This window comes from Micromonospora sp. CNZ299 (assembly GCF_002754415.1).
Map to the genome: position 1 here is coordinate 5,997,940 of NZ_PEFG01000001.1, position 57,671 is coordinate 6,055,610.

General features: G+C 70.1%; 37 protein-coding genes and 4 pseudogenes (2 of these 41 only partly in view). 21 read left to right on the forward strand and 20 right to left on the reverse strand.

Features of this window, described 5'->3' with window-relative positions; all coding sequences use genetic code 11:
- Positions 1-1,323, reverse strand: the 5' portion of a protein-coding gene (locus tag CLT68_RS27315; RefSeq protein WP_099855221.1) for a M20/M25/M40 family metallo-hydrolase. It extends 1,617 nt beyond the left edge of the window; the window shows 1,323 of its 2,940 coding nt (coding positions 1-1,323); it begins with the start codon at positions 1,321-1,323; its stop codon lies off the left edge, out of view.
- Positions 1,324-1,597: 274 nt separating this feature from the next.
- Between CLT68_RS27315 and CLT68_RS27320 the strand changes: the two genes are divergently transcribed.
- Positions 1,598-2,245: a DUF4240 domain-containing protein gene (locus CLT68_RS27320; protein ID WP_099857712.1), complete on the forward strand. Its 648-nt coding sequence runs from the start codon at positions 1,598-1,600 to the stop codon at positions 2,243-2,245.
- 284 nt (positions 2,246-2,529) lie between these two features.
- Here CLT68_RS27320 and CLT68_RS27325 read toward each other — a convergent pair whose 3' ends face one another.
- On the reverse strand, positions 2,530-2,733 hold the full coding sequence (locus CLT68_RS27325; RefSeq protein ID WP_425888082.1) for a hypothetical protein: 204 nt from the start codon (positions 2,731-2,733) through the stop codon (positions 2,530-2,532).
- 149 nt (positions 2,734-2,882) lie between these two features.
- Positions 2,883-3,959: a DUF808 domain-containing protein gene (locus CLT68_RS27330; protein ID WP_425888083.1), complete on the reverse strand. Its 1,077-nt coding sequence runs from the start codon at positions 3,957-3,959 to the stop codon at positions 2,883-2,885.
- A 115-nt stretch (positions 3,960-4,074) separates the two neighbouring features.
- Here CLT68_RS27330 and CLT68_RS27335 point away from each other — a divergent pair.
- From CLT68_RS27335 to CLT68_RS27355, 3 genes and pseudogenes are all read left to right on the forward strand, one after another.
- Positions 4,075-4,209, forward strand: a pseudogene (locus CLT68_RS27335) (SMI1/KNR4 family protein); the annotation flags it as partial.
- Between the two features lie 1,008 nt (positions 4,210-5,217).
- Positions 5,218-6,402, forward strand: a complete 1,185-nt coding sequence (locus CLT68_RS27345; protein WP_099855225.1) for a HEAT repeat domain-containing protein — start codon at positions 5,218-5,220, stop codon at positions 6,400-6,402.
- A 203-nt stretch (positions 6,403-6,605) separates the two neighbouring features.
- A complete protein-coding gene (locus tag CLT68_RS27355; RefSeq protein ID WP_099855227.1) occupies positions 6,606-7,424 on the forward strand; it encodes a CPCC family cysteine-rich protein in 819 nt (272 codons plus the stop codon).
- Positions 7,425-7,637: 213 nt separating this feature from the next.
- On the opposite strand, the gene CLT68_RS27360 is transcribed toward CLT68_RS27355, so the two are convergent.
- Together CLT68_RS27360 and CLT68_RS27365 are read right to left on the reverse strand one after the other, a co-directional pair.
- Positions 7,638-8,417 carry a DNA polymerase beta superfamily protein gene (locus tag CLT68_RS27360; protein WP_099855229.1) on the reverse strand — a complete coding sequence of 260 codons (780 nt, stop codon included), beginning with the start codon at positions 8,415-8,417 and terminating at the stop codon, positions 7,638-7,640.
- Positions 8,417-9,088, reverse strand: a complete 672-nt coding sequence (locus tag CLT68_RS27365) for a DNA polymerase beta superfamily protein (RefSeq protein WP_099855231.1) — start codon at positions 9,086-9,088, stop codon at positions 8,417-8,419. Before CLT68_RS27365 ends, CLT68_RS27360 begins: the two co-directional genes overlap by 1 nt.
- Before the next feature lie 220 nt (positions 9,089-9,308).
- On the opposite strand from CLT68_RS27365, the gene CLT68_RS27370 reads away from it, so the two are divergent.
- Positions 9,309-11,456 carry an MMPL family transporter gene (locus CLT68_RS27370; protein WP_099855233.1) on the forward strand — a complete coding sequence of 716 codons (2,148 nt, stop codon included), beginning with the start codon at positions 9,309-9,311 and terminating at the stop codon, positions 11,454-11,456.
- A gap of 56 nt (positions 11,457-11,512) precedes the next feature.
- On the opposite strand, the gene CLT68_RS27375 is transcribed toward CLT68_RS27370, so the two are convergent.
- Together CLT68_RS27375 and CLT68_RS27380 are read right to left on the reverse strand one after the other, a co-directional pair.
- Positions 11,513-12,949, reverse strand: coding sequence for a sensor histidine kinase (locus CLT68_RS27375; RefSeq protein ID WP_099855235.1), 1,437 nt, complete (start codon positions 12,947-12,949; stop codon positions 11,513-11,515).
- On the reverse strand, positions 12,946-13,629 hold the full coding sequence (locus tag CLT68_RS27380; protein ID WP_172862064.1) for a response regulator transcription factor: 684 nt from the start codon (positions 13,627-13,629) through the stop codon (positions 12,946-12,948). Before CLT68_RS27380 ends, CLT68_RS27375 begins: the two co-directional genes overlap by 4 nt.
- 325 nt (positions 13,630-13,954) lie before the next feature.
- Between CLT68_RS27380 and CLT68_RS27385 the strand changes: the two genes are divergently transcribed.
- The 4 genes from CLT68_RS27385 to CLT68_RS27410 all read left to right on the forward strand — a co-directional run bounded on the left by CLT68_RS27385 (position 13,955) and on the right by CLT68_RS27410 (position 20,372).
- A complete protein-coding gene (locus CLT68_RS27385; RefSeq protein WP_099855237.1) occupies positions 13,955-14,632 on the forward strand; it encodes an HAD-IA family hydrolase in 678 nt (225 codons plus the stop codon).
- 263 nt (positions 14,633-14,895) lie between these two features.
- Complete coding sequence (locus CLT68_RS27390; RefSeq protein WP_099855239.1) at positions 14,896-15,984, forward strand: epoxide hydrolase family protein; 1,089 nt, start codon at positions 14,896-14,898, stop codon at positions 15,982-15,984.
- Positions 15,985-17,231: 1,247 nt separating this feature from the next.
- Complete coding sequence (locus CLT68_RS27405) at positions 17,232-18,497, forward strand: serine/threonine-protein kinase (protein ID WP_158240945.1); 1,266 nt, start codon at positions 17,232-17,234, stop codon at positions 18,495-18,497.
- 84 nt (positions 18,498-18,581) lie between these two features.
- Positions 18,582-20,372, forward strand: a complete 1,791-nt coding sequence (locus CLT68_RS27410; RefSeq protein ID WP_099855247.1) for a vWA domain-containing protein — start codon at positions 18,582-18,584, stop codon at positions 20,370-20,372.
- A 68-nt stretch (positions 20,373-20,440) separates the two neighbouring features.
- On the opposite strand, the gene CLT68_RS27415 is transcribed toward CLT68_RS27410, so the two are convergent.
- Positions 20,441-20,659 carry a hypothetical protein gene (locus tag CLT68_RS27415; RefSeq protein WP_143743266.1) on the reverse strand — a complete coding sequence of 73 codons (219 nt, stop codon included), beginning with the start codon at positions 20,657-20,659 and terminating at the stop codon, positions 20,441-20,443.
- A 780-nt stretch (positions 20,660-21,439) separates the two neighbouring features.
- On the opposite strand from CLT68_RS27415, the gene CLT68_RS27425 reads away from it, so the two are divergent.
- A complete protein-coding gene (locus CLT68_RS27425) occupies positions 21,440-21,895 on the forward strand; it encodes a recombinase zinc ribbon domain-containing protein (protein WP_371409897.1) in 456 nt (151 codons plus the stop codon).
- 51 nt (positions 21,896-21,946) lie between these two features.
- On the opposite strand, the gene CLT68_RS27430 is transcribed toward CLT68_RS27425, so the two are convergent.
- On the reverse strand, positions 21,947-22,576 hold the full coding sequence (locus CLT68_RS27430; RefSeq protein ID WP_486482339.1) for a TetR/AcrR family transcriptional regulator: 630 nt from the start codon (positions 22,574-22,576) through the stop codon (positions 21,947-21,949).
- 475 nt (positions 22,577-23,051) lie between these two features.
- Here CLT68_RS27430 and CLT68_RS27435 point away from each other — a divergent pair, with 475 nt between their 5' ends.
- The 3 genes from CLT68_RS27435 to CLT68_RS27445 all read left to right on the forward strand — a co-directional run bounded on the left by CLT68_RS27435 (position 23,052) and on the right by CLT68_RS27445 (position 25,411).
- Positions 23,052-24,623 carry an MFS transporter gene (locus CLT68_RS27435; protein WP_099855251.1) on the forward strand — a complete coding sequence of 524 codons (1,572 nt, stop codon included), beginning with the start codon at positions 23,052-23,054 and terminating at the stop codon, positions 24,621-24,623.
- 295 nt (positions 24,624-24,918) lie between these two features.
- A complete protein-coding gene (locus CLT68_RS27440) occupies positions 24,919-25,173 on the forward strand; it encodes a hypothetical protein (protein ID WP_099855253.1) in 255 nt (84 codons plus the stop codon).
- Positions 25,174-25,189: 16 nt separating this feature from the next.
- Complete coding sequence (locus tag CLT68_RS27445; RefSeq protein ID WP_099855255.1) at positions 25,190-25,411, forward strand: DUF5988 family protein; 222 nt, start codon at positions 25,190-25,192, stop codon at positions 25,409-25,411.
- A 138-nt stretch (positions 25,412-25,549) separates the two neighbouring features.
- On the opposite strand, the gene CLT68_RS27450 is transcribed toward CLT68_RS27445, so the two are convergent.
- The 6 genes from CLT68_RS27450 to CLT68_RS27475 all read right to left on the reverse strand — a co-directional run bounded on the left by CLT68_RS27450 (position 25,550) and on the right by CLT68_RS27475 (position 31,043).
- Complete coding sequence (locus CLT68_RS27450; protein WP_143743267.1) at positions 25,550-25,849, reverse strand: hypothetical protein; 300 nt, start codon at positions 25,847-25,849, stop codon at positions 25,550-25,552.
- A gap of 101 nt (positions 25,850-25,950) precedes the next feature.
- On the reverse strand, positions 25,951-26,706 hold the full coding sequence (locus CLT68_RS27455) for an alpha/beta fold hydrolase (protein WP_099855259.1): 756 nt from the start codon (positions 26,704-26,706) through the stop codon (positions 25,951-25,953).
- A 42-nt stretch (positions 26,707-26,748) separates the two neighbouring features.
- Complete coding sequence (locus tag CLT68_RS27460; protein ID WP_099855261.1) at positions 26,749-28,008, reverse strand: Nramp family divalent metal transporter; 1,260 nt, start codon at positions 28,006-28,008, stop codon at positions 26,749-26,751.
- Positions 28,009-28,060: 52 nt separating this feature from the next.
- The gene (locus tag CLT68_RS27465) at positions 28,061-29,089 is read right to left on the reverse strand and encodes an NAD-dependent epimerase/dehydratase family protein (protein WP_099855263.1); all 1,029 of its coding nucleotides are present in this window, start codon (positions 29,087-29,089) and stop codon (positions 28,061-28,063) included.
- Positions 29,090-29,118: 29 nt separating this feature from the next.
- Positions 29,119-30,117, reverse strand: a complete 999-nt coding sequence (locus CLT68_RS27470; protein WP_099855265.1) for a transketolase C-terminal domain-containing protein — start codon at positions 30,115-30,117, stop codon at positions 29,119-29,121.
- The gene (locus tag CLT68_RS27475) at positions 30,117-31,043 is read right to left on the reverse strand and encodes a thiamine pyrophosphate-dependent dehydrogenase E1 component subunit alpha (RefSeq protein ID WP_099855267.1); all 927 of its coding nucleotides are present in this window, start codon (positions 31,041-31,043) and stop codon (positions 30,117-30,119) included. The genes CLT68_RS27470 and CLT68_RS27475 overlap by 1 nt, the downstream gene beginning before the upstream one ends.
- Positions 31,044-31,227: 184 nt before the next feature.
- Here CLT68_RS27475 and CLT68_RS27480 point away from each other — a divergent pair, with 184 nt between their 5' ends.
- Positions 31,228-32,079, forward strand: a complete 852-nt coding sequence (locus CLT68_RS27480) for a class I SAM-dependent methyltransferase (RefSeq protein WP_099855269.1) — start codon at positions 31,228-31,230, stop codon at positions 32,077-32,079.
- A 62-nt stretch (positions 32,080-32,141) separates the two neighbouring features.
- Here the strand turns inward: CLT68_RS27480 and CLT68_RS27485 are convergent, their stop codons facing one another.
- Positions 32,142-32,990 (reverse strand): class I SAM-dependent methyltransferase, encoded by an 849-nt coding sequence (locus tag CLT68_RS27485; RefSeq protein ID WP_158240946.1) that lies wholly within the window; start codon positions 32,988-32,990, stop codon positions 32,142-32,144.
- A gap of 185 nt (positions 32,991-33,175) precedes the next feature.
- Between CLT68_RS27485 and CLT68_RS27490 the strand changes: the two genes are divergently transcribed.
- From CLT68_RS27490 to CLT68_RS27500, 3 genes are read left to right on the forward strand one after another with little or no spacing between them, the layout of a single operon-like run.
- Positions 33,176-34,384, forward strand: coding sequence for a cytochrome P450 (locus CLT68_RS27490; RefSeq protein ID WP_099855273.1), 1,209 nt, complete (start codon positions 33,176-33,178; stop codon positions 34,382-34,384).
- 13 nt (positions 34,385-34,397) lie between these two features.
- Positions 34,398-34,592 (forward strand): ferredoxin, encoded by a 195-nt coding sequence (locus CLT68_RS27495; RefSeq protein ID WP_099855275.1) that lies wholly within the window; start codon positions 34,398-34,400, stop codon positions 34,590-34,592.
- 25 nt (positions 34,593-34,617) lie between these two features.
- On the forward strand, positions 34,618-35,655 hold the full coding sequence (locus CLT68_RS27500) for a 3-oxoacyl-ACP synthase III family protein (RefSeq protein ID WP_099855277.1): 1,038 nt from the start codon (positions 34,618-34,620) through the stop codon (positions 35,653-35,655).
- Between the two features lie 56 nt (positions 35,656-35,711).
- On the opposite strand, the gene CLT68_RS27505 is transcribed toward CLT68_RS27500, so the two are convergent.
- Entirely contained in the window at positions 35,712-36,812 is a 1,101-nt protein-coding gene (locus CLT68_RS27505) for a 2-oxo acid dehydrogenase subunit E2 (protein ID WP_099855279.1), read from the reverse strand.
- Between the two features lie 25 nt (positions 36,813-36,837).
- On the reverse strand, positions 36,838-37,110 hold the full coding sequence (locus CLT68_RS27510; RefSeq protein ID WP_099855281.1) for a phosphopantetheine-binding protein: 273 nt from the start codon (positions 37,108-37,110) through the stop codon (positions 36,838-36,840).
- Positions 37,111-37,278: 168 nt separating this feature from the next.
- Between CLT68_RS27510 and CLT68_RS27515 the strand changes: the two genes are divergently transcribed.
- The gene (locus tag CLT68_RS27515) at positions 37,279-38,622 is read left to right on the forward strand and encodes an MFS transporter (protein WP_099855284.1); all 1,344 of its coding nucleotides are present in this window, start codon (positions 37,279-37,281) and stop codon (positions 38,620-38,622) included.
- Positions 38,623-38,680: 58 nt separating this feature from the next.
- Here the strand turns inward: CLT68_RS27515 and CLT68_RS27520 are convergent, their stop codons facing one another.
- Both CLT68_RS27520 and CLT68_RS27525 read right to left on the reverse strand, forming a co-directional pair.
- Positions 38,681-39,151, reverse strand: coding sequence for a hypothetical protein (locus CLT68_RS27520; RefSeq protein ID WP_099855285.1), 471 nt, complete (start codon positions 39,149-39,151; stop codon positions 38,681-38,683).
- A gap of 2 nt (positions 39,152-39,153) precedes the next feature.
- Entirely contained in the window at positions 39,154-40,068 is a 915-nt protein-coding gene (locus tag CLT68_RS27525) for a ribonucleotide-diphosphate reductase subunit beta (protein ID WP_199177161.1), read from the reverse strand.
- Positions 40,069-40,316: 248 nt separating this feature from the next.
- Between CLT68_RS27525 and CLT68_RS27530 the strand changes: the two are divergent.
- From CLT68_RS27530 to CLT68_RS27540, 3 pseudogenes are all read left to right on the forward strand, one after another.
- A pseudogene (locus CLT68_RS27530) lies at positions 40,317-45,428 on the forward strand (SDR family NAD(P)-dependent oxidoreductase); the annotation flags it as partial.
- Positions 45,429-45,478: 50 nt separating this feature from the next.
- Positions 45,479-50,851 (forward strand): annotated as a pseudogene (locus CLT68_RS27535) (type I polyketide synthase); the annotation flags it as partial.
- Between the two features lie 40 nt (positions 50,852-50,891).
- Positions 50,892-57,671: pseudogene (locus CLT68_RS27540) on the forward strand (SDR family NAD(P)-dependent oxidoreductase) (its annotated part continues 2,556 nt past the right edge of the window); the annotation flags it as partial.

Here is a 57,671-nt window from a genome sequence, read left to right on the forward strand (position 1 = left end):
GCCGAGCCCCTTGGAGAGGAGGAACATCCCCCACACGACGGCGTTCTTGCCGTACTGCGGGGTCGGCATCTCCATCGCCACATCGGTGTTGATCTCCAGCGTCAGCGAGTCGCCGCTGATCGTGGTCTGAACCTTGGGCGTGGTGCCGGAAGCAGCCGGGAGCCAACCCTTCGTGGTCGCGGCGGCGACGATCGCCGACACGAACCGGTCGCGCTCGGCGGAGCCGGCCCCCGCCACGTCGAGGGTGAAGATCGCCCGCGAGGCGATCTGCGTGGTGCTGCCGTAGGCGATGTCCTTGAGCGTCGGGTCACCTTCGCGCACTGTGACGCCGGCCGTGGCATCCGTCAGCCGGAAGGCCTTGGCGCTGTCCGCGGACAAGCTCATCGACACCGCCGGGGTCACCGATCCGGAGTTGCCGACGATGACCGGGAACCGCGAGTCGGAGGTGTAGGCCGCGATCGGGGTTTCTTCCCGATTGAGGTTCTTGTAGGCCCAGTTGTCGTAGAAGCTCGGGTTCGAGTTGTACGGGATGGACTGGAAATTGGCGGTGTTCGCCGCCGTGGGCGTGCCGGGACCGCCGTCTTCGTAGATTCCCATGACGATGCGGATGCGTCGGTCGAGGGGCAACCCCGCCTTGAGCAGCGCCTTGGCCGCGAGCAGCGTCGCCAGCGTCGGACCGCTGTCGTCCTGAATGCCCGCCCCGTAGACCCAGCCGTCCTGGACATAGGGCGAGTGGTAGGCACCAGGAGTGCCGAGGTTGCCGTCGGCGTCCCGCCAGCGCGCCAGCTGCGCCGGCGAAACGGAAGACGTCGGCGAGTCGAGGTGACTCAACGCCATGACCATTTCCGGGGCGTCCGGGTCACCGATCTCCGCGTAGACGTACTTGTCGGCTTGGCGTTGGACGACCACCGGGAAACCCAGGTCAGTGGCCAGCTTGACCACCCAGGCGAGCTTGGCGACCTTGCGGTCGTACTCGTTCTGGTTGGCTTCGGTGTTGCTGACCGGGAAGGGGTACTCCGTCGCGGCCGTGCCGCCCCGGGAGATGGAGTCGTAGCTGGACCCGTCGAGCATCGCCCCGACCAGACTGAGCGGGTTGTAGGTGCCGTCCCCCGCCCGCGCGCTGCTGACTCGTCCAGCCAACGCCTCGACTTCCGCGTGGATCGCGTCGCGCTCGGCGTCGGTCACCGACAGGTCGTAGGTGACACTCGGCTGGAAGCGCTTTTCGCCGGAGCTGGTCGGGGACGCGCTTGCCGGGGGCGCAACGGTCGCCACGAGGGTCACGGCGAGCAGGACGGACAAGGTTAAAGTCGGTCTATCTCTCATGGAAACTCCAGAACAGGGGGAAGATCAGTAGCGACAGCACACACCAGCCGCGCCGCCAGTGGCCCTCCGAGTGGGATATCTTGAGGATCATCTGAGAATCCGCCGGTGCCGTCAGCACAGCTGCAGCCGGGACGGCGCCCAGCACGGTGACCTCGACCAGGGAAACATCGCGACCAAACCGGCGGGCGGTTCTTCTGCGATCACCGCGGCAGGCCGAGCGCGCGCAGAACGGCGGACTGCTTTGTGTCGGTTGGCCGTGGGAGACTCTCGCGCCGTGGACGTTGACGAGTTGTGGGCGGTCGTGGAGTCGGCCAGGGCGGGTCTCGACGGGCGGACCGGCGACGACGGTGAGGCGGTTGCCGCGGCGCTGGTGACGCGCTTGGCCGCAACATCATCGGAGCGCATCCTCGAGTTCCAGGAGCTGTTCGATCAGCTCCATGACGCCCTCTACCGCTGGGACGTGTGGGCGGCTGCATACCTGATCGGCGGAGGATGCTCGGACGACAGCTTTATCGATTTCCGGGCGGGAGTCATCGCGCTAGGGCGCGAGTGGTATGAGCGCGTCCTGGCCTCCCCCGACGGACTGGCTGACCATCCCGTGGTACGACAAGCGGCGGCCGAGGAAGACGACGGCGCGTTGTTTGCCGAGTCGGTGAACTACGTAGCCAGCAAGGCCTACGAGCAGGTCACGGAGGGTGATGACGACGAGTTCTACGAAGCGATGAAGGCTCGCGAACAAGTTGCGGTCGGCATCGACGAGGCCCGCGAGCCCGACATGGGTGAGGACTTTGACTTCGACAACGATGACGAGATGCGGACGCGGCTACCCCGGATGGCCGAGCTGCTCCTCGATCCCCCGTACTCCGCGACGCCGACCCCACCGACAAGGCTGAGGTCTGTCGGCAACTCGGTCTCCGGCTGACCTGCCAGCCCGAAACGCAGACGGTGCGCGCTGAAGTTGATCTCAGCACGCACCGTGGAGCAAATATCTGGTGTCCGAGGGGCAACACGACCCATTGCCCCACCGCCGATGACGCTCAGCGCAACTCTGAAGCTCGCGCAAGTCTAGCTGTGCTGGTGACCTCTTTGGCGGAGCCGAAGAGGTCACCAACCGAAAATCCCTGTTCAGGGCATTGCCCGTGGGATCGGCGTCCTAAGGGATGTCTCGTAACTGGGTGAAGGCTTTGCCCGGCGACGAACCGGTGGTCAGCCGGCGAGGATGATGTTGTGGAGGTTGGCGATGCCGGAAGCGGCGTCGGCCAATGTGTGGCCGGCGCGGCGGTAGTCGCGCAGGATGAGGGCTTCCTTCCAATCCGGCAGATCACTGCCGTGAGACGGCTTGCGGTACACCATGATCACCTCGGGGTGGCACACCTGATCACCACGATTCGACCCGTCGGCCACATCCATCGATGGTCACGATGGCGACGACACCAGTACCGCACCAAAACGGCCCACTACCAGCGAAGACCCCGACTCCACCAGGTGCGGCTGGAGTACCGAGCGCGGTTCAGCACCAGAACGCATGACGCCGTGGTCGAGTGGCGATGATGTTGTGGTCAACCGCGCGGCGCTCGTTCCGCAGGAGCGTCGCGACGCCGAGCTGCACGGCTCGGCGGTGCGGGGATGGTGCCGTCAGCACGAGTCGTGGCCGCCGCAGTCGCAGCCGCAGCCTTGGATTTGCGGCGGTGGAGCGTGAGAGTCATGACCAGCACGACCAGCGCTCCGACGATCAGCCCGAGGATCGCGCTGGCCACCGTGTTGACGAGCCAGCCGACGAGCCCGCCGAGAACACCCGTGGCGTCGTGGGCGGCGACCTCCACGTCATGCACGGCCTCGTACAGGAAGTGCAGGTTCAGCTCGTGCGTGCCTAGCAGCAGGATGTGCCCGCCCACCCACAGCATCGCCGCGGTGCCGACTACCGTCAGCACGGTGAGGACAACCGGCATCGCCCTCACCAGACCGCGGCCGAACGTCGCGACGGCGCCGGAACGTTGCGACAGGCGCAGCCCGGCGTCGTCCATCTTTACGATCAGGGCCACCACGCCGTACACCAGGACGGTTATGACGACGGCGACGACAGCCAGGATCGCCAGGCGGGACCAGAACGCCTCATCGATCACCTCGTTAAGGCTGATGACCATGATCTCCGCCGAGAGGATCAGGTCGGTTCGTACCGCCCCAGACACCAGTGTCGTCTCGTCCTGCACCTTCTCCTCGCCCGCGCCGGAGGCACCGTGATGGGCGATCTTGGCCCACACCTTCTCCGCGCCTTCATAACAGAGGTAGGCGCCGCCGAGCATGAGGATCGGAGTGAGCAGCCAAGGCACGAACTGACTGAGCAGCAGCACCGCCGGCAGGATGATGAAGAACTTGTTGCGCAGTGACCCCACGGCAATTCGCTTGATAATCGGCAACTCGCGCTCGGCCGCCAGGCTCCGCACGTACTGCGGCGTGACGGCAGCATCGTCGACGACGACGCCCGCGGCCTTGGCGCCGGCCTTCGCGGCGGCCGCCCCGATGTCATCGATCGACGCGGCAGCGGCACGGGCCAGCACCGCCACGTCATCCAGCAGGGCTACGAGTCCACCGGCCAAGGGAGGGTCCTTCCAGGGTTGCGGGTCGAACTGGCCCATTCTCGCTCAGGTCCCTGCGCGCGGCACGCCACCGCCCGGTCGCATATCGGGCGAGAGCTCGAGGTGAGCGACTATCGCGCTCGGCCGACGGCCCGCCACCGCCGCGCCCGGGTCATCACCTGGCGCTAGCTCACCGACGGTCGTGCACGTCGACCAGGAATGGAACTACCAGATCACCGTCCTCGCCCTCGACTTCGAGACGTTCCTGGTCGGCCTCGTCCACGAAACCGACTTTGATGGGGACGATTGATCGCCCGGTCGGCACCTACCCCAGCGATCCTGAGTGCAGAGTCTGACCCGTCACTGACGCCTTCGATCGCCGAAGAGGTCTTCAGCCTAAAGGGCCTGGTCAAGGCGCTCCCCGTGGGATCGGTGTCTCGGATGACGGAACTGCGGCGGACTCACGCAAGCTCACCCGCAACGCTCCGGAAGTGCGCTGGGCAAGGACCATTGCTCGGCCAGTCTCGGATTGCGCAACAGGGCCATGGCGGTCTCGGCGGCGTCCAGGAACGCGGGTCGGATCATCGAGTGCACGTGATGCGAGCACAGGAACCCTTGTCATCCCCGCACGCGTCGGCGGTGAGCGGCTCCCCGTTGCGAGTGCGTGATCATCGGCAGATCAGGATGGCGGCCTGGGCTGGCGGCCAGGAAAGATCAAGCCATGGGGCACAGGTCTGCCAGGTGGACATGGTCGAAAGTCAGCACGATTCATGGGGTCCGTGGTGGGGACGCCGTCGGGTGTGCCGGCGAGATCTCCTACTACAGGTACCGCCTTTACGCGCCCTCCGACAGGTCCTACGAGCGCTGCGTCGGCTTGGCGTGGTGCTCGAACTGCCGCGAGTACTCCAGTGCCATGGTGTTCGTGCCGCGGAACGAACGCCTCCGGGACCTGCTTGCCGATCTGCCGACGCCCGAGCGTGAGAGGCTTGCTCGCAGCGAGGTGAAGCTACTCGATTTCCTTGATCGCCTCGCCCGGCGAGGAATCTGGGCGACACGCCAGCCGTGATCGGCGGACGAACTAGCGGCGCACTCAATTTGACATGAGCGGAAGCCGCCCTACCGCCTCTACGGGACGCCAACGCTGACGCCTTCGGGCCCACCGAAGAGGTCACCGCCGCCCAGGACCAGGCGGTACTCCTTGCCATTGTTTGATTGCCACTCAGACGCACGACCTGGAGACGTCCCCTTTCTGGCAACTCTCGTTGCTCGGGCCAGTGCGCTGTACCACCGCCGGGCGGTGGTATGGCATGGTGACCGGATGATCGACAGCCATGGGGCGTTGGAGGCTGTGGTCCGGCACGCCATGGAGCTTGAGGACGATTACGACGACATCGCGCCGACCGTCACGGCCCTGGCCGCATCCGGGGACACGACCTTGGTACCCCGGCTGCGGGAGGTGCTGGACCGGTTCCTCGACGAGGGAAACTTCTACGGCCGAGATCTGATTGCCGGTGTCTTGGCTGGCATCGAGGGCGTGGCGGCGTTGCCGGTACTGCTACGCGCTTCGGCGCGCGGTCTCGGGGACGACCAAGACAGTCTCCAGGCCGAGATCATCGAGCTGCTGCACGCAGACCGGGCGACCAGCCGGTGTGTGGTGCGTAATTTCGCCACGGGTGATACGCCGGAGCTGCGCCGTGTTGGGCTGTGGGCGCTCGGGTTCGTGGTCGAAGCACAGGATGTCGAGCTGCTCGCTGCGGCCGTGACCGACGCCGACCCGGAGATCAGGTCCATGGCGGTGGGCTCGATCCCTGACCCAGCCGGCGACGACTGGGCATTCGGCGCGCTCGTTCTGGCGTTGCGTGACCTGAACGAGCAGGTCCGGGTGTCGGCCGCGAGCAGGCTTGGCTACACCGGCCGGGTTGACGCGGTCGCACCGCTCGTTGCCCTCGCCGCCGACCCGACACCGCGAGTACGGTCCATGGTCGCCTACGCACTCGGGCGACTCGGCAGTCACGAGGCGACCCCGGCCCTGCAACGGCTCCTCCAGGACCCCGATCGGCCCGTCCGCGAGAACGCTGCGGAAGCCCTCGGCTCGGTCGGCGGGCCAGCGGCGGTCGATGCACTGCTGGTGCTGGCTGCCGACCAAGACCCACAACTGCGAGTCCAAGCCGCCAAAGCGCTCGCGACGGCGGCCGACTCGGATCCCCGCGTGGCGCCGCAACTCACGATGCTGGCACGAGACGGCGAGGCCGCAGTACGAGCGGCCACCCTCAGCGGACTCGCCAGCGCCGACGGCAGGCCATCCCACCGGGGGCGACTCCTGGTCGAATTGGCGGACGACCCAGATCCAATGGTCCGTCAGCGCGTCGCGGTCGTGGCACGACACCTCGCGCCCAACGCTGCCCCGGACATCCTCCACCGGTATACCCGCGACCCTAACCAGACCCTGCGTCGACTTGCCGCCACCGAACTGGACCGACTGACCAATCCCACCGCTCGCTGACCCGGCAGCCCACAGTCAGCGATCCGCTGGCGAGACCGTCGTGGACGTTCCCGCGAGGCTGTCCGCCCGGGCCCGGGTGTTCGCCACCGGCCAGGGCCGCAAGACCGACCCGGTCGGCGCCCGCAGCGTCTCTGTGGTCGCTCTGCAGACTGAAGGGCTGCGGCTGCCATTGGTGGGGCACGGGTGTCGGGCACACTGATCGCATGGACGTCCCGTACCCGTGTGTCTGTTGCGGCTACCGCACGTTGGGGGATCCGCCGGGCTCACATGAAATCTGCCGGGTGTGCCGATGGGAAGACGATGTTTACCAGTTACGTTGGCCGTACCGGGAAGACGGTGCGAACAAATCCTCATTGATTGAAGCGCAACGCAACTTCGGCCTGTATGGCGCCTGTGACGAGGACAGCCTCGTTGAGAACCGAGCCGACCCGGCCGACTACGACCGAGAACCGCACTGGCGGACGATCGACCTTCAACGGGACCGCTTTGAGCCAGGCGGTGGCGCCCTGGCGGCTTGGCCGGATGATCGGACCGTCCTGTATTGGTGGCGCCGACGCACGGGCCAGACTTGGTGGGACGACGTGCAGGCCGTCGGTCTCCCCGAGCCGCCAGTTGACGACGCCGATCCAACCGGCTTCGCCGAGGCAGTCCGCGCAGTCGCATCCGTGGCAACCCCGGCCGATCCGGACAATCTCTCGGGCATGTCGATCGATTTCGACCACTACCTGTTCCGGTGCCCTTCGATCCGGGAAGTGACCGTGACGACAGGCCCCGACCCTGCCCAACAGATCACGGCTGCCTGTATCGCCGAACCGGCGGCATCACCGATGCGTGTCGCGGGAGAGGTCAAGGAAACCTGGCTACGCGACCTGCGGTACCGCCACTGGGAAGTCCACCGGTTACGCACCACGGCGACGACCGTCGAACTCGACGTTGCCACCCGCGTCGATCAAATCGGTTACTACATCACCGGGCTGATCGTCGTGCGGTGGCCGCCCGGTCGAGGCGGGGACTGTTGGTGACAGCGGGCTCGCGCAATGTTCGTCCGCTCGCGAATTCCGATAGAGACGCTGTCGGCAGCCGCTCTTTGACATGTGCGGGCACTGCCCTACCGCTTCCGCGGGAGCGCCAGCGCTGACGCCTTCGGATCTGTCGAAGAGGTCGCTAGCCTGAAGGGCCTGCTCAGGACGTTGCCCGTGGGATAGGTGTCTGAGATGACGGGCCTGCGGCGGACCTCAGTCCGCTGACTCACGACGCTGGTTGGGGAGCCCGTGCAGTCGGGTGCGCACCACCAGGTCGTGCAGGGCGTCCACGGCTGCCGGATCTGCGCGATCGGGCAACACCGAGATGTCCCGGGCCGTCTCCAACTCGGCGTGCAGCCGCGACACGTCGGTGGCGAGCCAACCTGCAACGCCCGCGGGGAGCGGGCCATGCTCGGCCTCCCGTTTGGCGGCAATGAGATCCGGTACGTACGACAACCTCGTTCCGAGCACGGCAAGGTTCGTCTCTACGCGGCCGGTGCGCATCAGGTGGATCCCGGTGAGCAGGACCCGCAGCGTGTACAGCGCAGGCTTGAGCTGCCCGGTTTTGGCGTACAACTTTTCCTGGGTGGCCGCGAATCCGAGGTAGTGGTGCGCATGGTGACGGGTGACCAGCCGCGGGGCCAAGGAAATGAGTTCGGCGTGCACCGCGGTGGTCACAACCACCAGCGGTGACAACAGCTGCTCCAGGACGTACCCGTTGCGGCCGTTGAACAGCTTGACGAACTTCAGCAGATCGTGGCTGACCACGTCCAACTCGACACCGTCGCGCACGCCCATGTGCTGCAACGTCTGCGGACCGGTGCGCAACCCGACGACCTCCTCAGCCGGGAGCAGGTGCACGGCCCGCAAATCCAGATCGGAGTCGATGGATGCGAATCCGTACAGATGCGCACCGCTGACGGTGGCGAACAGCAGGGGACGAGGCAGGGTGCAGGCTGCCTCGGCGGCCCACGGCGGCACCTCGGTGGTCACTACAGGTTCCTTTCCCGTACGGCCGTGAGCAGCCGATCCACGTCAGCCCGGTCGGGCTGATCAGGCAACACGGTGCTGGCGGTCGCGTCGGCGAGCTCAACCAGTAGATCCGCCGTCCAAGCGGCGACCTCATCCCAGGGCAGCTCGCCGCGCCGCACCGCGAGCAGCCGGTCACGCAGGTGACGAACGTCGACCAGCACCTCCCCGGTCCGAAGCACATGCGCCCCGGCGACCAGCAGCCGGATCATATGCATGGCCTGCTTGTGATTCGTCTCGCCGGTGCGCTCGCGGCGGGCCGCCACTCGTTTGAGCTGATCCCGGGCGTAGTTGCCGTAGGTCTCCGCCACCCGCCTCGACAGGAACGCCTGCCGTGCCGCCAGCAACCACTCCCCGTCGGGGGTAATCGTCTCGACCAGCGGAGACCAGAGCACCTCCAGGACTGTCGGGTTGCCCTGCAGGGCCAGGACGCAGAAGCGTTCGAACTCCCAGGAGAACTGCTCCACCGCCGGACCGTCGAGGTGCGTGGGCGGCTTGTCGAGGTGCCAGAACGCCCGTGTGGGCGCCACATACACACCACGCCGGTCGTAGTCGGAGGCCAGGTCATGCAGCCCGTACGCCCGCGACCCGACCACAACGGCGAGAACCGTATGCCGCTCGACAAGCTCGATCACGCCCGGGACGCTACCCAATCACCGCCCTGCACACGTCACCCTTTTCGAGCACTCCGCGTCCGTGAGGTTCGGCTCTTCGACGACGCCACCACGGTGATGCGTGCGCTGGGCACATGGTTCGGCCAACCGGCCTGAGCGCCGTTCTAACAGTCGCCTCAGATTCGCTCGGTAGGAAGTCGGCATCAGATAAGCGATGTGACCCGTCTGTAGGAGGCTAGTGATGGCAGTCAACGCAGCGCCGTCCGGGGAAGCGCCGGCCGGTCGGTTGGCAGGCCGGTGGGTGCCGTGGTTGGTGATTGGCCTGTGGGTGGCGCTGGCGGCGGTGATGGTGCCATTGAGCGGAAAGCTGAGCTCGGTCACTACCGACAGAGCCGTGGACACCCTGCCGGCCGGTGCCGAGTCCACCAAGGTGGCGGTGCTGGAGGACAGTCTCCCCGGCGGTGAGGACAACACGTTCGTGTTCGTGTACCACCGCGCCGACGGCATGACCGACGCCGACCGCGCGACGGCCGAGCGCCACTACAACACCCTTGCCAAGCGGTACCCGCCGAAGGTGGCGGCCCCGGCCGGCGAGGACGACGAGGGCCCACCGACAAGACTCTCCACCAACGGCAAGGCGATGATGTTCACCCTCGACGTGAGCACGACCTACGGCGCACCGGAGGCCATCGTCGGGCCGTTGCGTGACGCCGCGAAGGACCGCCCCGCCGGCCTGGAACTCGACGTGACCGGCCCGGCCGCGGTCGACGGCGACATGGACGCCGTCTTCGACGGCATCGACCTGCAGGTCTTCCTCACCACCGTCGTCGTCGTAACGCTCCTACTCATTCTCACCTACCGCAGCCCGGTGTTGTGGTTCATTCCGCTGGTGGTCGTAAGCGCGGCCGCACTGACCGCGATGGCGACCGTCTACCTGCTCGTCAAAGGCTTCGGCATCGTGGTCAACGACCAGAACTCGGCGCTGCTGACGATCCTGGTATTCGGCGTCGGCACGGACTACGCGCTGTTGCTCATCGCTCGATATCGGGAGGCACTGCACCACCACGAGAACGTCCGGGTTGCGATGATTCACGCGTTGCGTGGCGCGGCGCCGGCGATCGTCGCGTCCGCGGCCACCGTGGTCGCCGGCCTGCTCTGCCTGCTCGTCGCGGACCTGAACAGCACCAGCGGGTTGGGCCCGATCGGTGCGGCCGGCATTCTGTGCGCGCTGGTGGCCATGCTGACGCTGTTCCCGGCGGTGCTCGTGGTGCTCGGCAGGCGGATCTTCTGGCCGGCCATCCCGCGGTTCAGCACGACCGTGGAGCTGAAGCAGGGGCTGTGGGGACGGCTTGGCACCGCCATCAGCCGCCGCCGGTGGGTGGCGACGCTCGGCTCGCTCGGAGTCCTCGGCGTGCTCGCCCTCGGGCTGGCGGGCAATACCGGCGCCCTGCGGGAGCAGGACCAGTTCCTGTCCGCGCCGGAGTCGGTGACCGGCTTCACCGTTCTCCGCCAGCACTTCCCGGAGCTCGGCGGCCAGCCGATGACGATCTTCACGCGGCCGGCGTACCAGGAGCGGGTGCGCGACATCGTCAAGGGCACCCGAGGTGTGGCCATGACCGTCCCGGGTCAGACCAAGGGTGGCTGGGCCGACATCTCCGTGTTCCCGACGGACGCGCCGGACACCGTCGCGGAGTACGACACGATCAAGCGGGTGCGCACCGCCGTGCATGCGGTGAGCGGGGCGGAGGCGATCGTCGGCGGGCCGAGTGCGGAGAACCTCGACACCGAGGTGACCACCAGCCGCGACGAGAAGCTGGTGATCCCGCTGGTGCTCGCCGTCGTCCTGATCGTGCTCGGGCTGCTGCTGCGCGCGATCGTGGCCCCGTTGGTCCTGATGGCGACCGTGGTCGTCTCATTCGCCGCAGCCTTCGGCGGCAGCGTGTTCGTCTTCGACACGATCCTCGGGTTCAAGGGCGTCGACTATTCGGTGCCGCTGCTGGCATTCCTGTTCCTGGTGGCGCTCGGCGTCGACTACAACATCTTCCTGGCCAGCCGTGCCCGGGAGGAGGCCGTGCGTCTCGGCACCAGAGAGGGCATGCTCAAAGCCCTCTCCGCCACCGGTGGCGTCATCACCTCGGCAGGCCTGGTCCTGGCGGCCACGTTCGCGGTCCTCGTCTCACTTCCGCTGGTGATGCTGATCGAGGTCGGGTTCCTGGTCGCCTTCGGCGTGCTGCTCGACGCCCTGCTGGTGCGATCGGTCCTGGTGCCCGCCCTCACCCTGCTGATCGGCCGGCGGATGTGGTGGCCGAGCCGGCTGTCCCGACGGGTGGAGCCGCCGGACGGGCAACAGCCGCTCGCCGACGACGAGGAGCCCGCGCTGCAACGGTGAGCGCGGCGGCACGGGCGAGATCCGGGACGGAGCCTCAGGGCCGTCCCGGATCTTTTTCATGGTCCGGCGGTTGGCCGCGTGATTCGACCGGGCGGGGCCGCGGCCGGAAGGTCGACCCGAAGCAGCGCGCCACCGCGTGCGGAGCGGGCGACGGTGGCCCGGCCGCCGTGGGCGTCGACGACCCGCTGAACGATCGACAGCCCCAGACCGGATCCTGGCAACGCCCGGGCGCTGTCGGCACGGTAGAACCGGTCGAACACCCGCGGTACGTCGACGGCGTCGATGCCCGGCCCGGCGTCATCGACCTCGAGCACCGCCGACGCGCCCTCGGCACGGAGCCGGACCTGGACCGGCTGGTCCGCGGGGGACCACTTGGCGGCGTTGTCGATGAGGTTGAGCACGGCCCGTTGGAGCGCAGCGGGACGCCCGCTCACCCACACCGAGGTGACGTCGAGCGCGACCTCGATGTCGGGCACGCGGGAACGCGCCCGGGTCGCGGCGTGCACCACCACGTCGGCGAGGTCGAGCAGGTCGGTGCTCTCGTCGGTGACGTCACCGCGCGCCAGGTCGGTCAGTTCGGCGGCGAGGGTGCTCAACTCGGCTACCTGGGCGCCGAGGTCGTTGAGCAGCCGGGTCCGGCTCTCCGCCGGCAGCGCGCTGTCCAGGGTGCCGCGCCGATCGAGCCGGATCAGCAGTTCGGCGTTGAGGCGCAGGCTGGTGAGCGGGGTCTTGAGCTCGTGGGCGGCGTCTTCGGCGAGCAGCCGCTGGGCCCGCCGGGAGTCCCGGAGTGCGGCGAGCATGTCGTTGATCGACTGGATCAGCCGCCGGATCTCCCCGCCGCCTTCATCCGGGATGTCGGCGTCGAGATCCTGGGTGTGCGCGACGCGTACCGCGGCGGCGGTCAGCCGGTCGATCGGTGCCAGCCCGGTCCGCGCCACGGTCCGACCGACAAGGGCGCCGCCGACCACGCAGAGCAGCCCGATCAGCAGCATGCCGAACCCGAACCGGTTGATCGGGCTGTCGTTGGCGACGCGGGCCACCTGGACCGCGCCGTCGCCCGCCCGCAGCGTGTAGATGAGGTAGCCGTCCTCGTCGATGTCGTTCGACTCCATCAGGTCGGCCGACGCGCCCTGCGCCACGCGCCCGGCGTGCTCGCTGACCGGGGGCAGCGCGGGTTGGCCGGCCGGCGTCCGGGTCGAGCCGTCGGGCAGGATGACCCGCACCAGTCGACCGGCTCCGGGATACGGCGGTAGCTGGACCTGCGCCAGGCCGGCGCGCTCCCCGTCCGTCGCCAGGACGCGGGAGTCGGCGCGCAACTGATCCTCGGCGGTGTCGCGCAGCTCCCAGTCCAGCAGCTCGCTGGCCACCTGGAAGGCCATGAACACGCTGACCGCGATGGCCGTCGCCGCGATCACCGTCAGCCTGGTCCGCAGTGACCGCCGGCGCCACCATCGGGTCAGCCGGCGCGGTATCCGGCCGGCGGGCCTGCTCACGGAGGACTCTCCCGCAACGTGTATCCCAGGCCGCGCAGCGTGTAGATCAATCGCGGCTCACCCTCGGCCTCCATCTTGCGGCGCAGGTAGCTCACGTACACCTGGAGGTTGTTGGCGGTGGCGCTCATGTCGAAGCCCCAGATCGCCTCGAACAGCGCGTCGCGGGTCAACACCCGGGTCGCGTTACGCACGAGGACCTCCAGGAGGGAGAACTCGGTCCGGGTCAGGCGCAGCGGCCGCCCGCCTCGCCACGCCTCGAACCTGTCGGGATCGAGCCGGACGTCGGCGAACGACAGGACCTGCGACTCCCCGTCGCCCGGCGTGCGCCGGCGCAGCAAGGCCCGCACCCGGGCCAGCAACTCCTCGGTGGCGAACGGCTTGGGCAGGTAGTCGTCGGCGCCCGCGTCCAGCCCTGCGACCCGGTCCGAGACCTGGTCACGAGCGGTCAGCATCAGCACCGGCAGATCCCGACCCGCCGCCCGCAACCGCCGGCAGGTCTCCAACCCGCCGAGGCGGGGCATCATCACGTCAAGGATCAGCAGATCCAGCGTGTCACCGCCGGCTCCACCGACCCCGTCGAGCACGGCGAGACCGTTGGCGACGGTGCTGGTGTCGTAACCCTCGACCTGGAGAACCCGCTCCAGCGACTCACGGATGGCCGCGTCGTCATCCGCGATCATGATCCGCACGCCGACGCGCCCCCTTCCAATCGATGCTTTTGCCGCTCAGTGTCCCCGATCAACCTGAGGCCAGGATTAAAAGGTCGGGCGCACGGTGGACCGCAGCATCCCATCGCCATGGTCAGGTGCACCGTTCTCGGCATGAGCGAGCGTGCCTCCCGGGGGGTGATGACCTGAACGTTCGAAGGTCGATGCCTCGGGTGTGCCGAAGGTCGCCATGCAGGGTGCGCTGCTCCGGGCCGGTCATGTGCTTTGACTGGAGCTCACCGCGTTGCCTGACTGCGGCAGGCGCTGGCCGCGGAGGCTGGATTGGGATACTGCAGCGATGACGGTCAAGGCGCTCATCTTCGACTTCGACGGCCTGCTGATGGACACGGAGACGACGCTGCTGGAGAGCTGGCGTTGGGAGTGGCGACGGCATGGCCTGGAACTCGATCCGGCCGGCTTCTTCGCCGACCATGGCGGCGACGCGAACGAGCCGCGTTACGCCGCGCTCGCCGCAACGGTCGGACCGGCCTACGACCGCGAGTCCAGTCACGCGCTGCGGATGGCGTATCGGGCGGAACTGAACGCGGCGCTGGAGCCGGCACCGGGCATCGTCGGCTGGCTGGACCGGGCTGCGGAGCTGGGGCTGCGGCTCGCGGTGGCGAGCAGTTCACCGGTCACCCACGTGAGGACGATGCTCGATCGGGCCGGGCTGCGGGCGCGGTTCGAGGTGCTGGCGACCGGCGAGGAGGTGGCCGCGCACAAGCCGGATCCGGCCGTGTATCTGCTGGCCCTGGACCGGCTCGGGCTGCCGGCGGAGGAGGCGGTCGCATTCGAGGACACCGCGCACGGCATGGCGGCGGCGCACGCGGCCGGGCTGCGGTGCGTGGCAGTGCCGAACTCGCATGCGGACGGCGCCCACTTCACGGCCGCGGACCTGCTGCTGCCCAGTGCCGCGGAGCTGTCCCTGGACGCGGTCCTGGCGGGACTGGCCCGGCGCGTCGGCAGTTTCCGGTGAGCGGGAGCCGGCGCAGACGCCCGTTCAGTGTGTCGGTGGTTGCCGGGTCGCCGGACTCAACTCGACATGTGTGGACGCCATTCTGCGTCTACGACGGGCACCCGGAAGGCTGACCCACTCCAGCCGTGACGGTCCCCCGAGCGTCCGCACGCCTCGGCGATTCACTCGATCACTGACTCCATTGCTGTGCACAAGCAGAAAGGCCACCAGCCTGCCCATTCGGGCGGCTGCCGAGTGACTCCTTGCGATGGAATCATGATCGGGTGACGCCCTTCCACATCGATGTGCCCGAAGCCGTCCTGGACGACCTGCGAGCTCGGCTTTCGCGGACAAGGCTCGCGCCAGCCGCCCCAGGAGAGCCGTGGGCCGCCGGCACCGACCCTGGGTACCTGGCAGGTCTGGTGCGGTACTGGCTCGATGGATTCGACTGGCGTGCGGTCGAGCGTGCCCTCAATCGGTACCCTCAGTTCGTCACCACGGTCCGAGGCACGCCGGTCCACTTCGTTCATGTTCGCTCGGCATCGCCCGACGCCACGGCGCTGATCCTGACCCATGGCTGGCCCAGCACGTACACGGAGATGCTGCCCCTGGTGTCCCGGCTCGCAGACTTCGACCTCGTCATACCGAGCCTGCCCGGTTTCGTCTTCTCCGGTCCACTCGCCGAGGGCCCGACGACCGAGGCGGCTGTCGCGGACGTGTGGGCTGAGCTGATGACCCGTTTGGGCTACGACCGCTTCGGCGCCTACGGTGGCGATATCGGGTCCGGCGTGTCGACGTGGCTCGGCGCCCGCCACCCAGATCGGGTCATCGGGGTCTTCTCGCAGCACATCAAGTTCCCGCCAGCGGACCGCAGGGGCGACCTCAGCCCAGCCGAGGAGGCGTTCATCGCCATGCTCGACGCGAAGGCCCAAGATGACTGGGGCTACGGAATCCTCCAGGAAACACGGCCCGATACCCTTGCGGCCGCGCTGAGCGACTCGCCGTCCGGCCTGGCCGCATGGATCATCGAGAAGTACCAGCGCTGGAGCGACTGTGGCGGCGACATCTCCCGCCGGTTCGGCTTCGACGAGCTGCTGACCACCGTGATGCTGTACTGGGTCACCAACTGCATCGGCACGTCCTTCCGGCCCTACCGTGACGACCGCCTGGCCCCACATCTGCCAATGGTCGCCGTACCCGCCGGCATCACGGTCAGCGTGGAGGACGCCGGCCTGCCCCGGTCGTTCGCCGAACGCACCTACGCCAACCTCACCCACTGGCACGAGCCCAGGGTCGGCGGCCACTTCTTCGCCCAGGAAGAGCCCGACCTGCTCGCTGCCGACCTGCGCGCCTTCTTCAGCGCGCTGCGGTAATCCAGGAGCGGCCTGTCGTTGGGGCCTGCTGGGCGAGGCGGTGGCGGCGGTGCTCGGCCGGTTCGTGTTCCAACTTGCGATGCCGTCCGCCCTGTTCCTGGCCCTGTCCCAGATGCCGCTCTCCGGGTTCGCCGGCCGCCCGCTGCTCGCCTTTGGGGTGAGCACGGCCGCGGTCGTCGGGTTCGGCTGGGTCGGCGCGAGCTGGCTGTTCGGTCGCAAGCCCGGCGAACGGCCGATCTGGGGCATGGCCGCCGGGTACGTACCGCTGACCAGCGGATCCATCGTCCTATTGCCGGTCTCCGGCGTATTCCGGTCGGCCCCCTCGTGCCCTCATGCCGTGGTGGCGGGACGGTGGGTACGCACGCGCGGCGGCAGGCGGGTCTGGCAGGAGTGGGCCGCCGACAGCCTGCCCCGCCGGCCACCCCGTCCCGCTGCGTGCCCACGGTGGTGCCCGGCCGGCTGCCGCTGGATGGGGCGTGTGTGGAGCTGCCGGCAGGAGGAGTGCCCGCGGGTGGTGGTCGACCCCCATCACCTGCCGCGCTGCCCGTTGGCCGGATCCGAGGGGGCCACAGCCGTCAACGGGGCGACGGTTGACCCCGGCCGGCAGCCCGCCAGATCGGCCCCGCCTCGTGTGTCAGAGAACGCACCCAGAACGCGAGCTAGCGTTACGAGCTGGAGTATCCGCACGTCACGGGGCCGGACGGTATCGCAGCCAGCCGGATTGCGGAAGGTTTCACCGCGCCGCCCTCGACGCCGGAGCCGACCCGGCGGTGGTCACCGGCTGGATCGCGCAGACCCAGGCTGAACGCGCGGGCTGAAGCGGATCTGCACGCGAACGCGGACACCGCCCCGCGCCGGATGAGCCGAGCAGAGATCACAGCCCTGGTGGACGCGTTCGGCGACATCGCCGCCGTGCTCCGCGACGCCGACCCGGCCGACGTCTACCGGCAACTCGGTCTCCGGCTGACCCACCTGCCCGAAAACGCAAACGGTGCGCGCTGCAGTCGATCTCAGCACGCACCGTGGAGCAAATATCTGGTGTCCGAGGGGCGACACGAACCCTTACCCCACCGCCGCCGATCACACTCGGCACGACTCTGAGGCTCGCAGAGTCTTGAGCGCCCCCGAGCCGCGCCGACGACGCGGGCGTCACGTCCCCACGACCTCAGCCAGTGGTCGAACCAGACATGGCACGATGGCCGTGTCCTGCGCCGCCGGTGGCCGGGCACGACACTGATGGAGTCGGGATGTCAGAACTGGCCGGCACGCCGGTGCCAGGGTTGGCGAAACTGTGGACGCACGATCCGGTCACCGCCGGCCCGTATCGGCTGGTCGGCCGGCTGGGCGCGGGTGGGCAGGGGGTCGTCTATCTCGGTGAGGACGACGCCGGTGACCGGGTCGCGATCAAGATGGTCAACGTCGATCTGAGTGATCCACGGGCGCGGTCGCAGTTCATGAAGGAGATCGCCGCCGCACGCCGGGTCGCTCCGTTCTGCACCGCGCAGGTGCTCTTTGCCGAGGTGGACGGCGAGCGGCCCTACGTGGTCAGTGAGTTCATCGAGGGCCTGACCCTGCACCGGCACGTCCGCGAGCGCGGCCCGGTGACCGGTAACGCCCTGCACCGGCTCGCGGTCGGCACCGTCACCGCGCTCGCCGCGATCCACAGTGCCGGGGTGGTGCACTGCGATCTGAAGCCGGACAACGTGGTGCTGGGCGAGGACGGTCCTCGGGTGATCGACTTTGGCATCGCCCGCGCGTTGGGCGTCACCGAGACGGCGTCCAGCCGGGTCATGGGAACTACCGCGTACATGGCGCCCGAGCGGTTCCGCAACGACGCGGTCGGTCCGCCCTGCGACGTCTTCGCCTGGGCGGCCACAATCGCCTTCGCCGCCGGTGGTCGGCCGCCTTTCGGCAATGACTCGCTCTTCGCCGTGATGCACCGGGTGCTGCACGATCCGCCCGAGCTGCCTGCGCTGCCTCCCGTTCTGGACGAGCTGATCCGGGAGTGCCTGGCCAAAGATCCGGCGGACCGACCTGGTGCCGAGCGCGTGCTGGTGCGGCTGCTCCGGCAGGACGGCAGGGTCACCGATCCGCTACGTCGGGAGAACCTGCTCGAGGTCGGCAACGAGACCGCGGGCGCACCGACGCCGAACCACCCACTGCCCCAGGTCACACCGACGGCACCGCAGCCGCGCCCGACGCAGCCGCAGATACCGAGCCAGCCGACGGTGCCGACCCAGGCCCGGCCGACCCAGCCGGCACACCTGCTGGTGACGGAGCCCGGCGTCGGTGCTGGAGGTGACGGCGCGCTGCGGCGGCTGCGTAGTGAGGCCCTTGACGCCTGGGGCATCTCGACCGCTCTCTTCCTCGGTTCGGCTGGCGCCGCCGCCGGCTACGTCGCATCGAGCACGGTCGGCCCGGCCGCCGCGGCCGGGGCGGTCGCCTTCGTCGTGGTCTACCTGGTTCGGCTGCTGGTCGCGACGGCGGTCGGGGGAAGGTCCGACCGCGGGTGACCGGTGCGGTGGGGTCGGGGGCGCCGGCTGGCGCCGGATCGATAGGTTGACTGCCACCAGCCGCCCGCCGAGGAGGACGTCCCGATGGCCCCATCCGCTACGCGTACGCGGCAGTGGTTGCCCTACACCGCCGCCGTCACCGCCGGGCTGGTGGTCATCGCCGGGGCGTTCGTGTTCGTCCGGCAGCGCGAAGCGGGCAACGAGGGGGCGCGCACCGACTGCGCCACCACCCTCCAGGTCAACTCCTCGACGGAGAAGGCGGCTCTGCTGGTCGACCTGGCCGAGCGCTACAACCGCAGTGACCGGTCGATCGATGGCGGCGGCTGCGCCCAGGTGCACGTCAGCGCGTTGAACTCGGGCAAGGCCACCGAGGCGCTGGCTACCGGGTGGACCCACACCGGTCTGCCGCAGCCACAGGTCTGGCTGCCGACGTCGAGCCTGTGGACCGGCCAGCTCCGGCTGCTCGACCAGGCCGCCGGGCGGGAGCCGCAGACCCCGGACCGCTACCCGTCGATCGCCAACAGCCCGCTGGTGATCGCGATGCCGCAGCCCAAGGCCGAGCTGCTACGCCAGCGCGGGTCGCTGGGCTGGGGGGAGATCCTGGGCCTCTCCGGGCGGAACGGGTGGGCGGGCTTCGGCAAGCCGGAGTGGGGCCGCTTCACGTTTGGCAAGGACAATCCGAACCTGTCCACCTCCGGGCTGGCGGCGACCATCGCCACCTACTACGCGGCGGTGCAACGGTCCAGCGACCTGACCCGGTCCGACCTGGCCGACCCCGCGATTACCCAGTTCGTCCGCCGGATCGAGGCCAACGTGTCGCACTACAGCGACGACTCGGTGGACCTGCTGCGCAGCCTCGCCGAGGCGGACCTGGCCGGCGGGGCGGGCAGTACGGACGACATGAGTGCCATCGTCCTGCAGGAGGAGCTGGTGGACCTCTACAACACGGGTGCGCTGAGCCCTCGGCAGGAGGGGCAGGAGCGGGGCCGCCGACCGAACGTCCAGCTGGTCGCCGTCCATCCCAAGGAGGGCACGTTCAATCTGGACCACCCGTTCGTGGTGTTGCCCTCCGCCGATGAGCGGCAGCGCGCGGCAGCGGCCGACCTTCAGGCGTTCCTGACCGAGGACGCCCAGCAGGAGAGCTTCGCCCGCCTCGGCTTCCGGGACCACGAGCGCCGAGCCTCGGTGGAGCTGCTTGCCAGCGTCGGCGCCGAGCCCACCGGCGGGCTGACCTACTTCGAGCCCCCGGACCCGCAGGTGGTCGGCGCGATGCTGGACGGCTGGCGCACGCTCCGCAAAAAGGCCAACATCCTGATCGCCCTGGACACCTCGGGGTCGATGCAGGCGATGGTCGGCACCCGTACCCGTTTCCAGGTCGCCTCGGCGGCGGCGGGCAAGGGCCTCGCGCTGCTCAACACCGAAGACCGGGTGGGGCTCTGGTCGTTCTCCTCGGAGACCCCGAAGCGGCCGAAGAGCCCCTACCGGGAGGAGGTCCCTCTCGGCGAGTTCGACCAGAAGCGGATCAACAGCAAGATCGCCGGCCTGCATGTCGAGGGCGGCACCGCGCTCTACGCGACGGTCCGGGCCGCACACCGAAAGCTGCTCGACCGGTACGACCCGCAGCGGATCAACGCGCTCGTCGTGCTGACCGACGGCAAGAACGAGTACAGCCAGGACAACGACCTGGCCCGGTTGCTCGCCGAGGTCGCCCTGGACCCCCAGCGTCCGGTAAAGGTGTTCTGCATCGCCTTCGACCGGGAGTCGGACTTCGCCACCCTGGACCGGATCGCCAAGGCATCGTCGGGCAAGGCCTTCGACGCCACCGATCCCGCCAAGATCGATGAGGCGTTCGTGAAGCTGGTCAGCAGCTTCTGACGCAATCCCTGGCCCGCACTGGGCCGGAGAGGCTGCGGCGCCCGGACGGTACGACTGGGATGACTCCCCTACCTGCGAGTGCCGAAAACCTCATCCCCCCTGGTCAGGCAGCGCCGGGCCGCTTCCGGGTACCGGCCGGCGGCGAAGGCCTCGCTTGCGGTCGCCGCGAACCGGTGGAAATCGTTCAGATCCAGCTCACCGGGCTCCACGTGCAGGGCGTACCCCCGCTCCCGCCTGCTGATCCGGTCGCCACCCGTGGCGGTACGCAGGACTTGCCGGAGATTCATGACGTACGTCTGTAATGTCGAGTGTGCACTCATGGGCGGTCGCCTCACCGATCAATCGCCCACATCACATTGAACCGCGACGATAGGGCGAGAACCGGGAGCGCCCGAGGCACCGAATTCCTATGAAGTCGGCAGGAGAGCCGGTCTCGCCGTTGACACCTCCGTCAGGCGGCCGACTGCGGTCACCACAGCGCGCCCTACGCTCTCCCATCGATTTCAAGCCCCCGGCACCAGGCGGCACCGCATGACTTCGGGATGCCAGGCGCCGGATGTCGTGACGGCCTGTCGACGGGCGGGTCCCAGGGCCTGAAATCCTACTTTACGCATAGAAATTGTTGGTTAACGTCGTATCCGTGACCAGCCAACACACCCTGCTTCAGGGCACCGCCATCGCGGTGTCGCGGGGATGCTGCCGTGGCTGGACCGCCGCCTGCGGCTGCTGCCGCTGAGCCCGCACCCCCTCTCTTCCCCCTCGCGCCGCCGGCTCGACGATGACCGGCTGCCGACTCCTCGCACCGATCGACCGTTGCTCGCTGCCCTACCTCCACGCGTACTCGTGGCGGCGGGTACCTGTCTTCGTCGACCCAGGAGGACAGCCATGACCGTCATCGCCGAACCCGTGACTCCGGTCGACCCGGACCTGTTCCGTACTCTTCTGCGCCGGCACGCCGCCGCACACGCGGTGGTCACCGCCGCGGGACGATCATGGCGGCCAGCGGCCGAGGTCGCACAGGCACCCAACAACGCAAGGTCCGCCGCCACTACGTCTTACGCGGACTCATGCTCTGCGGACTATGCGGACGCAAGATGCAAAGCCACCAAGCACACGAGACCGCCTACTACCGGTGCCGCTATCCCAACGAGTACGCCCTCGCCAACCACGTCCAGCACCCGCGCAACGTCTACGTCGCGGAACAAGACATCGTCCCCGCCCTCGATAACTGGCTCCTCAAGGCGTTCGCCCCGCACCGGCTAACCGAGACGATCCGCCGACTCCACGCCGCCCAACCCAACGCCGGGCCCGGCACCGTCGCGCCGGAGATCATCGCCGCGAACAAGATCATTGCGGCGTGCGACACCAAACTCCTCCAGTATCGCGCCGTCGCCGACGCCGTGCTCGACCCCGCGGTGATGCCGGCCGTGGACGCTCCCGACCCGGGTGGGATCGCCTTCGCCGAGCTGGAGATTCAGGGCTTGTGCTGTCGGGACGGCCGCATCCGGACCGACCGGATCTGACCGGCCCACCGACGGCGCACCCGCGTCTCGCGGGTGATGCGACCCGGTTGCTCAGCCAAGGCGGCGGTACCCGGAAACACTCATGCCGGCGAAGATGACGGTGAGGACGCGTTCGCGCACGTTGTCGTCCCAGCCGGTCTGGAGAGCGGCATGACAGGTGCCGATCAGCAGGGCGGTCACCTCGGGGATGGCAACGTCCTCGTGAACCGCACCGGCTTCCTGCGCGGCGACCAGGAGCGACGCCAGCGTCCGACCCAGCAGGTTGACGGGCTTGGCGACGTCCAGGTCGATACCGGCTGCGGACAGCAGGTCGACGACTGTCTTCTTGGCGGCCGCCTGCTCCACCATCCGGGCGAAGAAGGTGAACAACGCGGTCGCCGGATCACCCTCGGCGCGCAACTGCTCCGCATCGTGCACCAGCTGCCGCACCACTCCCTCGATGATCGCCTGAAGCAGCGCTTCCTTCGTGGGGAAGTGGCGGAAGACGGTACCGATGCCGACCCCGGCCGCTCGCGCGATCTCCTCGGTGGACACCGACGCACCGCGCGCCGCGAAGACCTGCTCGGCGGCGGCGAGGATGCGGGCGCGATTGCGTCGTGCGTCAGCGCGCAGTGGGCGTGGGGTGTCCTGGTCGCCATCGGCGGCCTGTGGTGCGGGCAGTGCCTTCGCTACAGCCGACAACATCATCTCCCAGGTAGTCCGCCGCCTGCGCCCGAGCGGCGGTCAGCTGACCTCCGAGGGGAGCCGGTCCCGGCACTCCCGCCCGAGCAAACAGAGCCGTCACTCCGATTGTAGCCCGCCAACCTGCCGACGTGTGTTATCAGAGACCGGGTTCCGCCCGTCGCGCATGGAGCACCGGCACCGTCCGATCGCGCACGACCCGCGTCGTCCACGCGCCGGGGCGCGGGTGCGGCCGCATCGGGACGGGCACTATCGACACCTCGCTTGACAAGCGGAGTGGCCGCTCCGTATGCTCCGAAAAAGGGCGGAGAAGATCGCGCAGAGCGTCTTTGAGCATGCGGTCCCACCCACCCGAGAGCTAGCTCATGATGCGCTGTGCACGACGTACTGCCTGCTGCCGGTTCCCTCGATGACCACGTCGGCCATCCACCTTCCTGCCAACCCGTCCGGAGAATAACGAGATGGAGTCCAACAGGTGACGGAAATTTCTGACAGACGTAAATGGTGGGCGGTCGGCGTTCTGTCCGTGGCGGTCCTAATCACCGGTCTGGACATCACGGTACTGAACCTGGCGATGCCGCAACTCGCGACCGACATCGGCGCCTCCACCGCCGACCTGCAGTGGATTATCAACTCCTACGTCCTCGCCGAGGCGGCGCTGCTGCTCCCCATCGGCCTCATGGCCGACCGATGGGGGCGCAAGAAGATTCTGATCGGCGCCCTGGTGCTGTTCGGGGTCACCTCCCTGTTCGCGGCGAACGCCGAGACGTCGGCCCAGTTGATCATCGCCAGGACCGTGCTCGGGCTGGGCGCCGCAGCGCTGGTTCCCATCCCGTTCGCGCTGGTCAGAGTAATGTTCCGCGAGGATGAGCGGACGAAGGCGTTCGCGGTGCTGTCCGGCATCACGATGCTCTCTCTTCCACTCGGACCGCTGCTCGGCGGCTGGCTGGTCTCCCATTTCTGGTGGGGCTCGGTGTTCCTCATCAATGTGCCCGTCGTCGCGTTCACGGTCGTGGCACTGATCGTGTTGCTGCCGGAGTCACGCGCATCCCAGAGGCCGCGGGTGGACCTGGCCGGCATCGTCATTTCCAGCCTCGGGCTGGTCCTGCTGACGTTCGGGATCATCGAGGCGGGTCGGTTGAGCATCACCGACCCCGTGGCGCTCGGCAGTTCGGCTCTGGGAATCGTCGTCCTGGCCGGCTTCATCTTCCGCGAACGTCTGCTCACGCGCCGGCCGGGCGCGGAACCGCTCCTCGACATGTCACTATTCCGATCGCGCCCCTTCACCTGGGGAACCATTCTCAGCGTGGTCGTCTTCTTCGCCATCTCCGGCCTTCTGTTCACGCTGCCGCAGTACTTCCAGGAAGTGCGCGACAATGACCCGATGGAAACGGGGGTCCGACTGCTGCCGGTCATTCTCGGCATCGCGATCGGCGTCATCGCGTACAACGCGATTCTCAACCGTTTCGGTGCGACCGTCGGCATCGGTCTCGGGTTCTTCCTGATCGCCGTCGGCATGGGTGCCGCCGCAGGCACCACGCTCAGCAGCGGCTACGGCTACGTCTTCGGCTGGTCAGTGATCATCGGTGCCGGCCTGGGCTTCGTCATGGTCGGCACGGCGGCGGTGGCGATGAACGAGATCTCCGAAGAACGCAGCGGCGTGGGCACCGCCATGATGCAGGCCGTCCAGCGGTTCGCCAGCGCACTCGGGGTGGCGATCCTGGGAGCGATCTTCAATGCCAACTACCGGGGCTCCCTCGAACTGCCCGGCCTGCCCGAGGAGACGGTGGAAGCCGCGCGAGACAGCGCCCCCGCCGGGGTCGAGGTCGCCCGGCAGCTCGGGTCCGACGAACTGTTGACCACGGTCCGGGCCGCCTTCATGGACGGCATGAGCGTGATGCTGTGGGCCATGTGCGGCATCGCGATCGCCGGTCTCCTGCTCACCGTGGTGATGCTGCCCCCGCGGGTGCTGGCCACCGCCAAGACCGACAGCGAAGAGGGTGACGCGTCGTCGGACCGGGACGCCCTGGCCGGGTACAACGGCTGACCCACCGTCCCGCCGCCGCCGCCGGGCGGCCACGCTCTCACCCCACGCCGGTCTACCCCCGGGACCGGCGTGGGGTGACCCACGTCCGGGGTACGAACCGGGCGGCGATGAGCGACGCATCAGCGACATCGGGTGGACAGTCCGGCGGCTGCGGAGCCGAGGTGTCGCCGGGTTGCCCCGGGAGTGGGCGCGGCGGGGAACACCACCTCCGGGGCAGCGGCCCGCTTAAGCGCCGCGTTAGCTCGTGGTTAAGCGCGTCGCTGCACGATGTGGGCCCGGCCGCGAGGAGCCCACGATGGACGACAGTGTTCGTGAACCGATCGACGGCGCGCCGTCGTTGCTACGGCGTCTCTGGCTGGCGAGCCAGGACTGGTTGATCGCCGGCCTGGGCGGCTGCGTACCGCCGATGGTGGTCCCGCCCTACGACCCGGGGCGGCCGGACCGCCCCGCGGATCTCACCGACTCCGAGCGGAGGACGTGGCACGACCTCGAGACGAGGCTACGCGCCACGCCGGGCACCACGAATCACGACCCGTCCGTTGATCGCTAAGAAGCGAGGTCCACACATGAGTCACCCGGACACCAAGCCGACGATCAGTGTGGTGTTGGAGGGCGGGCCCGCGGATCTCCCCGCAGCGTTGCGCCGGCACAGTGACCACATCGAGGGCACTAAGATCAAGATCCTGCACCTCGGCGGGTACGAGCACTTCGAGCGCATCTCCGAAGAGGCCGACGGATCACGACCGGTCGTCTTCCGGTGGACCATGCGTACCAGAATCGCCGAGTAGCGGCAGGCACCCCGACGCACAGCGGCCGACGACGGCCGCCCAACCCGCGGTTCGGGGCCGGCTCGGGCTGCCGGGCGGGCCGCCCGTACGACGTCGGCCCGCCCCGCCGCCCTCACCGGATCTCCTCCGGTCGCGGCTTCAGGCGCGCTGGCCGGCGACCTTCCACCTGCCGACCGGACCGGCCTTGGCCTCACCGGCGATGCTGTCGCCCGACACCGACAGGTGGAAGTCCAGGCGCATCGGCACCGGCCGGGTGAAGTCGAGCGCGAACGTCACCTCGTCCCCGTTGGCCGTGCCGTCGGCGACCTCCATCGTGGTGCCCAACGCCTGTCCCGTACCGGTGACCCTGTCGTCCTCGGTACTCAGTTCCAGCACCCCGTGCTGCGTGCCCATCGGGGAATCGATGATGACGTTCCAGGTTCCGTCGATGCTCAACATGCCCTCCACGTGGTCACGGGCCGCTCGGCCCGTCTCGCCGGTCCCGCCCACCCTAGAAACGCCCGCTAAGGCCGGCCTAAGAACGACCGGTCACGCGACGGTCAGCAGGCCTGCGTGAGCAGCTGTTGGTTGATCACACCGACGACGGCCCGCAGGTGGTCCGCGAGGTAGAAGTGGCCACCGGTGAACCGGCGTAGTTTGAAGGCTCCCGTCGTGTGCCGCGACCAGTCCTGCACCTCGTCCACTGTGACCTGCGGGTCGCGGTCGCCGATGAGCGCGATGATCGGACAGTCCAGCACCGGCCCCGACTCGAAGCGATACGTCTCCACGGCCGTGTAGTCGGCGCGGATCACCGGCAGGATCAGGCCCACCAGCTCCGGGTCGGCAAGGAGTCGGGCATCCGTTCCGCTGAGCACCTTCAGCTCCGCGACGAGCTCCTCGTCGCCGCGCGTGTGCAGCGACTCCTCCCGGTACCGGGAGGGCGCGCGGCGCCCGGAGGCGAACAGCGTCACTGGTGCGGTGCCGATGTCCTGCCGCATCCGGCGTGCCACCTCGAACGCCACCGTGGCGCCCATGCTGTGCCCGAAGAAGGCCACCGGACGGTCCAACAGCGGGCGTAGCGCCCTGAAGCAGCCGTCGGCCAGGCCGTCGATGCTCGTCAGGAACGGGTCGTGGCGGCGGTCCTGGCGTCCCGGATACTGCATCGCGACCACCTGGATCGCCGGCTTCAGCGCCGTCGACAGCGGGTGGAAGAACGTGGCGGCACCGCCGGCGTGCGGGAAGCACACCACCGTCATCCGGCTCTGGGAGACGGAGTGGAAGCGGCGGACCCACACGTCGTCGGCCGGCTCGGTCATGGGATGTCCATTCTCTCGTACGGATCGGCGGGTCCCGTCGGTTCAGCCGAGGCGGCTGAGCAGCACGATGTTGAGCACTATCACCACGGCGGCGACGGCGCAGGCGGCGACGGTCGTCAGCCCGCGATTGACCAGAACGCCCATGACGTCCCGGCGACGCGTCCACCACACCAGCGGGATCAGAGCGAACGGGATGCCGAAGCTGAGCACGACCTGCGAGAGCACCAGCGCCGTTGTCGGATCGATGCCGACCGCCAGGATGATCAGGGCCGGAGTGAGGGTCACCAGGCGGCGCAGTGCCAGCGGGATCTGCCGCCGCAGGTAGCCGGCCATGATGATGTCCCCGGCGTACGTGCCGACGCTGGTGGAGGCGAGGCCGGACAGCAGGAGCGCGACCCCGTAGAGCACGGCCGCGCCGGCACCAAGTTCCGCACCGAGCCCCGCGTGCACGCCCTCGAGGGTGGTCGCGTCGGCGGCCTCGGAGCCGTGGAAGACGCCGGCGGCCACCAGCAGCATCGCCAGGTTGACCACGCCGGCGCAGCCGAGCGCCAGCAGCACGTCCATCCGCTGCGCCCGACCGGCGCGGCGAAGCTGCTCGTCGTCGGCGTACTCGTAGCGGTCCGTGGTGAGCGCCGAGTGCACGTACACCACGTGCGGCATCACGGTCGCCCCGAGGATGCCGGCCGCGAGCAGAACACTGTCCGGACCCGCGAACCGCGGCACCGTGCCGGCCGCGGCCGCCCCGAGGTCCACACCGCTGCGGCAGATGGTCACCAGGAACGCCACCAGGATCGCCAGCAGCATCACCATGATCGTTACCTCGAAGCGCCGATAGCCCCGCGAACGCAGTGTCAGCAGTGCGAACGAGGCCGCGCCGACGATGAGCCCGGCGGGCAACAGATCCAGGCCGAACAGCAGGTGCAGGCCGACCGCGCCACCGATCACCTCCGCCACGTCCGTGGCCGCCGCCACCAGTTCGGCCTGCGCCCACATCAGCCGGGCCGTCCACGGCGAGCAGCGCTGGCGGCACACCTCCGGCAAACTCATTCCGGTGGCCAGTCCGAGCTTGGCGCTGAGGGTCTGCACCACCATGGCCATCACGTTGGCCGCCAGCACGACCCAGACCAGCAGGTAACCGTACGTCGCGCCGGCCGTCGAGTTGGTCGCGAAGTTGCCGGGATCGACATAGGCGACGGCGGCCACGAAGGCGGGCCCGAGCAGCGCCAGTCGCCACCGCAACCCGCTCCCCCGGCGAGCGCCGACCCCCGCCTGCGGCGGTGCGACGACCTCGGACGTACTCATACCGTGTGTCTCCTCCAGTTCGGGTGAGGCGCGAACCGGTTGGCTCGCACCGTCACCGCGACGCGGAATCCATCTGGCGGCGACCGCACTCGCCGTCGACGCTCTCCCACATCGCCGCGATCGACTCGCCGACCGTGTACCGCGGCCGCCACCCCAGCAGCCCGGTCGCCCGTGAGGTGTCGAGGCTGGTCCAGCGGCAGCCGCGACCCCACCCGACCTCGTCGCGTTCCCTGACCAGCGCCGGCGACAGACCGGCCGCGCGCACCAGGCACCGGATGAGCGCCCGGACCTCCACCGCGATGCCGCCGCCGATGTTCACCAACGGATCCGCCGCCGGACAGTCCGCCGCCCGGACGATGGCCGCCGCCGCGTCCCGCACGTCGACGTAGTCGCTGCGGGCGTCGTAGAGCGTCACGTCGATCCCCGCGAGCCGGTCCATCTGGTACAGCGTCAGCGCCAGCGATCCAAGGAAGCTCTCCAGGAAGGCGTGGGGCCCGATGGTGGCCGCCAGGCGGACCACGACGCCGTCGATCTCGCCGCGGCGGATCGCGGTCAGCACCAGGCGGGAGCAGGCGAGCCTCGACTTGGCGTAGAGCGAGTCCGGGCGCTGAGCCGTGTTCTCCCGGATGGACGTGCCCGTCTCGACGGACCCGTACTCGAGGATCGTCCCGACGTGCACGAGACGCGGGTCAACGGCCACCAGACGCAGGGCGGCCAGCAGGTTCTCCACCGGCCGCACGTTTGCCTCGTACATCGCCTGGGCCGTACCACCCCGGCCGGCGATCGCGTTGACGACCACCTGCACGCCCTCCCGCGCCAGCAGCTCACCCAGCTCGTACTGGTTCGCCGCCGCCACGTCGATGGGCACGAAGCGGTACGGGGCGGTGTGGCCCGCCGACCCCCGGGCGGCGGCGATGACCTCGTAGCCGTCGGCCGCGAACGCGGCGCAGAGCTGACGTCCCATGCGGCCGGTGGCGCCCAGCACGAGCACCCGGCGGGCTGCCGGCGCGGTCACGACGCCACCGGCCCGCAACGCGAGCGGCACGGAGGAGATCGGCACGTCGATCGCTTCGTCGGTCATCGGCTTCCTTCCGGATCATCGACGTGGGGTCAGTCCCGCAGCGCCCGCTTGACCGCGGCGCGGATGCTCCCCTCGCTGACCATCACCCGCTCCTCCAGGTGCGGCGCGGCCGGAATCACCCGGTCCGCCGCGTTGACCAACGTGACCGGTACGGACAGCCGGCGCCCCAGCCGGGTCTGCAGGTCGTAGGCGACCTGCTGGCCCCAGGTGCCGCCGGCCGTGCCGTCCTCGGCGACGCAGATCGCCCGCGCGCCCGCCGGCAACGGCGACATGGCCTCCACGTCGAGCGGGTACAGCCGCGACGGCACCAACAGCAGGCAGGCGATCTCGTCTTCCAGCAGCAGTGTTCGCGCCGCCGCCAGTGCCCGGTGCGCGAGCCCGCCGGGAACGATGAGCACACAATCGCAGGCCTCCGGGGCGTCGGCGAAGACACGCGCGACCCCGCCCGGATCGACCTGGTAGGAGAAGAACTCACCCGCGGCCCCGTCCTCGAACATCTGGCGGGTGTAGAGCACCTTGTCCTCGAAGAGAATGGCCGGCTCCGCCCGGTCGATGATCTCCGCGAGGAGTGTCCTCGGGTCATGAAACGGCGAGATCTCGTAGAGCGACAGGCCCGGCACGCCGATGAAGTGCTTCTGCAGGTTCTGGCTGTGCGTCGGGCCGTACCCGCGCCCGCCGCCGACCGGGCAGCGGACCACCAGCGGCATCGGCTGGTGCCTGCCATACATCGACACCGACTTGCTGGCGAAATTGACGATCTGGTCGAAGGCGAGCGCCAGGAAGTCACCGAACATGATCTCGACGATCGCGGTGTCTCCCGCCAGTGCGAGCCCGGACGCGAAGCCGACGATGCCGCTCTCGCTGAGCGGCGACGACAGCACCCGGCCCGGGTAGCGCGTGGACAGACCCTTGGTGACCTTGAAAGCACCGCCGTAGGGGTCGCCGATGTCCTCCCCGACGATGTACGCCCTTGGATCCTCCGCGAGCACGTTGTGCAGGGCGAGGTTGATGCTCTCGGCGACCCGCATCAGCCGGGCCAGTCCGTCAGGGGACGCGCAGCCACCTCGGCGACGACCTGGTCGACGTAGGCCCGCATCCGCGCGTCCCACTCAGCCACGTGCTCGGGGAAGGCGACGGCGTACCGCGCGTACCAGTCATTGGCCCGGACAGCGGCGATCTCGCCAGCGCTGCGGCTGTCGTCTCCCTTGCTGTGCGGGCCGACGCGGTGGGTCACGAACTCGGCGACCAGCGGCCGACCTGCCGAGCGGACCTGCTCGACCAGCGGCGACAACTCGGCGGCGATCGCGGTGGGATGGAATTCCTCGGTACGGTGGTATTGAATCCCGAACGCTCGAGCGCGATCACCAATCGTGCCCGCGAGCTGGTCGACGGTGCGGGTGGATTGAGCGATCCCGTTGTTCTCGACCACCACCAGCAGCGGTAGCCGCCACAGCGCGGCCATGTTCAACGCCTCGTAGACGGCGCCTTCGCCCCACGTACCGTCGCCGATGTAGGCGCAGGCCAGCGCGCCCGGCTCGGTGCGCTTCAAGTGCTGCGCCACGCCGGCCGCGACCGGCAGGCTCTGGCCCTGCACGCCGGTCGACAGATAGCGTTCGCGCAGGATGTGCTGGCTACCGCCCACCCCGCCGCAGATGGCCCCCTGCCGCGACATGATTTCGGCGAGCAGTCCGTGCGTATCGTCGTATCGGGCGAGGTAGTGACCGTGACCGCGATGGTTGCTGAACACGAAGTCGCGCGCCCCGATCAGCGAGCGCAGCGCGACCGGCACATACTCCTGACCCAGACAGGTGTGCGTGGTGCCGCTCAGCTCACCACGACCGAACAGCTCCAGAAGCTTGTACTCGAAATGCCTGATCAGCAGCAGCATGCCGAGATCACGGTCGGCTAGCCGGGACAGGCCGCGGCGAACCGGATCCTCGGTGACGACTTCCATCTGGCCCGCTCTCGTTCCGACCGTCGGCGGCCACGCGCCGCTGGCGGAATCGTTGCCGACCGGGCTAAAGGCACCCTAATCCAAGGCTTGGGCGACCACGGTCAGCGCCTTTAGCCCCGGCACAGGGGCGGTTCAGACCATCCGAGCACGGTCACCAGCGGACCCTTGAGCAGGAGGAGGTCACATGCCGACCGAGAGAGCAGCACCGCGCGGCACCGCGGCCGCGGTGGCCGAGCTGATCGGCCCCAGTGGCGTGAGCGGCATTTACGGACCCGGTGCCGCAGCCCTCAACGGCGTTCGGGAACGTCACGACCGGGTCGGCGTGCCGGAACTGCTGCGGCTGGCGGAACGAGCCACCGGCCCGATCCTGGAGCTCGGATGCGGCACCGGTCGCCTGACCTTCCCGCTGCTGCAGCAGGGCCACCAGGTGGTGGCGCTCGACCTGTCCCCGGACATGCTCGGTGTGCTCCGGTGCCGCCTCACCGAGCCGGCCATCGAGGGGTACGCCGACCGGCTGGAGGTCGTCCAGGCCGACATGGCCGACCTCGACCTCGGCCGTCGATTCGAGCTGATCGTCGCACCCGCCTGCGGGGTCTGGGAGAACGACGCGGAGCAGCGCGCCCGGCTCTTCACTGCGGTACGCCACCACCTGACCGACGGCGGCCACTTCGTCCTGCAGATCGCACCGGAGCTGGCCGATCCCTTCACCGACCGCAACCGTCCGGTGTTCGAGCACGTCGAAGTCTTCGTCATGCCGGACGCGCAGTCGCCGGTGCTGTTGACCCTGTTCGACCACGGCGACCCCGGCGCGGGCGTACGGACGACCGCGGTGCTGGCCCAGCGCATCCGCGGCGGATCCGTCGTCGACAGCCAGCTGTACACCGGGACCGTCTTTCCGGTCCACGCGGAGGTGCTGTCGGCCGAACTGGCCGCCGCAGGGCTGCGCACGGCGCGCCGGCACGAGATCGCCGCCGCGCCGGTCGACATCCCCTCCCGCAAACCCACCGCACAGCTTCTGCTCGACGTGACCGCGTGACGAGGGGCCGGCCCGTCTCGACGGGCCGGCCCCTCGTCGTCCATGGCGAGGCCGCCGTTCGGCTAGCGGGTCACCTCGAGCAACCATTGGTATACGCGCACCCGCAGCGGACTGACCACGTCGGTGTTCGAGCCGATCTCCGTCCAGCCGGCCACCCGGAGCCCGGCGGCCGCCACGTCCTTCTCGAGCACCTCACGCGGCACCGGATGCACCACGCCGGTGTAGAGCTTGGTGCTGATCACGGCGTGGTCCTGCACGCGGTGCGTCAGCACGCTGTAGCAGCGGAACCCGACACTGGGATCGAGGTAGTCGAACAACGTGCAGAGAAGCGGCGACGTCTCGTCGGCGAGCGTGAAGACGGCGACGTTCTCGAACGCCTGCGCGTCGCTCTCCTCGAAGCCCTCGACCAGCGCGATCTGGATCAGGATCCGGCCGCCCTCGGTCAGGTGCCGCTGGACGCACTCGAACATGGCGGCCTTCTGCGTCGCGTCGTTCTCCCACACTGCAGCACCGGTGATGATGATCAGATCGAAGCGACGGCCGAGATCGAAGTCGGACATGTCGCCCTCCACGACCTCTAACCGCTCGGCGTACGCCTCATTGCCCGGCTCGGTCAGCCGGCGTTCGAGCACCTTGAGCATGTCGGGCGACAGGTCCAGCGCGACCATCTCGTAGCCCTGCTCGAGGAAGGCGAAGGTCACGCGTCCGGTGCCGCACCCCAGCTCGAGCACCGGACCGGTCGTGCCCTCCGCAGCCTGGAGGAGTTCCTTGATCCCGACCGGGTCATGGCGGTTGACGATGTCGTAGAGGTTGGCGGCCTCGGGCCCGTAGAGGCTGCCGATCGCTTCGTCGCCGAACAGTTCGGCGAGTTTGGCCGCGGTGCCCGCGACGCGTGGTCCGTTTCCTGTCAAGGCCGGCCTCTTTCGGGTCGATGTCATCGAGTGGCGCTCGCAGGATCCGCCGGACCGCTAACGCCACGCTTTGATCGCCGCTAAAAGCGCTTCCCGCAAGCGGGGCGTAAGGCCGCTTTTAGCGGTGCCGGAGACAGTGACGACCCAGCTGTCACATCCACCAGTCGGCCGAAGGAACGTGAGCGATGTCAGGCACCGAGTCCGGCCCCGTCACCATGCCCTGGAAGCGCGAACATCCCTGTCCGTTCAACCCACCAGCTGAGCTGGACCAGCTGCGCGAGGAGGAACCGGTCACCCGGTTGAGGTTCCCGAACGGCCACGAGGGTTGGCTGGTCACCAGTTACCCCGTCGCCCGGCAGCTGCTGGCCGACAACCGGTTCAGCGCCCGGCAGGACCTGCGGCACTTCCCCATCGTGCTGCCGTTCGCCGAGATGACCATGGCCGGCCCGACCGCGCCGCCCGGCTTCTTCAACCGGATGGACCCCCCGGAGCACACCAGGTACCGCCGGCTGCTGACCGGGTACTTCACCGTTCGCAGGATGGCCCAGCTGACCCCACGGCTGGAACGGATCGCCGAGGAACACCTGGACCGGATGCAGGCGCAGAACCCGCCCCTGGACCTGATGGAGCACTACGCGATCCCGCTGCCCTCGCTGATGATCTGCGAGCTGCTCGGCGTGCCGTACGAGGACCGCGACGAGTTCAACTACCACGCCGGCGTCGCACTGAGCATGGAGAGCAGTCCTGAGCAGGTGGCAACCACGCTGCGGTTCATCGCGGGCTACCTCGACACGCTGGTGCGCGTCAAGCGGGCCAACCCCGGCGACGACATGCTCAGCGACCTGATCGTCGACGGCAAGCTCACCGACGACGAGGTCAAAGGCGTGACCACGCTGTTCCTGGCCGGGCACGAGACCACCGTGAACATGATCGGCATGGGTGTCTACGCGTTGCTGACGCATCCCGACCAGCTACAGGCCCTGCTCGCCGACTCGTCGTTGATCGAAGGGACGATCGAGGAACTGCTGCGGTTCCTGGCGATCCTCAACGCCGGCCTGACCCGAGGCACGCTGGAGGACGTCGAGCTCGGCGGGCAACACGTCAAGGCCGGCGAGACGGTCGTCATCTCGGTCCCCGCGGTGAACTGGGACCCTGAGCGCTTTCCGAGCCCGGCCACGCTGGACATCACCCGGCCGCCGACCGGCCACCTGACCTTCGGGCACGGCGTGCACCAGTGCCTCGGTCAGCAACTCGTCCGCATCGAGATGCGTATCGCGTACCTGTCGCTCTTCCGCCGCTTCCCCGACCTGCGCCTGGCCGTGCCGGCCGGCGACGTGCCGCTGCGTGGCGAGATGACCGTGCACGGGGTGCACCGGCTCCCGGTCGCCTGGTGAGCCGGGCGCGCCGATGAAGATCGTCACGCATACCGACCGCTGCATCTCTTCGGGCATGTGCGCGCTCGCCGCTCCCGAGGTGTTCGACCAGGACGAGGCCGACGGTCGGGTCGTGGTGCTTCCCGCCGGCCGAGAGCCTGGCGCCCGGCCGGCCGCGCTGCACGCGGCTGCCCTGTGCCCGGCACAGGCGATCGAGGTCTGCGAGTAGCCGACACCATCCCGGAGGACGTCGCATGGACAGCACCGACATCCGCATTCTCAGCGTGGGAACCGCCCTGCCCGGACCGCCCATCGACAACGCCCGGCTGGCCGAGCGCTTCGGCATGCCCGTGGTGTGGCAGCAGTGGATGGAAACCTACGTTGGCACCCGCAGCCGGCACTTCTGCCGCGACCTTGACACCGGAGATGTTCGGCACACGCTGACCGACCTCGCCGAGAGCGCTGGCCGACGGGCGCTGACCGCGGCAGACCTCACCGGCGCCGACGTGGACGCCGTGGTGATGAGCACGGCGTCACCCGACGCGCTGATGCCGGCGACCGTGAACATGGTCGCCGACCGCCTGGGCATCGACGACGTGCCGACCTACCAACTCCAGTCCGGCTGCACCGGGGCGGTGCAGGCGATGGAGGTGGCCGGCCGGATGCTGCGTACCGGCGACTGCCGGACCGTGTTGGTGCTGGGCGGGGACAGCTGCGCCAAGCACCTCGACCTGACCATGGATATCCGCGACGTCCCGCCCGAGGTGCAGATCAACGGTCTGCTCTTCGGCGACGGCGCGGGCGCCGCGGTGCTCAGCACGCAGCCAGGCGAGGCCGCACCCGTCCTTCTCGGCGTCTTCACCCGGCTCATCGGCCGCAACCGCGCGCCGGGGCAGACGGTGGAATGGTTCAGCTGGGGCGATCGCGCCACCGCGGACCGACGTATGCCGGTGACCGAGGACTTCAAGGCGGTGGAGGAATCCGCCCCGAAGATGGCCATCGAGGCGCTCGATGATCTGCTCGGCCGGGTCAACTGGACCAGGTCGCAGGTCGACTACCTGCTGCCACCTCAACTGTCGGCGAAGATGACCGCGCGCATCGTCGAGGCGCTGGGGCTGCCTGCGGCCGACCCGGTCAGCCGCGTCGCCGAGATTGGCAACACCGGCAACGCCATCCCGTTCTTCCAGCTGGAGGAGCTGATGCCGCGGTTCGCGCCGGGTGAACGGGCGGTCGGCGTGAGCGTCGAGGCCAGCAAGTGGATCAAGGCGGGATACGCGATCGAGGTCCCCTGACAGCGATCGGCGGGCGAGGGCCGAGCCCACCGGGCCGGCCCCGCCCGCCGCGTCCGTCAGACTCCCCGCTCCAGCGCTACCGGATCGCCGAGTAGGTCCTTCACGTGTTGCAGGAGCATGGCCGCGTCCCGGCCGTTGACGAACCGGTGGTCGTAGGCCAGCCCGAGATTGACGATCGTGCGGGAGGCGATCTCGCCGTCGGCGCCCCGCACGAGTTCCTCCCTCGGCCCGGCCACCGCCAGCGTGCACAGCGTGCCGGGGAACACGAACGGCACCGCGAGTACCACGTCGCTGTCGTTGTGCAGGGCCACCGTGAGGTTGCCGCCGGACAGCTCGCTCTCGCGGAAGGCACCCGAGACGGCGGTCCGCCGGAAGCGCCCCACCGCCTCGGCGACGCCGGCCACGTCCAGCCCGGACGCGTCCGCGATCACCGGGACGTACAGACCGCGGCCGACGTCCATGGTCACGCCAATGTGGGCCGCACTGGCCGGGCGCACCTCCTCGCCGTCTCGCACCGGAGTCGCGAACGGCAGCGGGAGGGCGGCGAACGAACGCGCCACCGCGGTGATCACGAATTCGGGCAGGCCGATCAGCTTGCGCAGCTCCCGGCGGAGCACGGCGGCGCGGCTCAACGCCGCATCCACCGGCACCTGCACCACCGTGTACGCCGCGGGCACCGTACGGTGCGACTCGGTGACCGCCCGGGCAACGGCCTGCTGAACCGGAGGCAGCCGGTGCCGGCCGCCGGCCTCGACGAGACGACGCACGTCCTCCCGCCGGACGATCCTCACGTCCAGCTCCCGCAGCCGCTCGGCGTTCACGCCGAGTTCGTCCATCAGCTCCCGGGCCGGCGCGGTGATCACCGGCCCGTCCGCGGTGTCCGACCCGGCTCGGTCGCCGGCGTCCGGCGCACTGCGGGCCGCGCCCGGTGCGGCCACCTCACCGATAACGTCACCCGGTCGGCAGACACCCATGGGTGCGAGACCGTGCCAGAGCACCCCGTCCGTGGGAGCGAGCAGATCCTCGGCCGCCTTGGAGGTCTCCACCGTGGCGACCACCTCGCCCGCCGTGACCGGTTTGCCGTCGCCCACGACCCACTCGACGAGCGTGTACTCGTCGTCGTTGTTGTTCAGCTTGGGAACCCGCAACTCGGTCACGCGGCCGCTCCCCGGACCCGGGCGATCACGGCCGGGCCGTCCCGTCACGCAACGAGGCCACCGTGCCGGCGAACTCGCGCAGACTGGACGCCGCGAGGAACTCCTCCAGCGGAACGTCCGCACCCAGACGGTCCTTGATCCGTACGGCGAGTTCGACGATCAGGATGGACCGCGCCCCGAGGTCCGGCAGCGTCTCCTCGACGGCGACGTCCTCGACCTTCAGCACCTCCCGCCAGATCTGTACGAGCTGCTCGAGCACGTGCGCGCGCAGCGCCGCCTCGGCCACCACCTCGGACATTCGCACAACCCACCTTCGTCGGAGACCACGATCGTCGGTGACCTGGCTAAAGCCGCACTAACCGAGCGCCTGTACGGCGGGCCGGACTTTAGCGGCGTCGAAGGTCCGGCTTAGCACCCGGTCCGATCCTCGGCACGCCAACCGACGCCCGTACCGCGAAGGCAGCCCATGACGCAGCTCGAACCCGAGAAGACCTTTGTCGTCCCCGCCGACGAGCCGGCCTACCGGTACGACCCGGACGAGCTGGTCACCATCCGCAACCGGACGATGACGAAGAAGCGCTACCTGTGGGTGCTGCTCCCGGTCATCTACAGCGCCTACTTCCTCGCCAACTTCGACGGCGCGATCGCCGGCGCGGCCGGACCGGTCATCATGGAGGTGTTCGGCCTCGCCCCCGACACGTTCCTGTACGTGACGGCGATCTTCGGCGGGGTCTCGATCCTCACCAGCGTGCTCGCCGGTTTCGTGATCGACAGATTCGGCCGCAAGCGGATGTTCGCGCTCGCCCTGCTCGGCGTCGGCCTGTTCAGCGGCCTGACCGCCACCGTGGTCGTCTTCTGGCAGTACGTCGTGCTGCGGGCACTGACCGCGGTCACCGAGTCCGGCATCCGCGGCGCGCAGACGATCCTGATCGGCGAGGAGGCCCCGCCGCGCATCCGCGGCCGGCTCCAGTCGGCCTCCTGGGCCTTCCTCTTCCTCGGCGCGGCCACCGGCGGCCTGGTGGCCAGCGCTGTGCTGGCTACCGGGAACTGGCGCCTGCTCTTTCTGATCACCTTCGCGCCGATGCTGCTGGTCTTCTTCGTCACCCGCTACCTGCGTGAGTCGCCACGCTTCCTGGCCCTGCGTGACCGGGCGGAAGGCGCCGGCGGCGCGACGCGGCGCATCGAACGCGAGGCGGTAAGGCGGCTGTTCAGCCGGGAACACCGGCCGCAGACCGTCGCCATGATGGTCTTCGGCTTCTTCTGCTTCTCGGCAGGCTCGTTCACCACCCTGGTAGCGCCGATCTACCTGGTCGAAGCCCGCGGTTTCGCCGTCGAGCACGCCTCTCAATCGGTGACTGTCATGTTCGCGTTCGCCCTGCTGGGCAACCTGCCCACGGGCTGGCTCACCGACAAGGTGTCCCCCAAATACGTCATGGTCCTCTGGGAGGCGCTCGCAGCGGTACTCGTGCTCCCGGTGGTCCTCGCCGACGGTCGGTGGCCGATCTACCTCGCCTTCGCCGCTCTCGGCTTCTTCGGGATCAACGGTGTGGTGGCGTTCGCCATCTACCTCACGGCGGCGTTTCCCACCGAGATCCGCGGCACCGGCCTGAGCGTGATCCTGGTCTTCGTCTCGCTCAGCGGAGTGGTGATCCCGCTCGTCTCGGCCCCGTTGCTGGTACTCGGCGACAGCATCGCCGTACCGTTGATGATGTTGTCCTTTCCTGGTGTCTCCTTCCTCGCGGCGCTCGCGCTGCGCCCGATCGCCCCGGCCCAGGACATCGACGAGGCCGCTGCCAGCCTCAACCACTGACCGCCACACGTCGGAGCCCCCGTCCGCATCCGCGGACGGGGGCTCCGACGCCGGTGCGTCAGAAGTGGGCGGGGATCCGCCCGATCGCGCCGACGGACTCCACGAAGAAGTAGACTCCCCGGAAGAACAGCAACGTGTCGCTGCCCTCCTGAAGCCGCAGCTGCCGGTACATGATCAGCCGTTGCGGATCGCGCTCGCCGGCCAGCAGCCCGCGCCAGGTCGCGAAGTCGCCCAGCAGCACATAGTCGGCCTTGACTGTCTTCTCCGGGCTGATCACGTCACCCTGCACGCAGTGGCCGTCCTGCCAGTTCAGGTACAGGTAGGACGGGCCGCCGAGCTCAGCCGGTAGATCGCGCACACCTATCGCCCAGGAGTAGGAGTAACCGGTCCGGGCCCGGTCGATCCACTCCCAGTACGTGTTCAGCTTCGTGGCCATCTCGGCCTCGTCCGGACCGTCATCGACGGCCACCCGGGCCGCCTCGGCCCACTCCTTGCTGAAGAACCGGACCGTCTCCGTCGCGATGCTCATCATCACCCTCCCGCGAGCTCGGGCTGGATCTTGGACACCATGGCCTCGATGTCGGGCGGCAGGCCGATCCCAACATCCGACAGCTTCATCCGCAGTTGCCGCATCATCACCTGCTGCACGTCCGGCGGGCTCCAGCCCAGCGGCTCGAGCGGCACCAAGCGGCTGGCCGCCCCGTTCACCGCCAGCTCCGCGCGGAGCGTGTCGTGGATCTCGCGCAGCAAACGCGGATTCTCCTGCACCGAGTCCCGAAGGAACCGCATGCCGAACTGCACGTGGCGGGCCTCGTCCCGGCAGGACGCGGTGAAGCCGGTGTAGTAGCCGGGCAGGTAGCCCTTACGCCGGCAGTAGGTGAGCGTCACCTTCATGACCGTCAGCGCTAGGACGCCCTCGGTCCAGAGGAAGTACGCGGTGCCGTACCGCACCCGGCGCACCGGGTCCTCCGGGTCACGGCGCAGGTCGTCGGCGAGGTAGGCGAGCAGACCGAACGGCCCGACGAACGTCTCCGACACGTACTCGAAGGACGAGTCGAGCAGATCCTGGATCGAGTCGCCGGGCAGACCCACCACCTCCCGGTAGAACCGGTCGAAGAAGACCGTGTGCCGGGCCTCGTCCTCGATCTGCGTGGCGAGATAGAGCTTCGCCTCCTCGCTACCGGCGAGCATGAAAACGGGCAGCTCGACCTCGACCTGGCGCTCACCGTGGTGGAACCCGGCCGCGATGGCCGCGAACGCCTCGCGCTCCTCCTGCGGCATCCGCGTGCGCCAGTCCACAACGTCCTGGCTGAAGTCGAGCTCGTAGACGTCCCACCGCTGCCGGTAGTAACGACGGTAGAGATCGAGATAGTCGGGAAGCTTCTTCAGATCCTTGTGGACGTAGTCCATCACGTCGTCGAAGTCCAGGTCACGGATCTCCGCCAAGGCGGATCCCTCAACCCGGGCAACCAGCTCTCGGGACATTTCAACCATGGGCGCTTTCCCCTATCTTTTGCCGGCGCCGGCATGCCGCGCCAGCGTGCCAACGCCGCCTAACCGCCCCCTTACCCAGAGCTAAAGCCACCCCTTTAGCGGCGGGTAAGGAGCCAGTAAGCACTCCTGCCTAGCTTGTCGATCGGTGCGTCACCTAGCGGCCAGCAAGTCGTGAGGAGTCGGTTGTGGAGTCGGATCAGGACAAGTTGCGCAGGTACCTGAAACGCGTGACAACCAACCTCTACGAGACCCGACAGGAATTGCAGGCCGTCCGTGCGGAACGCGCCGAACCGATCGCGGTCCTCGGCATCGGATGCCGTTTTCCGGGCGGGGTGCGATCCGCCGACGACCTCTGGCACCTGGTCGCCGACGGCAGCGACGCGACCTCGGAGTTCCCGGTGGGCCGCGGCTGGCCCGAGGACATCTACGACCCGGATCCGGACCGCACCGGGCACTCCTACACCACCCGCGGCGGCTTCCTGCACGACGCGGGCGAGTTCGACGCCGCGTTCTTCGGCATCAGCCCCCGCGAGGCGGTGGCGATGGACCCCCAACAGCGACTGCTGCTGGAGACTGCGTGGGAAGCGGTGGAGAACGCCGGCCTGACCGCGGCCGCCGTCCGGGACACCGACACCGGCGTGTTCGTCGGCACCATGTACGACGACTACGGCATGCGGATCAGCCAACCTCCGGAAGAGCTGGAAGGGTTCATCGGCCTGGGCAGCGCCTCGAGCGTCGCGTCCGGCCGCATCGCCTACACGTTCGGTCTGCACGGCCCGGCCATCACCGTGGACACCGCCTGCTCCTCCTCGCTGGTCACCATCCACCTCGCCATGCAGGCGCTGCGCAACCGCGAATGCACCATGGCCCTGGCCGGCGGGGCGACCGTGATGGCATCGCCGGGCGTCTTCATCGAGTTCAGCCGGCAACGCGGCCTGTCCGCGGACGGCCGCTGCAAGTCGTTCTCCGCGCACGCTGACGGCACCGGGTGGGGCGAGGGGGCCGGGCTGCTGCTGCTGGCCCGGCTCTCCGACGCGGTACGCGACAACCACCCGATCCTCGGCGTGATCCGCTCCTGCGCGGTGAACCAGGACGGCACCAGCGGCCAACTGTCCGCCCCCAACGGGCCCGCGCAGCGGCGGGTGATCAGCAGCGCCCTGGCAGCGGCCGGCCTGTCCTCCACGGACGTGGACGTGGTGGAGGCGCACGGCACCGGCACCACACTCGGCGACCCCATCGAGGCGCGGGCGCTGCTCGCGGTCTACGGCGGCGCCGAGCGAACCGCCGGCCGGCCGCTGTGGCTCGGCACGGTCAAGTCGAACATCGGCCACACCCAGGCCGCTGCGGGCGTCGCGGGTGTCATCAAGATGCTGATGGCGATGCGCCACGGCACCCTCCCGCGCACGCTGCACGCCGGGGAACCGACCCCGCACGTCGACTGGGCGTCCGGCCCCCTCGCTCTGCTCGACGAGCCGCGCCCCTGGCCAATTTCCGGCGACCGTCCACGGCGCGCCGCGGTCTCCTCCTTTGGAATCAGCGGCACCAACGCCCACCTCATCCTGGAAGAACCGCCCGCACCCGGCACCGCGCCCGTGCCGCGTCCCGAAGCGGCCGGGCCCGGACTCGCGCCGTGGCTGCTCTCCGCGCGGACGCCCGAGGCCGTCCGCGCCCAGGCCCGCGAGCTGGCGGCGTACGTGTCGGCGAATCCCGAACTCGATCTCGCAGACGCCGGTCACACCCTGTCTCGCCGCAGCCGGTTCGACTACCGGGCGACGGTCACCGCTGGCGACCGGCAGGAGCTGGTGACCGGCCTCGCCGAGGTGGCCGGCGCCGCCGAGATCACGTTCGCCGGCGGCGGACGGACGGCCTTCATGTTCACCGGGCAGGGCGCACAGCACCCGGGCATGGGCCGGCGGCTCTACCAGCGGCATCCCACCTTCGCCCGGGCGTTCGACGAGATCTGCGAGCAGTTTGACGGGCCGCTGCGCGACATCATGTGGGACTCGGAGGCGATCCACGAGACCGGGTACGCCCAGCCGGCGCTGTTCGCCGTGGAGGTGGCGCTGTACCGGCTGCTCGAACAGTACGGCGTGCGGCCCGACTACCTGGTCGGCCACTCGATCGGCGAGGTCGCCGCGGCCCACGTGGCCGGGTCGCTCGACCTGGCCGACGCCTGCGCGCTTGTCACCGCGCGGGCCGGCCTGATGCAGGGCCTGCCCGCCGGTGGCGCCATGCTCGCGGCACGCACCGGCGAGGACGTTCTCCGCCGCTACCTCGTCGACGGGGTTGACCTCGCCGCCGTCAACGGTCCCGACTCGTCGGTCATCTCGGGACCGGCAGAGCGGGTCGCCGAGGTGGCGGCCCGGCTTGCCGCCGATGGCGTCCGGACCCGCGCCCTGACCGTCAGCCATGCGTTCCACTCGGCCCTGATGGAGCCGATCCTCGAGGAGTTCCGCACCGCCGCCGGCGCCCTGAAGTTCGGTGAGCCGAGCATCCCGGTCGTCTCCGCCCTCACCGGCCGGCCGGTCACCGCATTCACCGCCGACTACTGGGTACGGCAGCTGCGCGAGCCGGTCCGCTTCGCCGACGCACTGGCCACGTTGCGCGAGCTGAACGTGACGACGTACCTCGAGATCGGCCCGGACGCCGCGCTCAGCCCCCTGGTCACCGAGGGGACCGCCATCCCGCTGCAGCGGGCCGACCGGGACCTGACGGTCGTGGGCCAGCTCGCTCGGGCGCACGAGCACGGGGTGCCGGTCCACTGGCCGGCCATCCACGCGGGCCGGCACGTCACGCTGCCGGGCTACCCCTTCCAGCGCCGGACGTACTGGCTGCTCACCGCGTCGCCCACCGGGCGCACCTCAAACCATGCGGTCCTGCACGACCATCACCGGCTGGCGGCGGACGACGGCCATCTGTTCACCGGCCGCCTAACCTCGGCGACCCATCCGTGGCTGGACGACCACGCCATCGGCGACGGGCGGCACCTGGTGCCCGCGACGCTCTTCCTGGATCTGGTCATGCACGCCGCCGAACAGATCGGCTGCGACCTCGTCGAGGAGCTGACCGTGCACCGGCCCGCCCTACTCACCCGCGGTCTGGACCTCCAGCTGGCGCTGCGCCCGGACGGGGACGGCTACGCCGTGGCCGTGCACGCACGCACCGACGCGGATGCTCCGTGGACGCGCCACGCCACTGCGACGATCGCGGTGGGCACCGGTGCGGCGGCCCCGACCACGTTCGGCGACTGGCCGTTGCGCGGTGCGCTGACCACCCTCGCCGAAGAGGTGAGCGGAGCCGGACACGGCGTACATCCCGCGCTGCTGGACGCGGCCGTCCGGCCGCTGCTCGCCGGCGGCGCGGCACCGTCCGCCTGGCGCGGGGTGCGTCGCCTCGCCGGCCGGCCGGCCGCCCTGCGGGCGCACACCCGGCCGACCGGGGCAGACACGTACGAGCTGGTCGTGACCGATGAGGCCGGCACGCCGGTGCTGGTCGCCGCCTCGATGACGGCGGGCTTGCCGGAGATCGACGTGCCCGCCGACGGTGAAACAACGCTGCGCGTCGTCTGGCGGCCGATCGACGGACCGGCGGAAAGTCCGGCCCCCGCAGAGGTCACGATGGTGGACGACCTGCGCGAGCCGTTCCCGAAGGCCGCGCACCGGCTGGCCGAGCAGACGCTCGGCATGCTGCAGGAGTGGCTCGCCGAGCCGGGCAACACCGGCAGGCGCCTCGCCTTCGTCACCCGGCGCGCCGTGGCCGTGGACACGCAGGCACCGGACAACCTCACCCAGGCCGCCGTGTGGGGCCTTGTCCGCTCGGCGCAGACCGAACACCCCGGCCGGTTCGTCCTGCTCGACCTCGATGACACCGGCGACGAGCACCTGGTCGCCGCCCTCGAGACCGGGCAGCCCCAGGTGGCGGTCCGCGACGGGCAGCTGCTCGTCCCGCGGCTGACCGACCGACCGGACACCGCGGGCACGGCCGGTGAGACACCACGACCCGACCCGGACGGCACGGTCCTGATCACCGGCGGCACCGGGGCGCTCGGCGCGCTGGTCGCCCGGCATCTCGTCGACGCGCACGGCCTGCGGCATCTGCTGCTGACCAGTCGAAGCGGCGAGGCAGCGCCGGGCGCGAGCGATCTCGTCGCCGAGCTGACCGCCGTGGGCGCCACCGTCACGGTCCGCGCCTGCGACACCGCCGACCCCGACCAGCTCGCGGCACTGCTCGACGCCGTACCCACGCAGCATCCGCTCACCGCCGTGGTGCACGCCGCCGGCGTGGTCGACGACGCCACCGTGGCCGCTCTCACGCCCGCACAGCTGGACACGGCGCTGCGCCCCAAACTCGACGCGGCCTGGCATCTGCACCAGCAGACACAGCACGCCGGCCTCGCCGCGTTCGTCCTCTTCTCGTCCGTGTCCGGCGTACTCGGCGGCGCCGGCCAGGCGAACTACGCGGCCGCCAACACCTTCCTGGACGCGCTGGCCCACCACAGGCGGGCGAACGGGCTGTCCGCCACCGCACTGTCGTGGGGGCTGTGGGAACAGGCCAGCGGCATCACCGGCCGGCTCACCGAGACCGACATCGCCCGGATCCGCCGCTCCGGCCTGATTCCGCTGTCCACCCCGCAGGCGCTGGCTCACCTCGACGCCGCCCTGAAGTTCGGGCAACCACACCTGGTCCCGGCCCGCCTCGACCGCAGCGCGCTGCGGACGCTGGCCGACTCCGGGCTGCTACCGCCGCTGCTGCAGGATCTGGTCCCGCCGGCCCGGCGGCGCGCGACACACGAGCGCCCCCGGGAAGACTGGCTCGAGCGGCTGCGCGGCCTGCCCAGGGCCGAGCAGGAAACGTTGACGCTCGACCTGGTGCGCGCGCAGATCTCCACCGTTCTCGGGCACTCCGGAGCCGCCGCCGTGGACGCCCGGACGGCGTTCAAGGACCTTGGTTTCGACTCGCTGACCGCCGTCCAGCTGCGCAACCAGCTCAACGCCCGCACCGGCCTCGAACTGCCGGCCACGCTGGCCTTCGACCATCCGACGCCGGCCGCGCTCGCCGCACACCTGCACGAACGGCTGGCCGGCCCCGGACAGTCCGCCGCGGTGCTGCGGCTGATCACCGATCTGGAAAAGGCCCTGCCGGACGCGCCGGACGACCCGGCCGGGCGGGCGGCCGTGACCGCCCGGCTGGAAGCCCTGCTCTGGGCCTGGCACGGACGCTCCGACGGGACCGGCCGGCAGGACGACGACCTGGAGTCCGCTACCGACGAAGAGATCTTCCAAGCGATCGACAGCGAGATCGGTCCGTCTTGAGCGCGCACACCGAGCGACCGTACGGAGACCACATGGAGAACGAGGACAAGCTTCGCGCCTATCTGAAGCGGGTGCTGGCCGAACTTCGCCAGACCCGCCACCGGGTCCTCGAGCTCGAATCTGGGGCACCCGAGCCGATCGCGGTGATCGGCATGGGGTGCCGCTATCCCGGCGAGGTGCGCTCACCCGACGAGCTGTGGGATCTCGTCGCCCGTGGCGGGGACGCGATCACCGGCTTTCCCACCAACCGCGGCTGGGACCTCGCCGAGCTCTACGACCCGGATCCGGACGCGATCGGGCACACCTCCAGCCTCCGTGGCGGGTTCCTGCACGACGCCGACCGCTTCGACGCCGCCTTCTTCGGCATCAGCCCGCGGGAGGCACTGGCCATGGACCCGCAGCAGCGCGTGGTCCTGGAATGCGTGTGGGAGACGCTGGAGCATGCCGGCCTCGATCCCGAGTCGCTGCGCGACACCGACACCGGTATCTACGTCGGCACCAGCGACCAGGACTACGCGATGCTGCTGCGGCCGATCGCCGACGAGGTCGAGGGGTACGCCGGAACCGGCAACCTGCCTGCGGTGATCTCCGGCAGGGTGGCGTACACGTTCGGGCTGGCCGGGCCGGCCGTCACGGTCGGGACAGCGTGTTCGTCGTCGCTGGTGGCGGTCCATCTGGCCGCGCAGGCGCTGCGCAACGGTGAGTGCGCGTTGGCGCTGGCCGGCGGGGTGGAGGTGGCGGCGACGCCGACGCTGTACGTGGAGTTCAGCCGCCAACGCGGACTCTCACCCGACGGACGCTGCAAATCATTCGCCGACAACGCCGACGGCACCGGATTCTCCGACGGGGTCGGGATGCTGCTGCTGGAGAAGCTGTCTGACGCCCGCCGTAACGGGCACCCCATCGTCGGGGTGATCCGGGGCAGCGCGGTCAACCAGGACGGTGCCTCCAACGGACTGACCGCACCCAACGGACCCGCCCAACAACGCGTCATCACCCAAGCCCTCGCCAACGCCCGACTCACCCCCGCCGACATCGACGCCGTCGAAGCCCACGGCACCGGCACCACCCTCGGCGACCCCATCGAAGCCCAAGCCATCCTCGCCACCTACGGCCAAAACCGTGACACCCCAGTCTGGCTCGGCTCCATCAAATCGAACATCGGCCACACCCAAGCCGCCGCCGGCGTCGCCGGCATCATCAAAATGCTCATGGCCATGCGCCACCAGCAGCTACCCCACACCCTGCACATCAACCAACCCAGCAGCCACATCGACTGGACCACCGGACACGTCGCGCTCCTCACCCAAGCCCAACCCTGGACGGCCGGGGAGCGGCCCCGCCGCGCCGCCGTGTCCTCCTTCGGAATCAGCGGCACCAACGCCCACCTCATCCTCGAAGAACCACCCAGATCTAACCCAGCCCCTCCCAGCACCGACGGCCCTGCCACCGACGGACCTGCCACCGACGGACCTGCCACCGACAGCCCTGGCGTCGACAGCCCTGGCGTCGACAGCCCTGGCGTCGACAGCCCTGGCATCGACGGCCCCGCCGGCCCGGTGCTGCTGCCACTGTCGGGTAAGACCCCGCAGGCCGTGCGGGACTACGCCACCCGCCTGCACCAGCACCTCACCGACCGGCCCGACCTGAACCTGCACCACGTCGCCCACACCCTGGCCGGGCGCACCCACTTCGCGCACCGCGCCGTCATCACCGCCTCACAGCTACCCGACCTGGCCGCGGGACAGTTGCCCATCACCCACGCGACCAGCGGTAAGACGGCGTTCCTCTACCCCGGACAAGGCGCCCAGCATCCGGGCATGGGCCAACGGCTCTACCAGCAGCACCCCGTGTTCGCCGACACCATCAACACCATCAGCGCCGAGCTCGGCCTGGACCTACCAGCGCTGATGTGGGGCGACCGCACCCACGAACTCGACCACACCATCAACACCCAACCCGTGCTCTTCGCCTACGAAACGGCTTTGCACCACCTCCTGACCCACCACGGTGTCACCCCGGACTTCCTGGCCGGCCACTCCATCGGTGAGATCACCGCAGCCCACACCAGCGGCATCCTGAGTTTGACCGACGCCTGCACCCTGATCACCGCCCGCGCCCAACTCATGAACAGCCTCCCCACCGGCGGAGCGATGCTCGCCGCCCACACCACCACCGACACGGTCACCGACTACCTCGACGACGTCACCATCGCCGCCATCAACTCCCCCACCTCACTCGTCCTAGCCGGCACCACCACCGCCATCGACGACGTCACCACCCGACTCACTCAAAACGGAATCCGCACCCAACGCCTCACCGTCAGCCACGCCTTCCACTCGCCCTTGATGAACCCCATCCTCGACGATTTTCGCGCCGCCATCGCCCACATCCACCACCACCCCGGCCGCATCCCGATCATCTCCACCCTGACCGGACAAACCCTGACCAACGTCACCGCCGACCACTGGGCCACACAACTACGCCACACCGTCAACTTCACCAACGCCATCACCACCCTGCAACAACACGACATCACCCACCACATCGAAATCGGACCCCACCCCACACTCACCCCCCACATCACCACGACCGCGACGATCGCCGCCACCGCGGTTCAGCACAAGAACCGCCACATCAACCTCACCGACGCCCTAGCCACCATCCACACCCACGGCACCACCATCAACTGGCACACCCTCCACCACAACCACCAGCACATCGCCCTACCCACCTACCCCTTCCAGGGCGAGCGCTACTGGGTCATGCCGGAAACCGCGCCGGCCGATCTGGCCCTGGCCGGGTTGAGCGCTGCCGACCATCCGCTGCTGCGCGCCTCGATCCGTCAGGCCGACGGCGGCACGCTGCTCGTCACCGGCCGCTTCTCCCCCGCGGAACATCCCTGGACCGGGCAGCAGACGATCGAAGGTTCCCTCACGCTGCCCGGCACGGCCCTGCTCGACATGGCCATGCACGTGGCCGACCAGCTCGACTGCGACCTCATCGACGACCTGACCATCCACGCCCCGGTACGACCGGATCCGCAGCGGCCGTGGCACCTTCAACTCGGCACCGTGCCGATCGACGGTGGCCACCGGCTGACCGTGCACGGGCGCGGCACGACCGACGGGCCATGGATCCACCACGCCACGGCCACCCTCCGCGCCGAGCCGCCGTCGGCCGAACCCGGCGCCACCTGGCCGCCGCCCGGCGCTGAGGAGATCGACCCGGAGACCGTCCACGACGCCGCGGCCGCCTCAGCCCGGCACCTCGGCCCCGCCTACCTCGGACTTCGCCGGCTCTGGCGGTGCGGGGACGACGTCTACGCCGAGGCGCACCTGCCGGACGACCTGCCGACGGCGGGATACGGCCTGCACCCGGTGCTGCTGGAGACCGCGCTTCTTCCGCTGACCCACGCCACGGAGACCACCCGGCTGCCCACCGAGTGGGGCCGGGTACGACTGCACCTCGGCGACGCCCGAGTCCTGCGGATCCGCCTGAGCCGGACGTCCGACGACACGGCCGAGGTGCACGCGACCGACCAGGACGGCAACCCGGTGTTCTCGGCCGGCACGGTGCGGCTCCGGGAGGCCGAGCACGGGGGCGGGCAGCACGCGCGTACCGAATCGCTCTATCGCCTCGACTGGGTGCCCACCGCCGCCACGGACGAACCGGTTTCCTGGACCTTGCTCGGCGACGAACCCGACCTGGCATCCCTGTTCCTCGGCGACCTTCCCGACTACGTCGTGCGCCCCTGCCCGCCGGCGTCCGGCCCGGACCTGGCCGCGGAGGCGCATCGCGCGGCTCGCGAGGCGCTCGCCCTGCTCCAGCGCTGGCTCGCCGACAGCCGCCTCGACGGGACCCGACTGGTGCTGCTGACCCGCGGCGCCGTGGCGGTGCACGACGCGGACCCGCTCGCACCCGCCGCGTCTACCGTGTGGGGCCTGGTGCGGTCGGCGCAGAACGAGCACCCGGACCGCTTCGTACTCATCGACGCCGACGAGGACGGGCCGTCGCTGCTGGGCGCCGCCCTCGCCACCGGCGAGCCGCAGATCGCCGTCCGTGGAGACGGCCTGCTCGTGCCGCGACTCACCCTGGCTGCGGACGCGTCGCGGGAGACGGTGCTGAACCCGGCGGGAACCGTGCTGGTCACCGGCGGCACCGGCACACTCGGCGCACTGGTGGCGCACCACCTCGTCGCCGCGCACGGCGTCCGGCACCTGATGCTCACCGGCCGGCGAGGCGCCGACGCGCCGGACGCCGGGCGGCTCGCCGCCGCATTGACCGAGCTCGGCGCCGAGGTGACGTTCAGCGCTGGCGACATCGCCGATCCCGCCCATGTCGCCCGGATGCTCGCCGAGATTCCCGCCGACCATCCGCTGACCGCCGTCGTGCACACCGCAGGCGTCCTCGACGACGCGACAGTGGACAACCTCACCACGGACAGCCTCGACGCGGTGTTGCGCCCCAAGGTGGACGCCGCCTGGAACCTGCACCGCGCGACCAGCCACCTCGACCTGGCCGCGTTCGTCCTGTACTCATCCGCGGCCGGCACGCTCGGCGCGCCGGGGCAGGGCAACTACGCGGCGGCCAACACGTTCCTGGACGCGCTCGCCCAGCACCGGCACGCGCTGGGACTGCCGGCCACCTCGCTGGCCTGGGGGCTGTGGGCGCAGACCAGCGGCATCACCGGGCATCTCGAGCCGGCGAACCTGGCCCGCATCCGGCGCAGCGGCATGATCCCCCTCTCCACGGCCGAAGGGCTGAGCCTGTTCGACGAGGCGCTCCGCACCGGGCTGCCGGTGCTCGTACCGGCCCGCCTCGATCGGCGTGCGTTGCGCGCCCAGGCCGCCGCCGGCCCACTTCCGGGGCCGCTGCGCGGGCTGGTGCGGGTCCGGCGCTCCGCCGCCGCGGCAGCGGCCGGCAACTGGGCGGAGCGGCTGGCCGACCACGGGCCGGCCCAGCAGCACCAACTGCTGCTGCAACTGGTACGTGCACAGGCCGCGGAGGTCCTGGGGCATCCGGGCTCGGATCGGGTCGACGCCGCCCAGGCGTTCAAGGATCTCGGCTTCGACTCGCTGACCGCGGTCCAGCTGCGTAACCAGCTCAACGCCCACACCGGTCTCTCGCTGCCGGCGACGCTGATCTTCGACCATCCCAACCCGGTCGCTGTCGCCGAGCACCTGCACGACCTCCTGGCTCCCCGCCGGGTCCCGGCCGTGCTGCGCCAGGTGGCGCTGCTGGAGGAGGAGCTCGCCGCGGCCGAGGCGGACGAGCATCTGCGGACCGAGGTGGTGACCCGGCTCGAAAGCGCCCTGCAGAGGTTGGGCCGGGCGGCGCCGGCCGACGAGGACGCGGTGATCGACCGGATCCGGTCGGCGTCCAGCGAGGAGATCTTCTCCTTCATCAACAACGAACTGTGACCCGGCACTCGCGGGCGCGCAAGCTAAGGAGCAAATCCCGATGGCCACCGAAAGCGAGCTGCTCGGCTACCTCAAGCGGGTCACCGCGGACCTCTACCAGGCCCGGCGGCGGATCGTCGAGCTGGAGGAGGCGGATCAGGAGCCGATCGCGGTCATCGGCATGGGCTGCCGGTACCCCGGCGGGGTGCGCTCGCCGGAGCAACTGTGGGACCTGGTCGCCGGCGAGGTGGACGCGATCTCCGGCTTCCCGGTCAACCGCGGCTGGGATCTGGCCGGCCTGTACGACCCCGACCCGGAACGCCCTGGCACGACCTACACCTCCTCGGGCGGGTTCGTGCACGACGCCGACGAGTTCGACCCGGTCTTCTTCGGAATCAGCCCCAGGGAGGCGCTCGCTATGGATCCGCAGCAGCGGCTGCTGCTGGAGACCGCCTGGCGAACCGTCGAGCACGCCCGGATCGATCCGGCCTCCCTGCGCGGCAGCGATGTGGGCGTGTTCACCGGGCTGATCGGCAGCGACTACGCCGCCCGGCTGCTGAACGGCACGACCGAGGACCTCGAGGGTTACCTCATGACCGGCAACAGCACGAGCGTCGCCTCCGGGCGCGTCGCGTACACGCTGGGTCTGCGCGGCCCGGCGGTGACCGTGGACACCGCCTGCTCGTCGTCGCTCGTCGCGTTGCACCTGGCCGGCCGGTCGCTGCGCAACGGGGAGTGCTCGCTGGCCCTGGCCGGCGGCGCCACGATCCTGTCGACGCCGACCGTGTTCGTCGAGTTCAGCCGACAGCGCGGCCTGTCGCCGGACGGCCGGTGCCGGGCCTTCGGCGCCGACGCCGACGGCACCGGGTGGGGTGAGGGCGCCGGCCTGGTGCTCCTCGAGCGGCTCTCCGACGCCCGGCGCAACGGTCACCAGGTGCTGGCGGTCATCCGGAGCACCGCCGTCAACCAGGACGGCGCCAGCAACGGGCTCACCGCACCGCACGGTCCCGCCCAGGAACGGGTCATCCGTGCCGCCCTCGCCGGCGCCCGGCTCGCCCCCACCGACGTCGACGTGGTCGAGGCGCACGGCACCGGAACCACGCTCGGCGATCCGATCGAGGCGCAGGCACTGTTGGCCACCTACGGCCGCCGGGAGCCGACGGACCAGCCGCTCTGGCTCGGTTCCATCAAGTCGAACATCGGCCACACCCAGGCGGCGGCCGGTGTCGCGGGCGTCATCAAGATGGTGCAGGCGATCCGCCACGGTCGGCTGCCACGCACCCTGCACGCGGCGGAGGCCTCGCCGCACGTGGACTGGTCGGCGGGCCGGGTGGCACTGCTCACCGAAGCACGCGACTGGCCGGAGACCGGCCGGCCGCGGCGTGCGGCGGTGTCGTCGTTCGGCATCAGCGGCACCAACGCGCACGTCATCCTCGAGGCGGCACCGCCGGCCGAGCAAATTGAGCCGGTCGAGCAAACCGAGCCGGTCGAGCAAACCGAGCAGACCGAGCCGCGCCGGCCGGTCGACGGGCTGCCGCTGCCCTGGCTGCTGTCTGGGCACACCGAGCCGGCGCTGCGCGCCCAAGCGCGGCGGCTTCTCACCCGCCTCGACGCCGCTCCCGGCGTCGCCGTGGCCGACATCGGCCACTCGCTGGCGACCACGCGGGCGCCGCTGGAGCTGCGCGCGGCGGTGGTCGCCCACGACGAGGCCGGATTCCGGGCGGCCCTCAACGCGCTGAGCGTGGGTGAACCGGATCCGCGGCTGCTGAGCGCCCGGGCCGTCGAGGGCCGCACCGTCTTCGTCTTCCCCGGCCAGGGTTCGCAATGGGCCGGGATGGCCGGGGAGCTGCTGGACACGGCTCCGGTCTTCCGCGACGAACTGCTGCGCTGCGCGGAGGCACTCGCCGAACATGTGGACTGGTCGCTGATCGACGTGCTGCGCGGCGCCGTCGGCGCACCCGGGCTGGACCGGGTCGACGTGGTGCAACCCGCCCTGTTCGCGGTTATGGTGTCGCTCGCCGCCCTGTGGCGGTCGTACGGCGTGGAACCGGCCGCCGTGGTGGGCCACTCGCAGGGCGAGATCGCAGCCGCCTATGTCGCGGGCGCACTGAGCCTGCGCGACGCCGCCCGGGTGGTCGCGCTCCGCAGCATCGCCATCATTCGGTTGGCCGGGCAGGGCGGCATGGCATCGATTGCCCTACCGGCCGCCGAGGTCGAACGCCGCCTGATCGAGGTCACCGGGCGGGCGTACGTGGCTGCGGTCAACGGGCCGTCCGCCACCGTCGTCTCCGGCGACCCGGCCGCCTTGCGGGCACTTGTCGCGGCCGCACAGGCCGACGGGGTACAGGCCAAACTGATCCCGGTCGACTACGCCTCGCACAGCCCAGCCGTCGAACAGCTGCGCGAGCAGATCCTGCACGACCTCGCGCCGATCGCACCCCGCCCGGCGGCCGTCCCTTTCCTGTCGACCCTCACCGGCGACTGGCTCGACACCGCCCAGCTCGACGCCGGCTACTGGTACCGCAGCCTGCGCGAGCCGGTGCGCTTCGAGCAGGCCACGCGAACCTTGATCGGGCAGGGCTACACCGTCTTCGTGGAGTCCAGCCCGCACCCGGTGCTCGCGGTCGCCGTCGAGCAGACCGCCGAGCAGCAGGGCGCCGCGACCGCCGTACCGACGCTGCGCCGCGACCACGGCGACCTCGCCCAGTTCGTCACCGCCCTCGCCGACGCCTGGGTGAAGGGCGCCGCGATCGACCGGCACGCGATCTTCGCCGCGTACGAGGCGCAGGTCGTCGACCTGCCCGGCTATCCGTTCCAGCGCCGCCGGTACTGGGTGGACTCGGCGCCCACGGCCGACCTCGCCACGGCCGGGCTCGGCAGCGCCGATCATCCGCTGCTCGGCGCCACGGTACGGCTGGCCAGCACCGACGGTCTCGTGCTGACCGGCCGGCTCGACCGGAACACCCAACCGTGGATCGCCGACCACCGCGTCCTCGGCACCGACCTGCTGCCTGGCGTCGCCTTCGTCGACCTGGCCCTGTACGCCGGCCGGCAGTGCGCCCACCCGGTACTCGCCGACCTGAGCCTCCAGACCCCGCTGGCCGTGCCGGACGGCGGGGTACAGCTCCAGCTGACGGTCGAGGCCCCGGACAGCGCCGACCGGCGCCCGTTCACCGTGCACTCCCGCTCCGGCGACGACGAGAGCCCCTGGACGTTGCACGCTAGCGGCCTGCTCACCGCCGCCTCGGCGCCGGCCGCCCCCGAAGTCGTCTGGCCCCCACCGGCGGACGCCACGCCGGTCGACCTGTCCGGCGGCTACGACCGGCTCGCCGAGGCCGGATACGAGTACGGAGCGTCGTTCCGTGGCCTGCGCGCCGTCTGGCGGCACGGGGCGGACCTGTACGTCGAGGCCCAGCCACCGGCACCCGCGGAGGGTTTCGGCGTGCACCCCGCCGTACTCGACGCCGTTTTGCACAGCCTTCCGCTCACCGCCGCCGGCCGGCCGGACGGCTGCATCGGCCTGCCTTTCGCCTGGACCAACGTGCGGTTGCACGCCACCGGCGCGAGCACTCTGCGCGCCCGCCTCACACCGACGGCCGACGGCGGCTACCGGATCGCCGCGGTGGACGGCGCCGGCAATCCGGTCATCACCGTCGACACCCTCACGGTCCGCACGGTGACGGCCGCCCAGCTGCGCGGCGCGGGCCGGGTCCGCGAGGCGATGTTCGAGGTCCGGTGGGTGGCGCAGGCCCCGCCGCCGGCCGGGCCGCAGCCGCCGGACACCTCGGTCAGCCGATGGGAGCCGCCGGTCGACGACTCGCCCGCCGGCCCTCGCACGGCCGCCAGGCACGCCCTGGCGCAGATACAGACGTGGCTTGCCGCCAACTCGGGGCGGCTCGCTTTCGTCACCCGCGGAGCGGTCCCGGCGGGCGGCCCGGTGACGAATCCCGCCCACGCCGCCGTCTGGGGTCTGGTCCGCTCGGCGCAGCACGAGAACCCGGGCCGGTTCGTACTCGTCGACACCGACGGCACCGGCGACGTCGATGCCGCTCTGGCCTGCGGAGAGGAGCAGGTGGCCGTCCGCGGGACGCGCCTGTTCGTCCCCCGCCTGGCCCCGGGCACCGCGCCCGACCGGGAACCGCTCCAGTTCAGCCCCGGCGGCACCGTGCTGATCACGGGCGGCACCGGCACGCTCGGCGCGCTGCTGGCCGAACACCTGGTCACCACCTACGGCGTACGGCGGCTCCTGCTCACCGGCCGCCGCGGCCCGGACGCACCCGGCGCTGCGCAGCTCCGCGACGAGCTCGCCGCCCTCGGCGCCACCGCCACCGTCGCCGCCTGCGACACCGCCGATCCCGGTCAGGTGGCGGACCTGCTCGCCGCCGTGCCGGCCGAGCATCCGGTCACGGCGGTGTTCCACGCCGCCGGCATCATCGACGACGCGCTCGTCACCGACCTCGACGAGAGCCGGCTCGACGCCGTCCTGCGTCCCAAGACGGACGGCGCCTGGCACCTGCACGAGCAGACCCGGCACCTCGGCCTCGACGCGTTCGTCCTCTACTCCTCGGCCGCGGGCACCCTCGGCGCGCCCGGCCAGGGCAATTACGCCGCTGCGAACGCGTTCCTGGACGCCTTCGCCCATTACCGCTGGGCGCAGGGGCTGCCCGCCACCGCCCTGTCGTGGGGACTCTGGGCACAGGACAGCGCCATGACCGAAGGGCTCGGTGCCACCGACCGTGGTCGGCTGCGGCGGACCGGTCTGACCTCGCTCTCCACCCGGGAAGGGCTGGCGCTGCTGGACGCCGCGCTGGCCACCGGCAACCCCCATCTGGTGCCGATCCGCCTCGATCGGCGTGCCCTGAGCGCGCAGGCCGAGTCGGGCACGCTGCCGGCGATGCTGGACGGGCTGGTCCGGGCGACCACGCTGCCCGTGGCCCGCTCGGCGGGCGAGGCCGGCTGGGCGCAACGGATCGCTTCCCTGCCCGGCCAGGAACGGCACGGCGCGGTTCTGGACCTCATCCGCGGTCACATCGGCAGTGTGCTCGGCTACGACAGCCCGGCGGCGGTAGACGCCGGGCACGCCTTCAAGGACCTCGGCTTCGACTCGCTCACCGCCGTACAGCTGCGGAACCGGCTGAACGCCGCCACCGGACTGCAACTGTCGGCCACGACGGTCTTCGACCACCCGACGCCGGCGGCACTCGCCACCCACCTGCTCGCCCAACTCGACGGCGCCGCGGCCCGCCCCGCCCGACGGACGGCCACAGCCGTGTCCACCGACGCGGAGCCGATCGCGATCGTCGGCATGTCCTGCCGATACCCCGGCGACGTCCAGTCGCCGGAGGATCTCTGGCGTCTGGTGGCCGACGGCGTGGACGCCATCACCGGCTTTCCCGACGACCGCGGCTGGCGCCTGGACGCCCTGCTCGACCCGGATCCCGACCGGCCCGGCACCTCGTCGACGACCCGCGGCGGGTTCCTCAGCGGCGCCGCCGACTTCGACCCGGGATTCTTCGGCATCGGGCCGACCGAGGCACTGGCCATGGACCCGCAGCACCGGCTGATGCTGGAGACGGCATGGGAGGCGGTGGAGAGCGCCGGCATCGATCCGACCGCCCTGCGCGGCAGCACCACCGGCGTCTACGTCGGCATGATGGGCGGCGACTACGGCCTGCACCTGAGCACGCAGGGCGCCGCCGGCCTCGACGGCTACCTGATGACCGGCAACAGCAACAGCGTGGCCTCCGGACGGGTCGCCTACCACCTCGGGCTGCGCGGGCCCGCCGTCACCGTTGACACGGCGTGCTCCTCCTCGCTCGTCGCCATGCACCTCGCCACGCAGGCTCTCCGCGGCGGAGAGTGCACGATGGCGCTCGCCGGAGGCGTCACGGTGACCTCGACGCCGGCCGTGTTCGTCGAGTTCAGCAGGCAACGTGGTCTCGCCGGCGACGGGCGATGCAAGGCCTTCTCCGCAGACGCGGACGGGACCGGCCTCGGCGAAGGCGTCGGCGCGCTGCTCCTCGAACGCCTCAGCGACGCGCGCCGCAACGGGCACCGCGTGCTCGGCGTCATCCGCGGCAGCGCGGTCAACCAGGACGGCGCCAGCAACGGGCTGACCGCGCCGAACGGACCCGCCCAGCAGGACGTCATCCAGCAGGCGCTGGCGAACGCGCGGCTGGAAGCCACCGACATCGACGCGGTGGAGGCACACGGCACCGGAACCCAGCTCGGCGACCCCATCGAGGCACAGGCGGTGCTCGCCGCCTACGGCCAGGACCGGGACGCGCCGCTCTGGCTGGGTTCGATCAAGTCGAACATAGGCCACACCCAGGCCGCCGCCGGCGTTGCGGGCGTCATCAAGATGCTCATGGCGATGCGGCACCGCACCCTGCCGCGGACCCTGCACGCGCAGCAGCCCAGCGACCTGGTCGACTGGGACAGCGGCGCCGTCGCCCTGCTCAACGAGGCCCGGCCCTGGACACCGGACGACGGCCGGCCACGCCGTGCCGCCGTCTCCTCCTTCGGCATCAGCGGCACCAACGCCCACCTCATCCTCGAGGAGGCCCCCGCGCCGCCGGACACCGAGCCCGGCCGGCCCACCCCGCCGGAGACGGACCTCCTCTGGTGCCTGTCCGCCCGTGACGGGCGCGCGCTTCGGGCACAGGCGGACCGGCTCGCCGCGGTGACCGCCAACGGAAGCGCCCCCGACCCCGTCGACCTGGCGTACTCGCTCGCCACCACGCGCACCACCTTCGACCATCGCGCGGTGATCCTCGGCCGGACCACCGACGACCTACGCCGGGGCCTCACGTCGCTGAGCCGTGGGGAACCCGCCCCCGGC

Bases quoted from the DNA above. Each gene is read 5' to 3' on its own strand.
- CLT68_RS27470 (WP_099855265.1), bottom strand. From the start codon at position 30,117: ATGCGGGTCGCCGAGAGCATCAACCTCGCCCTGCACAACGTGCTCGCG.
- CLT68_RS27460 (WP_099855261.1), bottom strand. From the start codon at position 28,008: ATGAGTACGTCCGAGGTCGTCGCACCGCCGCAGGCGGGGGTCGGCGCT.
- CLT68_RS27500 (WP_099855277.1), top strand. From the start codon at position 34,618: ATGGACAGCACCGACATCCGCATTCTCAGCGTGGGAACCGCCCTGCCC.
- CLT68_RS27445 (WP_099855255.1), top strand. From the start codon at position 25,190: ATGAGTCACCCGGACACCAAGCCGACGATCAGTGTGGTGTTGGAGGGC.
- CLT68_RS27380 (WP_172862064.1), bottom strand. From the start codon at position 13,629: ATGATCGCGGATGACGACGCGGCCATCCGTGAGTCGCTGGAGCGGGTT.
- CLT68_RS27455 (WP_099855259.1), bottom strand. From the start codon at position 26,706: ATGACCGAGCCGGCCGACGACGTGTGGGTCCGCCGCTTCCACTCCGTC.
- CLT68_RS27510 (WP_099855281.1), bottom strand. From the start codon at position 37,110: ATGTCCGAGGTGGTGGCCGAGGCGGCGCTGCGCGCGCACGTGCTCGAG.
- CLT68_RS27495 (WP_099855275.1), top strand. From the start codon at position 34,398: ATGAAGATCGTCACGCATACCGACCGCTGCATCTCTTCGGGCATGTGC.
- CLT68_RS27490 (WP_099855273.1), top strand. From the start codon at position 33,176: ATGTCAGGCACCGAGTCCGGCCCCGTCACCATGCCCTGGAAGCGCGAA.
- CLT68_RS27345 (WP_099855225.1), top strand. From the start codon at position 5,218: ATGATCGACAGCCATGGGGCGTTGGAGGCTGTGGTCCGGCACGCCATG.
- CLT68_RS27440 (WP_099855253.1), top strand. From the start codon at position 24,919: ATGGACGACAGTGTTCGTGAACCGATCGACGGCGCGCCGTCGTTGCTA.
- CLT68_RS27415 (WP_143743266.1), bottom strand. From the start codon at position 20,659: ATGAATCTCCGGCAAGTCCTGCGTACCGCCACGGGTGGCGACCGGATC.
- CLT68_RS27325 (WP_425888082.1), bottom strand. From the start codon at position 2,733: ATGGATGTGGCCGACGGGTCGAATCGTGGTGATCAGGTGTGCCACCCC.
- CLT68_RS27480 (WP_099855269.1), top strand. From the start codon at position 31,228: ATGCCGACCGAGAGAGCAGCACCGCGCGGCACCGCGGCCGCGGTGGCC.
- CLT68_RS27475 (WP_099855267.1), bottom strand. From the start codon at position 31,043: ATGGAAGTCGTCACCGAGGATCCGGTTCGCCGCGGCCTGTCCCGGCTA.
- CLT68_RS27385 (WP_099855237.1), top strand. From the start codon at position 13,955: ATGACGGTCAAGGCGCTCATCTTCGACTTCGACGGCCTGCTGATGGAC.
- CLT68_RS27515 (WP_099855284.1), top strand. From the start codon at position 37,279: ATGACGCAGCTCGAACCCGAGAAGACCTTTGTCGTCCCCGCCGACGAG.
- CLT68_RS27520 (WP_099855285.1), bottom strand. From the start codon at position 39,151: ATGAGCATCGCGACGGAGACGGTCCGGTTCTTCAGCAAGGAGTGGGCC.
- CLT68_RS27330 (WP_425888083.1), bottom strand. From the start codon at position 3,959: ATGGGCCAGTTCGACCCGCAACCCTGGAAGGACCCTCCCTTGGCCGGT.
- CLT68_RS27410 (WP_099855247.1), top strand. From the start codon at position 18,582: ATGGCCCCATCCGCTACGCGTACGCGGCAGTGGTTGCCCTACACCGCC.
- CLT68_RS27355 (WP_099855227.1), top strand. From the start codon at position 6,606: ATGGACGTCCCGTACCCGTGTGTCTGTTGCGGCTACCGCACGTTGGGG.
- CLT68_RS27405 (WP_158240945.1), top strand. From the start codon at position 17,232: ATGTCAGAACTGGCCGGCACGCCGGTGCCAGGGTTGGCGAAACTGTGG.
- CLT68_RS27465 (WP_099855263.1), bottom strand. From the start codon at position 29,089: ATGACCGACGAAGCGATCGACGTGCCGATCTCCTCCGTGCCGCTCGCG.
- CLT68_RS27450 (WP_143743267.1), bottom strand. From the start codon at position 25,849: ATGTTGAGCATCGACGGAACCTGGAACGTCATCATCGATTCCCCGATG.
- CLT68_RS27425 (WP_371409897.1), top strand. From the start codon at position 21,440: ATGCTCTGCGGACTATGCGGACGCAAGATGCAAAGCCACCAAGCACAC.
- CLT68_RS27370 (WP_099855233.1), top strand. From the start codon at position 9,309: ATGGCAGTCAACGCAGCGCCGTCCGGGGAAGCGCCGGCCGGTCGGTTG.